Consider the following 57,671-nt stretch of genomic DNA (forward strand, 5'->3'; position numbering starts at 1 on the left):
CGATTTTCCCTGAGCTGTTTCCATAAGTATATAAGTTGGCTTGTTGGGTCTGCTTCTCTATTTTACTTTTGCTGCTTGGCAGCGATATTAGGGTATTGGAATAAGGCGAAATAGAAAGAGAGTTTTCTTCCAGTGGGTAACTTATTTCGTTGTCTTGGTAATTTACCTCTTGTTTCATGTCGCCCATAGCAAGAGAGCTACGTTCTATTTTAAAGCGCTGCGGGTTAGCGTTATTTGAGTAGTGTAACAAGCTCTTTCGAATATCAATCTGTGTGTTTGAGTGGTTACTCAATAGGGCTTGTTGAGAAAGGGTGACCTGATTATTTTCAAATATTAGGCTGAGCTGTGGTGACCAAGAGAGTTGGTTAGTTTGATAGCTTACTGGAAACGCGAGTGCAGCTTGATCTTTCCTAGGCTCAGATTTTTCCAGAGGAATTAGATAAAAGTCATCCAGTGGTAATTGCGTGAGACGGCCATTAATCGAAAGCCACATACTGCGGTTATTTTGTTGTATTTGGGTGAGTGTGCCTGTGTAGTTTAAGTCTCTTTGTTTATGTTCGACCCTTACTTCTTGGCCAACTTCATTGATCCAATTAGTTGATGAATCATTTTGTAAGTGGGTGATAGGGGCGAAGTTGTCTTGTAAGGGGAGCAATGTCCCAGAGATTGGAGACAGACTTATAGTCGGGTTGTTTTCAACTATTTGACTGTTACTTAAGCCAATAACCGCGTCTATTGGGGCTGCAAAAATAGGTTGAGTTAAGGTACCTAAAAGAACGCTTACATATACGTAGGCTGGTTGCTTTTTCATAACAGGGTCCTTTTGTGTTATTGAGATTTCATCATACTAGTTATCGTGATGCATGTTTACACATGTTACCCTATTAATGAATTTTGTCTGTAAAGCAAAGAAGTAAAAATAAGGGTTTGATGTGGATAAAAAATTACTCATTATTGACGGTTTAAATTTAATTCGTCGACTGTATGCTGCATTAGAATCCGAGCAAGACTTAGGGCGTCGAGTGGAGCGTACGCAAAGTATTGCGATAGAAGCTTTGGCGAAGCTCTCCCATCAGTTTGAACCATCGTATGCCGTGGTTGTGTTTGATTCCAATGGAAAAACCTGGCGTCATAAAGTGTATCCAGAATATAAGCTTGGCCGAGTACCAATGGATGATGCTTTATTGGACTCATTAGCGGATTTTGCCCGCGTCTTTCGCTTTAATAATTGGCCGTGTCTAAGAATAGATGGCTGGGAAGCGGATGACCTCATTGCAACGTTAGCTGTCAAAGCGGCACAGAATAATGTCAAATCTTATATCGTTTCTACGGACAAAGGCTTCACGCAATTGCTGGGGGATGATCATATTCTACAATACGATTATTTTGCCAAATTGGGGTATGACAAAATTTGGGTGCCCGGTAAATATGGTGTGGAACCTCATCAGTTAACTGATTATTGGGCCTTGGTTGGTGATACAACAAACCGTATCCCAGGTGTTAAAGGGATTGGCCCTAAAACCGCACTGGGTATTATTCGTGAGTTCCCAACGATTGAAGATATTTATGCCAATACAGCGTCATTTTCGGAACGTATTCAGAAAATGTTGACAGGTGGATACGAGCAATGTCTTCTATCTCGATCCTTGGTTGAATTAAAAACCGATGTAGATATCGGTGTTCGACTTTCCCAACTTCGTTATCAACACAAATAAGCAATTAGCATAGTCAGTTAGAGATTTTATTTACTTGATTTTGCGGACGCCTAGCGGATGTGCAAGTAAAGTTTCATGAATATCAAACATCTAAGCGGAAAAGATAGTTCAGCCCTCTTACTCACAAGCTATGAGAGGCTTATAATAGTGATATTTTCAGGCAACAGATAAATGAGATTGTTATGTCAGAGGTAAGAACACGTATTGCGCCTTCACCAACAGGTGATCCGCATGTAGGAACTGCTTATATCGCGCTATTTAACATGGCGTTTGCTCGAAAAATGGGCGGTAAGTTTATTTTACGTATTGAAGATACGGATCAAACTCGCAGCACGCCAGAGTCTGAAAAAATGATTTTGGACGCACTTCGTTGGTTGGGTCTTGATTGGGCAGAAGGTCCAGATGTTGGCGGAGAATACGGCCCTTATCGTCAAAGTGAAAGAGGCGATATTTACGGTCAGTATGCACAAGAACTGATTGAAAAAGGTCATGCATTTTATGCATTTGAGACAACGGAAGAGTTGGATCAGATGCGCATTGAACAAAAAGAGCAAGGTCTGCCGCAAAAGTATGATGGTAGAGCACTCAAGCTGAGCCAAGAAGAGATTCAGGCAAAACTTGATGCGGGTGTTCCTTATGTTGTCCGTATGAAAATTCCTGAAGAGGGCGTTTGTGTTGTTCAAGATATGCTGCGTGGCTCGATTGAAATCGATTGGGCTCAAGTGGATATGCAGGTATTGTTGAAAGCAGACGGCATGCCGACTTATCATTTGGCAAACGTTGTTGATGACCATTTGATGAAAATCACCCACGTTATTCGTGGCGAGGAATGGATTAACTCAGCACCTAAGCACATCTTGTTGTATCAATACTTTGGTTGGGATATGCCGACATTGTGTCATATGCCACTTTTGCGTAACCCTGATAAGTCTAAGTTATCAAAACGTAAGAACCCGACGAGTATCTTGTACTATCAACGTATGGGTTATATGTCTGAAGCGGTAATCAATTATCTTGGCCGTATGGGCTGGTCTATGCCTGATGAGCGTGAAAAATTCTCGCTTGATGACATGATTGAGCATTTTGATATTCAGCGCGTTTCTTTGGGTGGCCCTGTTTTTGACGTTGAAAAATTGAGCTGGTTAAACGGTATGTGGATTCGTGAGAACCTATCTCCGGAAGCTTTTGCTCAGAAATACGTTGAATGGGCACTTAACCCAGAATATTTGATGAAAATTTTGCCTTTAGTGATGCCACGAGTAGAGACGTTCTCTGATGTTGCTGATGTGGCGGGCTTTTTCTTAAAGGGTATGTTGCCTATAACTAAAGAAGATTTCTCTTCGATTAAGATGGAAGAAGAAACGCTTCGTAAAGCGATGCAGTTTGCCTTGTGGCGTCTAGAGGCGTTGAGCAAATGGGAAAAAGATAACATCTTTAATGAAATGAAGACGCTAGCACAGGTTATGGAAATTAAGCCGAAGGATTTCTTTGCGCCTTTATTTGTGGCTATTTCTGGCACAACAGCGTCTGTTTCTGTCTTTGATTCAATGGCGATTCTAGGTTCTGATATTTCTCGTGCACGCATGCGTACTGCGGTTAATGTTTTGGGCGGACCGTCTAAGAAAGAAGCTAAGCGTTGGGAAAAAGAATTTGCTGATTTATAACAATCAGTCATTTCTGGCTCATAGTAAATGAGACAAAAAAAACCGGCTTAGGCCGGTTTTTTTTGTCTATTATTTGTATTGCATTAACGAGTTGTAAAAACGCTCGTTTTTTTGTCTAGGCTGCTTACCTGATTGTGGATATCACGGGTATTGCCTTCAATGCTGTTGATGTAGCTGTTATCACGTTGAAGTTGTTGGGCAATCTTGTCCATCTCCTCACTCATGTGTACCGCTGTTTTAGCTACTTCTTGGATGGATCTTGCCATATCAATAGAAGACGCAGAGCTAGTCTGTGCATTTTGTTCTATGTCTCGAATAGCAAGTTCGGCTTTCTCACTGAACTCTTCAATGGCATGTAAGCTTTCTTGACCATTTTGCATTGTCTCTATCGCCGTTTGAGTAGATGTTTGAATCGTACTTACAATGTCGGTGATTTTCGCTGTTGCATCTACGGTTTTTTCTGCAAGAGAGCGTACTTCATCTGCCACGACTGAGAAACCACGGCCAGCTTCACCTGCACGTGCAGCTTCAATGGCTGCGTTTAGTGCCAATAAGTTAGTCTGATTAGCAAGATCGTTGATCATGCCGATGACGTTGTCGATGTCTTTAGACAGTTGGCCTAGTTCGTTAAGTTGCTGGCTGGTTTTATTTACCACGCTGATGGTGCTAGACAGGTTGGATAGCGCACCTTTAATGGTTTCAGCACCTACTTTAGCAGACTCATAAGTATGTTGGGATTGGCTACTTAGGCTTTCTGTGGTGTGTGAAATGCTTGAAATGGTGGTGGAGATCTCTTCTGTAGCGGCAGCTAGCGAGTTTGTTTGTTCGCTAACTGAACGGTTGCTCTGAGCAATGTTTACAACAGATGTATTAAGTTCAGATACCATGTTGTTAACACCTTGTGTGGTATCAACGACTTCTCCAATAACGCTGCCTAGTCCATTTGTCATTTCATTGACCGAGCTACATAGAGAGTCAAACTCATCGTTGCGTTTATTATTTACATGCAGGCGTGCAGTTAGATCACCGCTTTTCACTTTGCCTAAATCTTTAATGATTTGATTTAATGTTTTGTTAACGCTACTGCCAATACCCATCATCATTAGTGCTGAGATAATAGCAACAATTACACTGACAATAATTAGGCCGATACTGGCTTGCTGGGAGCTTTCGGATGCTTGTTGGCGTGCATCCAATACTGCTTTTTGCATGTATTCAGTAGCGACTAATCGTGTTTGAGCGAAGTCGCTTTTATTTACAGAGAATTGTGACTGTAGATTGTTTAATACTTGGTTTTCTTTGCCAAAGTTTTCTACGGCAGCAAAATACTGATTAATGACTTCGCCAAAGCGCTCTTCTAGACCAAAGTTTGTTACGCGTTTGTAGAATTTTTCATAGCGCTCCATGAAGGCTGCTTTGTTTTCTGGAGTAGGTTCAAAGATGAAGTTCTTTTCTGCTTCCCGAACAGGCAAGAACTCTTGTTTCACAAGGCTCAAGAAAGAAATGTCGTCAGTTACTTTTTCACCTAAAAGTGCGATTTCACCTTTAAGGCCTGATGAACCGTTAAAGCCCACGTTTTGTCTCTGGTTAACTAATTGCACCAACGAGTCATTGTAGTTGGCTAAAGAAGTGATAATGCTATTTAGGCTTTGTTGAGCTTCAGCTTCATCTTCAAGAAGTTCTAGATCTTTTTGAAGTGTTGCCATAAAAGCTTCATTGCTTGTTTGCAACTGCTCTAAATAGCTTTCGTAGGACGTGTTATCGACAGCAGATAGAGATTCATACTCTTCCATTAAGGTAATAATGAGTGTTGATAGGTTCTTATCAACACTTGTTAGTCGTTCGAATTTTGATGAAGATGTTTCTTGGACGTTTAACCCTTGCAGAGCAACGGCAGTGACAACAATGAACCCAAGAATAGCAGCGATCAGTAAGGAGAGTAATTTTGTACGAAAACTAAGGTTTGCCAACATAATATATCCTGCATTTTTTTATTATAGGTGGAACAGATAGACTTTCTGTTTAGTGCATGAAGTCAATTGCCTTCGTTTACGCATTGTCTATCAAAACATTACACTTATTTACATATCTATTCTATTTCTACTATGGCTAAGTTTGCAATTAAATGAAATAAAAATATGGATTTATATTGTAGTACTTGTGTGAATGAATGTGACTGTAGCTGGCGTTTTGTTGCATTGTAGAGCGTTCTTTTGCTTAAAAGTCATGTGGGCTTAGCCATACTTCTGTTTTATGGGCGCCAAGGTAACTTATTTTTCCCTGATATCGAGCGATACCACTGGAGCTAAATTCGAACTTATAGCTGCGTTTAATCTTGATTTGGCCGTGCTGCCAAGTCGGTCGCCATTCTGAACCTGCAACACTATCTTCTAATAATTGTAGGTTGAGAGATTCACAGTGTTTTTTTGCCATTATTAAGGCCTGTTCTCTAATGGTTGCATTGCGCCACCACGAGTAGATTGCAACAAAAACAAGTAACAAGATAACGATATCAGAAAGTTGTAGATTCATTTGTATCAACTGTATGTATAAGAAAATTAAAGCTTTCTCTTACATCATAACGAATAGTGCCTAGAAGAAAAGAAAAATACGTGACTACCTCCAAGCAGGAGAGAAAGGAGAGGTAGCCACGTTCTTCACACAGTTTAGAGCAAGCTGTTAAATCATCTCATTGCGGTAAGCTAAATTTGGGCATTCGGGGCAGCGAATGTTTGGTGTACCAAATTAGTCGTTAGCTTTTTATACTGCAATGGCCAGTCAGACGATAATTTAAGCGGCTTCTACTGCTCTCTCTGCGTAAAGCTGGATGACCCACTGTTCTATGCGCTGATCAGTGAGGTCAAATTGCTGGTCCTCGTCGATTGCTAAACCAACGAAGTGTTCTTTGTTATTAATACAGGCTCGTGATGCTTCGAACTCATAACCTTCTGTCGGCCATTGACCAATAAAAGTAGCATTTGTTGGTAGGAGCTTTTCGTAAAGCCAGCCAACAGCATCAACAAAGTAATCGCCATAACCGAATTGATCGCCCAGTCCATATAACGCTATTACGCTATCTTCAAGAGTCAGCTCAGCTAGGCTATCTCCAATGTCTTCCCAGTCAGATTGAATGCCACCAAAGTCCCAAGTTGGAATCCCTAGAATGAGCATGGAATACTGTTCAAGTTGGCTAAGCTCTATGTCTTTTATGTTGAACACATCAACTTGCTCGCCTAGTTCTTCCCATTGTTTAACTATCTTGTGACCAACCTCTTCTGTGTTGTTGGTATCTGTGCCGTAAACGAGGGCGATAGATGATTGAGCCATATCTAATATTATTCCTATAACTTAATGCTTAATGGATCTGTCCATACTGGTGGCTGTAGACACCAAAATATTTAATGAAAGCAGCTTCAAATTGGGCTTCTGAAAAACCGCTTTGGGCGACAATATGAGATTTTTCCGCAGGGTTTTCTCGCAATTTAAGTGCGGCAGATTCAATGCGGTTTAGAGTGAAATAGCTCTCTATTGATTTCCCTGTAAGGTATTTAAAGCCAATAGCAAGTGCCTCTGTATTCAGACCTACCGTGTGAGCTAGATTTTGAAGGTCAAGCTTATTTAGATCAGGTGTTTCGAGAAGGTTTTGTGCACTAAATAATTTACTCTGACAGCCTTCACACTGGGATAGATGGCTAAGCATTTGTAGTTGCTCTATCAAGGTAAAGATAAGAGAGTACAAATGGCCTGCTAAGCTAATTGAGTGGCTTTTATGGTTCAGAATATTGGTAAGAGCAGGGCGAGTATTGTCTGTCACCGGAAGTTGAATGACGGATTTTTCGTTGCCCAATTTGTTACGCATAGAGACAAAATGTTGAATCACTTGATCTTCTGTTTCACCTAAAACAGATGCTAGAAGAGACGGGCTAATATGTGCCTGCAGCAGACTAAACTCTTCGCCTTTCTTAATTAATATGTCGCCACTAATAGCGCGAGCTTGATAATTAATTTGTACAGATTGGATATCTTCAACTGTTTTTATTGGGCCTGTGCCTAAAAAAGAAAAATAAAGACCTGCTGGTGCTTCTTCGTGTATGGATACATCCGCATTGCTGCTTAGATGCTGGTTAAGTAAGTGCAAATTAGGAAGAAGGGTAAGTCGTTGCTTGTGACCAGATAGCCATGGTGTAGCTTGTTTGCTAATGCTGCCGCTATTGTCATAGATGTCTTGCATGTTTAGTTGCATCGTATGTCGCCCTTGAATCGATAATGGTTATCATTAAAGTATTTTTGACGGTTTGATGCAAGTGATTCTCATTAAATAAATTATATGAGAATCACTTTCTTAATATGTTTATTTGATGCAAATGCCGAGTAGAGTGGATTAATCCAGATAATCGACTCGGTTTAAGCCGTACTTTTGCATTTTTTGGTTAAGAGTTCTTCGTGGGAGTTGAAGTTGCTCCAAGACCAGTTGAATATTGCCTTTTTGCTGTCGAATGCTGGCTTCGATTAAGCTGCGTTCAAACTCTTGGACTTTGACGCTTAAGGGTAATGGAGTAATGGTGTCTATGTCGTCTTGCGCCTGATATCCCGCAAGTATTTTAGCAATACTTGTGTTTGGTTCTAAGGCATAGCGTAGGGCGACGTTTCTTAGTTCCCGAACGTTGCCGGGCCACCCATAGACGGTGAGTGTTTCATGGTCTATTGGGCTTAATGGCTTGAAATCTCCACCACGTTCTTTTACCGCAATCCGGCAGAAATGCTCGAAAAGTAGGGGGATGTCTGTTCCCCTGTTACGTAAGTCTGGTAGGTGGATTTGAGAGACGTTGAGTCGAAAAAATAAGTCTTGGCGGAAATTTTCGAGTGTTTGTAAATCGTTTTTGGCTGCAGCAACCACTCTGAGGTCTATTTGTATTGTGTTGTTACTGCCGATGCGCTCTAGCTGGTTCTCTTGTAGTACGCGTAATAGCTTTATTTGCATTGCTAGAGGCATGCTTTCTATCTCATCTAGAAAGAGAGTGCCGCCACTGGCGTGCTCCAGCTTACCAACTCGTTGCTTATTGGCACTGGTGAATGCTCCGGCTTCATGACCAAATAACTCACTCTCGAAGAGGTCGGCAGGGATAGCTGCACAGTTTATGGCGACGAAAGGGTGTTTACTCCTAGGACTGCAATCGTGCAGCGCTTTGGCGACTAGCTCCTTTCCGCAGCCAGTTTTCCCGTACACAATGACGTGAGTATCCATGCTTGCAAAAGTGCGGATTTGTTGTCTTACACGAATGATTTGCTCATTTTGTCCGATAATGGTTTCTTCCAAACCATGTAATTCGCCTAAATATTGAGATTGGTTAGCATGCTGCTGCTGAACATTCCTCAGCTGAATGGCTTTCTCAACGGTTTGTAATAATCTATTTGGATCAAAGGGCTTTTCGAGGAAATCAAACGCGCCATCACGCAAAGCATTGACGGCTGTGTCTACATCCCCATGGCCTGTAATGAGAATAAAAGGTAATTCCTGTTCCTGCGCAAGGCAGTTACTCATTAGCGTTAGCCCATCGATGGGTGTCATTCGAATATCGCTGACAATGATACAAGGCAAGCCAATGCTAAAATGATCGATTAAGTCTTGAGCATTTTGGAACTCTCGTACTTTGTAGTTGGATAAACGCAACCATTGGGCAGTGGTTGAACGTACAATGTCGTCATCATCAAGCAGCCAAATTTCAATGTGATTACTAGTGTTATTATTTTCCATGTTAGGCCTTTAATAGGGTTAATCTGAAGACTAGTTGGGCTGCTGAGTTATGGCTTGCCTTTAGTACTCCATTCATGTCTTTCGCAAGGTTAGCGCTAATGGCAAGACCAAGCCCTAATCCTTTGCCGATGGGCTTAGTCGTAAAAAATGGTTCAAAGATATGCGCTAATTGTGTTTTATCAATGCCTGGCCCATTGTCTTGATAATTGATGCTGATGTAGCCATCATCCTCTTGTAATGCAATTTGAATTCTTGGAGGGACCTTTAGTTCGTTGCAAGCTTGCACGGAGTTACTAATGAGGTTGGCAAAAATACGCTCAAGCCTTGTTGGTTCAGCAATAACCCTGTCTAAATCATGCAGTTTTATATCCCATTGTACGTCATGAGCATCATCACCAAGGCTTTCTATGGCGCAGTCTATTGCTACTTTAATTGATGTTGGGATTAGCTGTTCAGGTCGTCGATACGCGAGGACTTTTAGCTCGCTAGTTAGTTTTTGCATTCGTACTACAAGAGATTCTAGATCAACTAATGTTTTTAATGCCTGTTCGGGCTCTTGCCGTTTTAAGAGCAATTCCGTGCTGTAGGCAAGTGTTCTGATGCCGGTAAGCGGTTGGTTCAGCTCGTGGGCAATGGCAGTAGACATTTGGCCTATGGCGGCGAGCTTTTCGGTTCTTAATAATTCTTGCTGTGCAACTTCTAGGGCTTTTGTTCGCTCTAGAACGCGCTCCTCTAGGCGGGTATTGGCTTCTAACAAATTCAACTCGGCTTTTTTTCGTTTACTGATGTCTATTAATGTTACTAAGTAGCCTTGGGAGTCACTCCACTCAAGTGACGAAACAGATAATAGGGCGGGGAAAAGTTGTCCATTGTCTTTTTGTAATACCGCCTCTTGTCCAAGTACATTAGTGGACAGAACCGTACCTGTTGATTCTGCTTCTTGTAGAGACTGAACAAAAGCAAGTGCGACCTGGTTTTCAGGGCAATTCGGTAAAAATTCCAGCAGGTAGCGGCCGTTGAGTTGTGCACTTTTACCAAGATAGCGTAGCCCCATAGGGTTTACAAAAGAGATTTCACCGCTTTTGGTTAGCTGTAAAAGCCCTACGTGCGTGTTTTCTATCAGTACGCGCTGGCGTAAAGCACTGTCTGCAATGAGAATTTCATTTTCGAGTTTCGAGGCTATCTTTAAAGCGCGTTCTCTTCGATATAGCCAGAAAAGAAAGATTAAGGCGAAGATCCCCAGGCTGATAAAAGCAATGTTCTGCGCTTTCTTTTGGATGATTTTTAGGTTAGATAAATAGTGAATTTGCCATTTGAGATCGTCTAGAGTGACATTTTGCAATAAGTAACTCTCATCGTTTAAATGGTATAGCTTGGAGCGAGTGTTATTCAAAAACTGAACATTACTGTAGTTGCTTAGCCAGTCGCTAATTAACAATCTATTAAGTTTGCTGGCTAAAAAAATCAGGCTGTTTTGATCTGTCATCACAACTAGATCATCAGATAAGTTCCATCGCTCAATTAAATCACCCACATTAATGCGTACGACAACGGCTCCAGCTAATCCTGAAGCGGTATAAACCGGTGCCATAACAATATGCGCGGATTTAGACAGTTCAGCGCTGTAGCCAGATACCAAAATGTATTCCCCTTGCTGGTCTTTTAAGACATTGCTGAGATTTTGCTTGTCGAAATAATCGTCCAAATTGAAATGAGGGGATTGTTCACTTGAGACAAGCAGATCTCCTTGTGAGGAAAGAATAAACCAATCTTGTGTTTTCGATACGTGAGTAAGGTCTTCTAGCTGTCGTTGCATTTGCAGGGTTAACGCTGTGTCTTTAGGGTTATTCATAAAGGCCAATAGCGTTGGATTGTCTGCGAGAGCGTAGGGGAGAATATGGTAGCCTTTTAGTTCATTGCGTAATTCGATTACGTAATCGAGCAGCTGATCTTGGCCCTCTGAATGTTTGTTAATGATGAGTGCCTGGTAGGCGATGGTGTTTACACCAAAGAAAAGCAGAGTCAGGATTACACAACCAAGAGAAAGAAAAAAAAGACGATGTTTGCGAAATTGTGAAATCAAGGGTGTCTCGCTGGCCTATTATGCTGGGAGACCTAATTACATACAGGCTAAAATGTTCGCCGAGAGAAAGGTCTCGCTTTATTAGATAAGATTAAAGCTGCGTAGCAAAGTAACGCCAATGCTTGTACTAATCAAGGAGGCAATGGTTGTAATCACAATGATGTTTGCGGCGAGAGTGGAGTTGCCCTTCATTGCCCTGACCATAATATAGCTTGCTGAAGCGGTTGGAGCGGACGACATTAGGAATAATACACCGAGTTCCATGCCGCGATAATCTAGCAAATACCCACCAAAGGTAAGTGCAAACGGAATGAAGATAAGTTTACCAACAGACGCGAGTATAGCACCAAACATACCGTTCTTTAATGATTTAAAACTCAATGATGCGCCAGCACAAAGTAGTGCTAATGGGAGAGTCATCTGAGCAAAATAACTGCCTGTTTTATAAAGTGTAGAGGGGAGTGTTAAGCCTGATAATGAGCTAATAAAGGCCGCTACAATAGCGATAATCAAAGGGTTTTTTGCGATACCTTTAATGATTCCCATCAAACTAGGGTTTTTGCCTAATGCTCGGCTTAATCCAATCACCGATAAAACATTAAACAATATGGTGACGCCACCTAAGTAAACTGCCGCAACAGAGAAAACTTCATTGCCGTATGCGTTTACGCAATAGGCTAAACCGATAATCCCCATGTTGGAGCGAAAGGCGCCTTGAACTAGTACGGCACGCTCGGCCTTATCTGCTATCCAAAACGACATAAACAGCTCTAAAGCTATGTAAGTAATAGTGACAGCGAGCATAGCAAATATCACTAATGACAAATCTGTGTCTTGGTTGATATTTGATTTAGATATGCTAATAAAGAGTAGGGCAGGAAGGGTGACGTTGAACACTAACTTAGATGCAATATCAACGAAGTTATCATTGATAAGACGTATTCGGTGTAGCAGAACTCCAAGAGCCAATATTAAGAATATTGGCATTGTAATGGAGAATGAAAAAACCAATACGTCTAAAAAGTTGTCCAACGCCTGTTCCTTAGGTGGATATTATTGGTCGTTGTTTTCGAAACGGTAACCTGCACCATATACGGAATGAATAACGTTCAATTCAGGTGCTACGGCAGAGATTTTCTTACGAAGCTTTTTGATATGGCTATCAATCGTACGGTCACTTACAACACGGCTATCTGCGTAAATGCTCTTCATTATAAGATCACGACCGAATACACGACCTGGCTCTTTGATTAGTAGTTGAAGCAACTGGAATTCAACGGTAGTCAGATCAATCAGTTCACCTTTGTAAGTAGCACGTAGGCGATCAACGTCTAGGTCAAAGCCATCGGTTCTTGGTGATTCAGCTTGGTCTAGTTCAACACGACGAAGGTTGGCTTTAACGCGAGCAACGATCTCGCGAGGGCTGAATGGCTTGCAAACATAATCGTCTGCGCCCATTTCTAAGCCAATTAGGCGGTCGATTTCTTCTGCTTTTGCAGTAACCATGATGATTGGCACACCGCTAAATTGACGAACTTGTTTGCAAATTTCAACGCCATCTAATCCTGGTAGCATTAGATCGAGCAAAATAATATCGACAGCATTGTTTTTAATGTAATTTACCGCAATGTCACCACGATCAAGATGATGGTGCTCATAACCAGCTTGCTCTAGGTATGCACTCATTAACTCTGCTAATTTTGGTTCGTCTTCAATAATCAGTACTTTGCTCATAATATTATTCGTTCCATATTAATTTAAAGGAAATTCTATTTTTATTCCTAAACCACCATCAGGGGAATGATATGCACCAATAGTGCCTTGGTGTCCATCTACAATGTTAGAGCATATAGCGAGACCTAAGCCTCGGCCACCTGTTGCTCTGTTTCGTGAGTTTTCAACACGGAAAAACTGCTCGAAAATTTTGTTTTTATCCTCATCGCTTACTCCAGGCGCTGAGTCCTCGAATAGGATGATTGCTTTTTTATTTACTCTTTTTAGTTTTACTGTCAAGGTCCCTGGAGCATTTGTGTATTTTAATGAGTTATTCATCAGGTTCGAAAACAATTGATGCAACCTATCTGAGTCACCATTCATAACAATAGGTTTTTTCTGAGAATATTCAAATATCAAATCCAATCCAGCTTCATTAAAAGGAAGCGTCATAGATTGAACAGTTTGTTCAATAATGTCATTAACTAAAATATCATCCATGTTGTAGCTTAAGCTTCCAACATCATGCATTGATAATTGGTTTAAGTCATCAATCAGGCGAGCAATGTGCAATGTTTCTTGCTGTAGCGACGCAAGACTGTCAGGTGTTACCTTGATAATACCATCCTGCATAGCTTCAATTTCTCCACGTAGAATAGCGACAGGTGTTCGTAGCTCATGGGCTGTATCTGCTACCCAGCGCTTACGGGCTTCCCTTGTATTCTCTAAGGTGCAGGCCAAGTTATTAAAATCGCAACTTAGGCTTGCTAGTTCATCAGACCCATTTACGGTAATACGTGTTTCGAATTTACCTGCCGCTAGTTTTTTGGTCGCTCTTTGCATAGAGGTAATCGGACGACTTAGCCATTGAGCTAAAGGCCACGTTAATAACGCTGCGATGGCTAGCATGAAAGCTGATATCAAGAGAAAGGCTTCGCCTTGTTGCCTAACAAAACGTAATGTTTGATCTTGCACCAATTCACGAATAGAGCGGAGACCGACATAACCAACCACTTTTTTGTTCACTTTCACTGCATGAGTTTCTGCGTCTGTAAACCTAACCTTGCCGATAATAGGCTTTTGCTGATCGTCGAACAGTAAAAAACGCTGGCGGTAATATTGTGATGGATAAATTAAATCTAGATTAGGCGTGCTAGGAGGTGGTACTAAGTCTCGAAGGTTTTCAAGTTTTGCTTGGTGCCATTCACTTTCCATACGGCTCTCTTGGACCAAAAAATACCAATCATCGTAATAGATATAAAGGTTGGCTGTTCTATTTGCCATTTGCTCAAGAAAGTCGCGATCACGTTCTGTTGCATAGGATACGAAGCCTCTATCAAAGCTCCATTGGAATACTTGCCACATAGAAACTATTAGCAATACGTTACTTAAAACAAAAACTGCAAACAATTTATGGCGAATTTTTAACCCTTTTGTCATGGTCATAGTTGGGCTTGAAATCCTATAGTGTGCATTGTTAAAAATAATGGTGCTGTGCGGTTGATTGTCATTGAGCTACTGTTAAAGAGTTTCATTTAAGGTGTTGGTTTATTAGTCATTCTAATGGTCTATTTACTATACTGTTTTATTAGGAAAGCTGGCTACTTGATTGGAGTGTAAATAATGAGGATTTCCTTTAAAATAGCGCACTATTTTTAGTTTTTTGAGCTATTTCATGATTAATTTCTTCGTTTTTAGAGGTGTGCTCTCATTTATTTTGATTGTACTGAACACCTTACTTTGCTTTGTTCCGGTGATAATATTAGCGCTCTGTAAGTGGCTATTACCCTTCACGAAGGTGCGTGCATTATTGAATGTCATTCTAGACCGAATTGCTACTTTTTGGATTGGCGTGAATAACATTAATCAGCGTTGCTTTGGGAAATCAGCAATTGATGTAACGGGTGTGAATGCGTTTGAGAAAAATGAATGGTACATGATCACCGCAAATCACCAATCTTGGGTGGACATACTTATTTTACAGAGACTGTTTAATCGACGAATTCCTTTTATTAAATTCTTTTTAAAGCGTCAGTTAATTTGGGTACCTTTTATTGGTTTAGCTTGGTGGGCTTTAGAATTTCCTTTTATGAAACGCTATAGTCCTGCTCTGTTAAAGAAACGCCCTGAACTCAAGGGAAAAGACATAGAAGTAACTAAAAAAGCCTGTGAAAAATTTCAGCATTTCCCTGTGTCGATTATGAACTTTTTAGAGGGGACGCGTTTTACTGTAGAAAAACACCGACAACAGTCTAGCCACTATCAGCATCTTCTTACGCCTAAGGCCGGAGGTTTGTCTTTTGCACTGAATGCTATGAATGGAAAGCTGCATCAATTGATCGACGTTACCATTGTTTATCCGGAGGGCATTCCAAGCTTTTTTGACTACCTATGTGGGAAAATATCGAAGATTAAAGTCCATATTCGAGTGATGCCTATTAATGACTCTTTACTTGGTGACTATCAAAATGATACAGAATATAGGGCGTATTTTCAGCAATGGGTGAATGAGCTTTGGAAGGAAAAAGACCGGCAATTTGACGTCATGATGAAAGGAGAGGGTTCTACAATTTAAAGAGCGCTCGAATTAACAGTATTTAAAATTGCGCCTGTGGTCTTTTGCAGAAGTAAGGCTTTTTTTTATTGTATTTATGTTTGGCTAGCAGTTCCTTCTTTTTGGGCTACACGTTAGAATCTTACTTTTAAGACTGTATAGAATAGGAATATGTAATGGGCAGAGCCTTTCAAAACCGCAAAGAGTCCATGGCAAAAACGTCTGACCAGAAAGCCAAGGTTTACAGTAAATACGGCCGTGAGATTTATGTTTGCGCAAAATCCGGTGGTATCGACCCCAATGGTAATTTGGCACTACGTTCTCTGATTGACCGAGCTAAAAAAGATCAGGTGCCAACGCACGTTATCGACAAAGCGATTGATAAGGCGAAAGGTGGCGGTGGAGAAGACTTTGATACGGCGCGCTACGAAGGTTTTGGTCCTGGTAATACGATGGTTATCGTGGATTGTTTGTCAGATAACCCAAACCGTACTTTTGGTGATGTGCGTACTTGCTTTAACAAAGTGAAGTGCAAAATTGGTGGGCAGGGTAGTGTGAGTCACATGTTTGACCACAGTGCTATTTTTGTTTTCGCTGGTACGGATGAAGAAGTAGTATTAGAAGCCTTAATGATGGCGGATGTTGATGTAACCGATATCGAGCTAGAAGACGGTAAAGTGACAGTATTTGCGCCTCATACAGATTACAGTAAAGCGAAAACGGCCATTACGGATGCGCTTGGCGATATTGAGTTTGAAGTAGATGAAATTCAGTTTGTTGCTCAAAACACTATAGAAATTCAAGGTGAAGAGTTGGAACAGTTTGATCGCTTCTTGGATCTGTTGAATGATTTAGACGATGTGCAGCGTGTTTATCATAACGCTGAATAATAGAATGAGAGGCCTTAGTGATATTTTCACTAAGGCCTTTTTTTATGTATGTTGATTAAAAATGACCAAGCCAAAACCTCAGTTAAAATCTCCCTGCGTTAATGTCTGTCTTCTCAATGATGAGGATGTCTGTGTTGGTTGTTATCGCACAGGTAAAGAAATTAGTCAGTGGGGCAGTATGAATAAAGCCTCTCAGCAGGCTGTGATGAAAAAGGTTCGTGAGCGAGAGGCTAAAAGCGGTTTTGTTTCTGGCTAACGTGTTAGTGCTCCTCCGCTTCATTTTTGTTTTTAAGTTCTATCCATTGCGACATGTATTGCGTGCTTTTAAGACTGTGGTGTCGCAGCATTAACCCTAAGAAATGTTTTTTCCTTAGACTTTCCTTTAGTTGAACCTGTAGCTTCAATCGATTGATTAATTTTGGCTCCCATTCTTCTGCCTGATAGCGGGCTTGCAATATCCTATTGCCATTTTGTTGCATCAGCAGCCAGCTTTCTTTGTCCTCATAAAGAGAAACGGCGGCATCGACAAAGGTCTCTATGTCGTCGGTTATCACCCCGTTCCATGGGAATGCGCCATGCATAGATTCTGCACCAATGCTGGTGGTTATGCTTGGAGTGCCTACTTGCATAGCTTCAACTAATTTGCCTTTAATCCCTGCCCCAAAGCGTAATGGCGCTAAGCAAAGTCGCGCATGTTGCATGACGGCGTGAGCATCTTCAGCCCAGCCTTTCACTAAAAAGCCTTCTTTTGTGTTATGTAGCTGTGTGGCTTTTGGTGGCGGATAAGCACCGTAAATATGCATCTCAGCTTTCGGTAAGCGTTTGCGGATTTTTGGCCATATTTCTGTTTTTAATTGTAGGACGGCATCCCAATTTGGTGCGTGGCGAAAATTGCCAATGCTAATGAAATGCTGGCGATCTTCAAAGTTGAGCAATTTTTCTGTTGGTTGTGGTTCTGGCAACATAAATGGCAGGTGAAATACGTGCGTTTCTGGCACGTGGAATTCATCAATAAGCAACTTAGTTTCCACTTCTGAAATCATTAGGGTTAAGTCACAACGATGAATGGCGGCGATTTCTCGAATGCCATGGTCGCTGTAAAGGTCTTCAACCGCAAACTCTCTATTTTGTTTCAGCGCATTGTGTCTGGCTTGTCTTAGTGAGTGAAGGTCTTCCGTATTAAGGATTCGTAATGAGTCTGGACTGAACTTTTCTACACGCCAGCCAAACTGTTCTTCCATCATGAAGCGATCAAATACCACTATGTCTGGCTTTTTGTGTGCAATATAGTGGTCAAATGATGCGCTATTGAGCTCAATATGCTCGGCTTCAATGCCCAGCAGGGAAAGGTCGGCCATGTGTTCTGTTTGCTGAGCGGGGCTCGCAAAAGAAATTTGCCATTGCTCTTTGTGAAAACAGTTGAGTAATTGCATCATTCTACTGCCGGCAGCGGAAGAGTTTGGTTCTGGCCAGACGTAGCCGATGACGAGTAGGTGCACGGTGTTCTCTCAAGGTTCTAATGGTTTATTGGTTCTGAATTTTTAGCAGAATCAGGACATATTCGTCTGGCTATTGTATCATGGCTGGTAGATTTGTCTTGCCTGCCTCATTTGAAGGGATTGTCAGGTAAGACGTAAGCAAAACATGACGTTGAGAAGATATTATGATCATAAAACCAAAGATTCGCGGATTTATTTGTACAACAACGCATCCAGTAGGTTGTGAGCAAAACGTAAGAGATCAAATCGCTTTTACTAAAAGCAAAGGGGCGATTGAAAACGGTCCTAAAAAAGTACTCGTAATCGGTGCGTCAAGTGGCTATGGCTTGTCTTCTCGTATCGCTGCGGCGTTCGGTTCAGGTGCCGCAACAATTGGTGTTTTCTTCGAAAAGCCAGGTACTGAGAAAAAAACCGGTACGGCAGGTTGGTACAATTCTGCGGCATTCGACAAAGTGGCTAAAGAAGAAGGCTTGTATTCTAAAAGCATCAATGGCGACGCTTTTTCAAACGAAGCGCGTGACACTGTTATCGATTTGATTAAGCAAGATCTTGGTCAAGTAGATATGGTGGTTTACTCACTGGCATCTCCGGTTCGTAAAATGCCTGAAACGGGTGAGGTGATTCGTTCAGTTCTTAAACCTATTGGTCAGCCTTACCGCTCCACTGCCATTGATACGAATAAAGATGTCATCATTGAAGCGGAAATTGAGCCAGCAACAGAAGAAGAGATTGAAGCAACTACAACCGTAATGGGTGGTCAAGATTGGGAGCTTTGGATGTCTGCTTTACAAGAAGCAGGTGTTTTGGCGGAAGGTGCTCGCACCGTAGCTTACTCTTACATTGGTTCTGATATCACTTGGCCGATTTATTGGCATGGTGCGCTTGGCAAAGCGAAAGAAGATTTAGATCGCGCCTCTGCAGCCATTGATTCTGAGTTAGCTAAAATCGGCGGTGGTGCGAATGTTGCCGTATTGAAATCGGTTGTCACTCAGGCGTCTTCAGCTATTCCAGTGATGCCTTTGTACTTGGCGATGGTTTTCAAGGTGATGCGTGAAAAAGGCATTCATGAAGGTTGTATGGATCAGATTTATCGCATGTTCTCTGAGCGTTTGTACAACAACCACAATCCAGCAGAATTGACAGACGATAAAAATCGTTTGCGTTTGGATGATTGGGAATTGCGTGAAGATGTTCAGCAAGCTTGTCGTGAGCTTTGGCCTCAAGTAAATGACGCTAATTTGTTTGCTGAGACAGACTACCAACTTTATAAAGATGAGTTTTTGAAGTTGTTTGGTTTTGGTGTAGAAGGTGTTGATTACGACGCTGAAGCGAATCCAGAAGCCAATTTTGAAGTCATTACTCTTTAGTTTTAATTAAAAGAGACAAAAAAGGAGTTCAAGTATTGCTTGGACTCCTTTTTTTATGTGTTTTTATCTCTTATAGTAAATGGAGGCTTATTCTGGGGTGGTTATGAAATATTCATTTGGGTTGCTTTTTGCAGTATCGCTATGCGCAGATGCTCAGACTATTGAGCGTCAGCCTGTTGATATTATCTATGGTAACCAGGTTATTCATACCGAGCATCAAGTTGTCGTCAGTTCTCAAGAAGAGGTGGCGGTTATTCCTGCTGAAAAAGCAAAGATGACCTTAGGGCCAAATATCGTTATTACGGCTGATGGTAAAGGTATGTCTTATTTGGAAGAAAATGCCATCGCGGAGCGCGAACAGGCGATTTACGATGAAGTGAATAAGCGTACCGAAGAGGCGCCATTTACTGTGTTATTTACAGGGAATATTCCCGAAGAAATTCAAGCCAAACGTCTACGTATGATGCCAGAGATTGGTATTTTTGGTGACCAAGTTAAAACGGATGAGCGCTCGTCCGATAATGTGGTGCCGGAAGTTGGGGATTTCTCTCCTGTCGGAGAGGCCGTTGCTCCACCCTCATCCAGCGGAGCAAAAGGCGCTCCAGCCACGGATGCTGAAAAGCTAGAGCGGTTAATTGGTGGCTAATCTGATTTCGCTGCTCTGTATCTTAAAGTTTGGGTGACATTGGAGAGGCCTCTTGCCAAGATTGTTGCTCTGTTAATTCCTGCGGAAACGCTTTGTTATGAATGATGATTTTTGCTGTGTCAGCTGATTCAAATTTCCGTTTGATAAAAGCAAGAAAGTCTTTTATTTCTATTTTTTCTACATTTTCTATCCATTCTTCTTTTGTTTGAAAATCCGGTGCTGGTTTGGCAATTTGATGCCATTCATTTAAAGCGTTGTCGCTTAAGTTTTTAGCTGTCATTTTGAGTTCGCTTAAGAGTGCATTTTTTGCTTGATAAAACTCCTCATCAGATAAGTTGGGTAGCCTTTCTTTCTGTTCTTGTATGAAGTCTTCCATAGCGGTTACAAGGGTAAGCGTATCCTTGTTGGGAGATTGTATCAGTAGCCCTAGTATTGGGGTTTTGCGAATGCTGAGGTCTTGGGCTCCAACGATATAACCAAGTTGCTGGTTGGTTCTTAATTCTTGGTAAAATGGACTGCTAATGAGTTTTTTCAAAATGGCAAAATAGGCTTTTTCTATAATTGCTTTTTGTGTGTTCTGTCCGCTAGTGTCTATTAATGTGTAAAGAACAACGCAGTCACTGCTTGTTGAGTTGAACTGATAGTGATGCTTCTGTTGTGCGGAGAGCTCTTTTGTTTCAATTTCTAGCGGTTCTCTTGGTGTGAGTCTGTCTTCTACGCGCTGGTAAATGGATTGAGCAAGTTGTGTCGACTGCTGTTTTGTTATATTTCCTGTGCTGTAGGCGACGATATCAAATTCATTGCGTGCTTTTTTTGTAAAGGCTTGAAGGTCTTCTAGAGTGAGTGATTTTAATGCATCTTCTAACTGCTCTATGGTTTGGCTATTTTTTGTGATGAGTGTTTGTAGTGCGCTGTTAGCATTGCTGTAAGCCTGTCGGCTTTTTTGATTGCTTAGATCTGTTTCAAGCTGTTTTTTGGCGAGGTTGAATTTTTCCGGACTTGGTCGAAATAAAAAAATCTGGTCTATTAGCCAAGTTGTATAGGTGCTTTGTTTATCTGAATAGCCGCTTGTTCTAAGTGTTACGCCGTTTGTGTGTGGGTAGAATGAGTAGCCTAATCCTGCGACATATGGAGCATATGTCGACTCACTCACACTGTCATTAAAAAGTCGTGTCCACAGTCTATTGAGTAGTGTGTGTTCGGGTGTATCTGCGGCATTGTCGAATCGAAATGCGATAAAGTTCATGGCTGTGGGTTTGTTAAAACTAGGGTCGGATTTATTCCAGTAAGTCATGCCTTTCTTTTGAAGGATAATTGAAGGGCTTTGATCTGTTTCATCGACGAGTTTTAGGGATTCTGGGATGAAGTTGTTTTTTTCGGGTAGCCCAACTTGTGTTGTTTTAGCTGAGAAGTTAATGGTGTCTGAGAGTGACTGGCTAGGGAGGTTATTGCTGTATTCGCTGTTGTACCAAGGCTCTTTTTTCCAGGTAGGTGTTCCTTTAGCCCAGTCTTGTGGGAAGGTCTTGTTGGTAATTACCTGTATCAATAGGTTTTCTGGAGAAAGTTGTTGTAATAGTGCTTGTACATCACTCTGGCTTGCTGTGTGCTCTAGTCGAAAGCTGCTTAAAGTGTCCTCGCTTGGTATGTCTAGCATTCTTGCTGATAGTGCGCGGGCAAGGTTTATGGGAGCAACATAGCTTTGATTGTTAAACATGAGTTGGCTTAATTTCAGTCCTTCTTGTAAGTAAAGGGGATTTACTGGGGAGGATTTTAAGAGGCTAATAGTTGCAAAGAGGCGTTGTGCGACAGTATCAATTTGGGATAGCCCCTCGTCTGTTAAGCGTATTTTTATAGAGAATAAGGCATTGCTTCCATAATCAGAAGAGGCTCCAGCTGATATGCTGTTAATTAATCCTTCTGATTTGAGTGAGGCATAAAGAGAGCCTTTATTTTCATTTCCTAGAATATAGGACAGGTATCGGGTTGGCTGAGTTTTGTAATTTTCTCCTTGGGCGTCTATTTGATAGAAAACATTAAGGGTGTTGCTATTGATTAAGGGGCGGAAAAATTGCAATTGCGGTTTGTCTGTGGTGATAAGTTCTGGGTAGTTTTCTTCTGATGCTTTGGTCTTGCTCGGAATGGATGAAAAGTATTGATGAGCAAGTTCTGCAAGTTTTTTGGGTGGTAGGTTTGCGACAAGAACTAGAGCCATATTTTCGCTAGAGTAGTGTTCTTCATATAGATTGAGTAGTTGTTCTCTTAGTGGCTTATTTGGGAGGTCTTTGAGGGTGTCTAGGCTTCCTACACTGAATCGGCTGTAGGGATGTTTGGGGTTTATTAGGGTCTTTAGAGCTTGGGTGCTGCGTCGGCTTTCGTCTGTTAATTTGGCTTTGTATTCAGCATCGACAGCATTTTTCTCTCTTTGAGTGAGTGATTCGCTAAACAGAGGAGAGATGAAAAACTGTGAAAAGCGATCTAGGGCGTTCTCATAAGCTGATGGTGTTATATCAAAGTAAAAGTTGGTTTTGTTTGTACTTGTATAGGCGTTATGTGTTCCGCCATTAGTGTTTATATAGGTTTGATAATTTCCGGGTTCAGGATATTTTTCAGTGCCAAGGAATAGCATGTGTTCAAGAAAGTGAGCGAGGCCTTGTTGGCCTGATGGATCCTGAAAATTGCCGACTTTGATTGATAAAGATGCGGAATACCTTTCTGCTTTTGGGTCACTAATAAGTAGTACTTTTAGATGGTTTGGTAAGGTGATTAGGTTGTAAGTGTTTTGATCGCTTGTGCTTTTGTTGAGGATAGGGGTGAGGCTATCTTGAGTGACGTATGTATTGTTTTGCATCATTGAGTTTGGGGTTTCTGTAGTGTTGTTTTTTGTTGGGTGTATGTCATTTGCGCACACAGATAGAGAGGTGTGCGTGGTGAGTAAAATAAAAAGTAGGTATAGCACAGTTTTAGATTGGTTCATGACTTCAGACTAACTGAAGCATGGGGCGAGATGCAATGGCTGAAGCACATTGCATCTTTATGGTTTATTGGGCGTCTAAAGATTGCCCGTTGATATCAAGGCTGTCATTGCCCATAAGGTAAAGGTATAACGGCATGATGTCTTCTGCTGTTGCTAAGTTTTCTGGGTTCTCTTCTGGGTAGGCGTTGGCGCGCATGCTGGTTCTTGTTGCTCCAGGGTTGATCGCATTTGCTCTAATGTTTGGGGAGAGTTCTGTTAATTCGCTGGAAAACAGCTGCATCATGGCTTCAGTTGCAAATTTTGAGATAGCATACGCTCCCCAATTAGCTTTTGCCTTCCTGCCAACGCCAGACGATGTAAAAACAATAGATGCATGTTCTGCTTTCTGCATTAGAGGGAGGAGGGCTTGGTTTAGTAGTAGCTGACTGGTGACATTGACACGCATAACTTGCTCGAACAGCGTTGGATCGTAGCTTGCTATTGGTGCTCGATCACCTAAGAGGCTGGCGTTGTGTAGAATGCCATCTAAATGGCCGAATTCACTCTCAATAGTGTTAGCAAGCTCTACATAGTCGTGTTCTGCTGCACCATCAAGGTTGAGAGGTACAATCGCCGCCTGAGGATAATTTAGTTTTTCTATGTGATCGTACACCGCTTCCAGTTTTTTGGTGGTGCGGCCCAATAAAATAACTGTTGCGCCATATTTTGCATAAGTAATGGCGGCGGTTTTGCCTATGCCATCGCCTGCTCCAGTAACAAGGATTACCTTGTTTTTAAGTAGTTGGCTTGGGGCTTGATAATCAAACATATCTCCTCCTTATGCCTTGGTTAGGCGTTAATTTTTTGAGTGTGCATCATGTAATTAACGGATACATCTTTGTCGTTTAATTTGTATACTTTTGTGAGGGGGTTATAGGTTAATCCCGTCATATGAGAGACTTCTAGACCCGCTAACCTTGCATAATTATTAAGCTCAGCTGGCTGAATAAATTTAGCATAGTCATGGGTGCCTTTTGGAAGCATTTTTAGAATGTATTCGGCGCCAATGATTGCAAATAAGTAGGCTTTTGGGTTTCTGTTTATGGTGGAGAAAAAAACGTGTCCGCCAGGTTTTACCAACGTCATGCAGGCTTTGATAACCGAGGATGGGTCAGGTACATGCTCTAGCATTTCAAGGCAGGTGACTATGTCGTATTGGCCGGCTTCTCGTTGTGCGATTTCTTCTGCCGTGATTTTTTCATAATCAATGTCGAGTTTGGATTCTTCTTTGTGTAGTTTTGCTACAGCAAGAGGAGCTTCACCCATGTCGATACCTTTAACGTTTGCACCAAGTTTTGCCATTGCTTCTGACAGGATGCCACCGCCGCAACCGACGTCGATAACATTTTTACCATCTAGACCGTCAGCGCGTTCGTTTATGTAGTTGGTGCGTAGCGGATTGATATCATGCAGAGGTTTAAATTCATTCTCGGTATCCCACCACCGGCTTGCTAGTGCTTCAAATTTTGCAACTTCATTTAGGTCTACGTTGTTTTGTTGGGTGTTGGTCATTTGTTTTGTATCCATCTTTAAGGTTGCTAAAGGCAGTAAGCTCGATGTATTGAGCTGCGTGATCTGCTTTGTTGTCGTCTCTTGTGAGCTTTAACTAAAAATGCGCTTTTTTCTAGTATAGCGCCAACTAAAGGGGTGACCAATAGCAAACTTACTTTGTCTGATGAGACTGTTTAGTAGACGGTTTCTATAATTGCAATATAGAGCAACAAAACATGCTCCTTGAAGGGGTGTTATTTATTTCCTTATGTTACAATGCAGCGCTTATAAAAAGATATTAGGGAGTCTTTTTGACTCCAAGGCATAAGGATCGATTGTATCTATGGGTGAATTAGCCAAAGAAATTATTCCCGTCAGTATCGAAAATGAACTTAAGGGATCTTACCTAGATTACGCAATGAGCGTTATTGTAGGCCGAGCATTACCTGATGTACGAGATGGGTTAAAGCCTGTTCACCGTCGCGTTCTATTTGCGATGAATGAACTTAAAAATGATTGGAATAAACCGTACAAAAAATCGGCGCGTATCGTCGGTGATGTAATCGGTAAATATCACCCACATGGTGATTCCGCTGTATACGATACTATTGTTCGTATGGCGCAGCCTTTCTCAATGCGTTACACCTTGGTCGATGGTCAAGGTAACTTCGGTTCTGTCGATGGTGACAGTGCTGCGGCAATGCGTTATACCGAAATTCGTATGGCGAAAATTTCTCATCATCTTCTGATGGACCTTGAGAAAGAAACCGTCGATTTCGTGCCTAACTATGATGGCACGGAATTTATGCCTGAAGTATTGCCTGCGCGTGTTCCTGGACTATTGGTAAACGGTTCAGCTGGTATCGCGGTAGGTATGGCAACTAATATCCCACCTCATAATCTTGGTGAGATTATTGATGGCTGTCTTGCTGTTATTGATAACGCTGACATAACCATTGATGAACTTATCGACCATATACCTGGACCAGACTTCCCTACAGGGGCGTTTATTAATGGTCGTGCAGGTATTATAGAAGCTTATAAAACAGGTCGTGGTCGTATTTATATGCGTGCTCGCCATCACTTTGAAGACATGGAAAAAGGCAATCGTCAGTCCATCGTTTTCACTGAAATTCCATACCAGTTAAACAAGGCGAAAGTGATCGAAAAAATCGCTGAGCTAGTGAAAGAGAAAAAACTGGAAGGCATCAGTGAGCTTCGTGATGAATCTGATAAAGATGGTATGCGTATCGTTATTGAATTACGTCGTGGTGAAAACCCTGATGTGGTTGTAAATAATATCTTTACGCAAACACAGCTTCAGTCCGTATTCGGTATGAATATGGTGGCCTTGGTTGATGGTCGCCCTCAATTACTTAACCTTAAGCAAATTCTTGAGTGCTTCGTTAAACATCGCCGTGAAGTGGTTACCCGTCGTACTATTTTCGAACTTCGTAAAGCGCGTGAGCGTGGTCACATTCTTGAAGGTCTAGCAGTTTCACTTGCTAATATCGACCGTGTTATTGAATTGATTCGTACATCTCCAACGTCTGCAGAAGCAAAAGAAAAAATTGTTAGCGAGTCTTGGGAACCGGGTAATGTGGTTGCCATGTTGGAGCGCGCTGGTGCTGACGCATGTCGCCCAGACGATCTTGAAGCAGGTTATGGTTTTGTTGATGGTGCTTACCATTTATCACCAGATCAGGCTCAAGCGATTTTGGACTTGCGTCTACATCGTTTGACAGGTTTGGAACACGATAAGTTATTGGGCGAATATAAGTCCCTAATCGAGCTTATCGGTGAGTTGCTGAATATTTTGTCTGATCCAGACCGTTTGATGGAAGTTATTCGCGAAGAGCTAGAAGAAGTTCGCGATACATTTGGAGATGCTCGTCGCACAGAAATCTTAACGTCTCGTCAGGATTTGACGATTGCAGATTTGATCGATGAAGCGCCAATGGTAGTGACGATCTCAAACACTGGTTATGCGAAATCTCAGCCACTAGTTGAGTACCAAGCTCAGCGTCGTGGTGGTCGTGGTAAATCTTCTGCGAGCATGAAAGACGAAGATCACATCGAGCATCTATTAGTAACCAGTAGTCATGACACCATCATGCTATTTAGTAATCTTGGTAAAGTTTATTGGTTGCGTGTGTTCGAAATTCCAGTGGCTAGCCGTAGTGCAAAAGGTCGTCCTATTGTTAACTTGTTGCCGCTAAGAGAAGGTGAATTCATCTCCGCATTATTGCCTTTGCCAGTGATTGAAGCTGAAGTTGAGTCTGAAGAAGACGTTTCTGAAGACGAAATTGTTGAAGCAAGCAGCTATATCTTTATGGCAACGGCAAACGGCACAGTGAAGAAAACAGCGATGCAGCATTTTGCTCGCCCTCGCTCAACAGGTTTGATTGCGCTTAGCCTAGACGAAACTGATGAATTAGTTGGTGTGTCGGTTACCAATGGTGAAAATGACATTATGTTGGTTTCATCTTCTGGTAAGACAATTCGCTTTAAAGAGTCTGATGTTCGTGCAATGGGTCGTACAGCGGCGGGTGTTCGTGGTATTCGCTTAAATGAAGACGCTAAGGTTGTTTCGCTTATTGTTCCTCAAGAAGGTTCTGCTGTACTGATGGCTTGTGAAAATGGTTACGGCAAGCGTACTTTAGTAGAAGACTTCCCAGTGTATGGGCGTGGTGGTCAAGGTGTTATCGGTATTCAGGTGTCTGAGCGTAACGGCCCTGTTGTTGGTGCTGCCCAGGTTGATGAAACCGATGAGATTATTTTGATTACCGATCAAGGTACATTAGTTCGTACTCGGGTGACGGAAGTGTCATGCCAAGGTCGTAATACTCAAGGTGTTACCCTGATTCGTTTGACCAATGATGAGCATTTGGTTGGTATTGAGCGTGTCGTTGAAGATGACGAGGCAGGCATTGTGGTTGATGAAGCAGGTGATGCAGTCATTGATCAGGCACCAAGTGATGGTGACGAGTCTCCGGACATTCCTGATACTGATACGGAATAGAAAATAAGCGGCGCACTTAGGTGCGTCGCTTTTGTTGTAGATAGGTCCTGAAAAATACTAGAGGTAATAGGCGGGATGAGCCGAGTATATAATTTTTGTTCTGGTCCAGCAGCGCTTCCTGAAGCGGTATTGAAAAAAGCTCAAGCTGAAATGCTTGATTGGCATGGTGTTGGTGTTTCTGTTATGGAAATGAGTCACAGAAGTGCTGAGTTTATGTCGATATTGGCATCTGCCAAAGCTCGTTTATCTCGATTGCTTGATATTAGTGATGATTATGAGGTTTTGTTTGTTCAGGGTGGTGCCTCCACTTTGTTTGCTCAGATACCTGCAAATTTGGTAAATGGTTTTGAATCTGCTTGCTACCTAGATACAGGGGCTTGGTCTTCGAAAGCCATCAAAGAAGCTAAAAGATATACGAAGGTTAACGTGGTTGGCTCTTCAAAAGAGCAAAATTACACCACGGTTCCTGAGTTTTCTAATTTAAACCTGGATGAAAATGCTGCCTACTTACATTTGTGCTCAAACGAAACGATTGGTGGTGTAGAGTTTGCCGATTTGCCAGAAACAAATTTACCTATTGTTGCTGATTTGTCTTCAACTATTTTGTCGCGCAAAATTGATGTAAGCAAATATGGCCTTATTTATGCTGGTGCTCAAAAAAACGTTGGGCCTGCTGGTGTCGTGATTTGTATTATTCGTAAGGACTTGCTGGCTCGTTGTAGCGATAGTGTGCCTTCTATTTGGAATTTTGCGAATTTAGCAGCCAATGATTCCATGATTAATACACCGCCAACTTTTGCTATTTATTTGGCTGACTTGGTGTTTGAGTGGTTGGAAGAGCAGGGTGGTGTTGAGGCGATTGAAGCGATTAATATTCGTAAGGCGCAAGCTCTTTACGACTTCATTGATTCTAGTGGGTTCTATTCAAACCCAGTTGACCCTGCTTACCGTTCTCGTATGAATGTGCCTTTTATCTTGGCGGATGAATCTCTTGAAGCTCTTTTCTTAAAAGAGTCTGAGGCGGCTGGTTTGCGTACTTTGGCGGGCCATCGTTCTGTTGGCGGTATGCGTGCAAGTATTTATAACGCTATGCCAATGGAAGGGGTTCAAGCGTTAATCGATTTTATGCGCGACTTCGAAGAGCGTCATAAATAATACCTTTTTTAGAGATAATAACGTCTACGGATAATAAATAGCATGTCGAATTCTAAACAAGCGGTACCAGATACGCTGCCTTTATTGCGCGATCGTATTGATTCTATTGACTCGCAAATACAACTGCTGATCAATGAGCGTGCTAGCTGCGCGCAGAAAGTGGCAGAAGTGAAATTAGCTGAGCAAGGTGATGAGTCGGTTGTCTTTTATCGTCCTGAGCGTGAAGCGCAAGTTTTGCGTAGAGTGATGGATCGAAATGAAGGGCCTTTGGGAAATGAAGAAATGGCGAAAATATTTCGTCAGATTATGTCTTCCTGTCTTGCGCTTGAAAAACCAATGCGTATTGCTTTTTTAGGTCCGGAAGGTACTTTCACTCAGCAAGCGGCACTAAAGCATTTTGGTAAGTCTATTATTAGTGCGCCTATGGCTGCTATTGATGAAGTGTTTCGTGAAGTTGAATCTGGCGCGGCAAATTATGGTGTCGTGCCAGTTGAGAATTCGACAGAAGGTGTTGTTAATCATACGTTAGACAGTTTTCGGGATTCACGCTTAAAAATATGCGGTGAGGTTGAAGAGCGTATTCATCACCATCTATTAGTGAGTCCGAATATCAACTCTGATGATGTGACACATATTTATTCACATCAGCAGTCTTTAGCGCAATGTCGCGCTTGGTTGGATCGCTATTGGCCACATGTAGAGCGTGTTGCTGTGAGTTCAAATGCAGAAGCTGCTCGTTTAGCGGCTGAAGCGGGTCGTAGTGGTCGTGCAATCGCGGCAATAGCTGGCGAGGTTGCTTGTGAGTTGTATGGCTTGCTTAAAGTCTCTGCCAATATCGAAGATCGTCCGGACAATACAACGCGCTTTTTAATCGTTGGTAATGAAGATGTGCCGCCAAGCGGAAAAGATAAGACCTCTTTATTGATTAGTGCGAAAAATGAGCCGGGTGCCTTGTATCGATTGCTTGAGGCTTTCGAGCGACACGGTGTCGATATGACGCGCTTGGAAACGCGCCCATCACTGATGAGTCGTTGGGGATATATCTTCTATATCGACTTTGTTGGTCATCATTTGGATGATAAGTGTCGCGCAGTTATAGATGAGTTGCGTGAACGGGCGTCAGAAGTGAAAGTGTTGGGTTCATACCCTGTGGCTGTGCTTTAGTAAATTGATAAGAGTGTTGTGCTTTGACTGGTGAAAGTGAATTTCAGGCGTTTTTAGATGTGACGCTGCAAGAAAAAAAGAAATTTGGAAATGTCATGATTATCGGTCTTGGCATGATAGGCGGCTCATTTGCTAAGGCGTTAAAAGAGCGGGGCTTGGCCACGCTCTACGGGGTGGATCGCCGAGAGGGGGAGCTGGCACTAGGGGTTTCAACTGGTGTTATTGATCATCCGGCAGAGCTTTCACATGAGTATGTGTCACAGATGGATGTTATTGTTCTTGCTACACCAGTAAGAGCGATGGAGTCCGTTTTAGCTGACCTTAAGCCATTGCTGTTGGAAAAAACCCTTGTTACTGATGTGGGCTCCACAAAAGGCAGTGTTGTTGAATCTGTGCGTCGTGTTTTTGGTTTTGTCCCCGCTAATTTTATTCCTGGTCATCCTATTGCTGGCGCCGAAAAAAGTGGCGTTTTGGCTTCGAATTCGCAGTTGTTTGAAAAGCATATGGCGATTGTGACTCCTTTGCCAGACAGTGATCCTACGCTATTGGATCGATTGCATCGTATTTGGCGTGCGGTTGGTGCTGATGTTGTGAGTATGGATGTTAATCATCATGATCATGTATTAGCCTCTTCTAGTCACTTGCCACATTTGTTGGCTTACACTTTGGTGGATGCCTTGGCAAGTGGTGAGCGTAGTCAAGATATATTCAAATTTGCGGCAGGTGGATTCCGTGATTTTACTCGCATTGCATCCAGTGACCCTGTGATGTGGCGCGACGTTTTTATGGCCAATAAAGATGCCACTCTGGCTACATTGGATCACTTTACGGATCGTCTTGCTGATATGCGTGCTGCTATTGAGCAGGGTGATGGCGCAAGCATGTTCGGTGTTTTTACTCGAGCAAAGTCTGCGCGAGATCATTTTCTTCGACTGTTGGAGCAACGTACAATTGGCTCGGCAAAAGAGGTGCGACCTGTTTCTGTCTCTGTTTTGCCAGCTTCGGCCATAAAAGGGAATATTTCTTTATTGGGTGACAAATCTTTGTCACATAAAGTCATTACTATAGCTGCGCTTTCGGTCGGTGTAAGTGAAGTAAAGAATATTGATTTGACTGGCGATGTTCGTATTACGATGCAGGCTTTCCGTGATATGGGAGTGGTCATTGAGGAGGTATCGGCTGATTGTGTACGAATTCATGGTGTGGGTTTATATGGTTTAAAGGCACCGATAGCCCCAATTAATGTGCATGAATCGAGAGAAAGTCTATATTTACTGTTGCCTGTATTGGCAGGGCAGTCTTTTGCGGTATCAGTCGTTGCTGAGGGGAAATTACTTAATCAATCGATGAGTGACTTGTTCTCTTTGTTGCGCAAGATGGGGGGCTCTGTAGTATCTGAGGTGGCGGATTGTTTGCCTGTCACCCTGTCTCCAGGCGACTCTTTAAATGTCGATGTTAATTTGAAAACAGGGTCTGGGAATTTGCTAATGGCGGCATTTCTGTCGGCTCTGTATTCTCCTGAAATGGGGCGAGTAAAGCCCTTGTTGCCAGGGCTATCTCATTGCGAGGTTTTGTTGCAACGCTTCGGTAAGAATATGACAAAATCTGGCGAGGGCTTTAACGTTCCTCCAGTACCTTTAGTTGGTACGGATATTGTATTGTCTGGTGATGAGTATGAAGCTGTATGGCTTGTTTTGTTGGCAAGCTTACTGCCTGGATCTGATTTGACTATCGAAAATGTTGGGCTTGATTCTGTCTCTTTCGATTTCTTGTCATTTTTAATGTCTATCGGTGCGGATGTGGTAATACCTCCACTGGCTGAGTCGGGTCTATATGAAGGCAAGTTACAGGCAGGCTTTGCCGAGTTGTCAGCGTTTGTTTTATCGGCAGAGCAGAGTTATCAGCTTAGAGATGAATTGCCTTTGCTTTGTGTAGCAGCGGCGTACGCGAAAGGCGATAGCTGTTTAGAAGGTGTTGGTGATTTACCTTATTACTATGAAGATAGAGTGTTGGCCTTGGTGGACGCCCTTGAGTCTATGAAAATCGCTTGCGAGTATGAACAGGGTGATTTGTTGATCAAGGGGGGCTTTCCTCAGGGTGGTGAGTTGGATTGCGCCGGAGATGATAGGCTGGCACTTGCTATGCTTAGTTTGGGTGCGCGTAGTCAATCCGTAACAAAAGTAAATGATTGTCAAAAATTATTAGAAGAATTTAATGAGTTGGAGAGTGTTGCATTGCAATTAGGTTTTCATTGCTCTGTGGCGCAATAGTTTTTTAAGAGGAATAGTTATGATCAACCAAGGCCCAGTTATTACGATTGATGGTCCAAGTGGTGCCGGTAAAGGTACCGTAAGTCAATTGATCGCAGAAAAGCTGGGATGGCACATACTAGATAGTGGTGCTTTATATCGCTTACTTGCTCTTGCAGTGTCGCATCATGGTATGTCTTCTGATGATGTGGAGATGCTAAAGGTTTTAGCTGAGCATTTAGACATACAGTTTGTGCAGTCAGAAGAAGGTAAAGTTGAAATTATTCTAGAGGGGGAGGTCGTAACACAGGCTATTCGAACTGAAGATGTTGGTAATTGTGCTTCTAAATTGGCGGCCATTCCAGAAGTTCGTGAAGGTTTGTTGCTACGTCAACGTGCCTTTTCACAGGCGCCAGGCTTGGTGGCTGATGGGCGAGATATGGGAACAGTTGTTTTTCCTTCCGCTCAGATTAAGATATTTTTAACAGCGTCTGCAGAAGAGCGAGCGCAAAGGCGTTTGCAGCAATTGCAGCAAAAAGGTGAAGCTGTTAATCTAGCCGAACTTGTTAAGACGATTAAAGAACGTGATGAGCGCGATGCGAACAGAGCAATTGCTCCTCTTGTGCCTGCGGCAGGCGCTTTAGTTATAGATAGTACAGATTTGACCATAGAGCAGGTTGTCGAGATGATTTTTGCTGAAACAGCAAAAGCGGGTCTTGTATAATCTGTTCTTTTTCGCGTCTACTTTTTTGTACCTAGAATGTGCTAGAATAGATTAAATGTTGTTCAAGTCGGCAAGGGTGCCAGCAAGCCTTTGTCGCATCATTCAAAAAAATTGACCCACATTTGCTGGCAATGTGGATAAGGCCTAGTTCTTTTATAGGCCAACTATATAGGAAATACAATGACTCAAAGCTTCGCAGAACTGTTTGAAGAAAGCCTGTTAACCGTCGAAATGGCGCCAGGCTCAATTGTTACTGGTATCGTTGTTGATATTGACAGCGAATGGGTAACTGTTCATGCAGGTCTTAAATCTGAAGGCGTAATTCCTCGTTCTCAGTTCCTAACGGAAAGTGGTGAGTTCAACTTAAACATCGGTGACGAAGTTAAAGTTGCACTTGATGCTGTTGAAGATGGTTTCGGTGAGACTAAATTGTCTCGCGAAAAAGCTAAACGTGCAGAAACTTGGTCTGTTCTTGAAAAAGCTTACGAAGAAAACGCCATTGTTCACGGTGTTATCAATGGTAAAGTCAAAGGTGGCTTCACAGTTGATATCGCAAATATCCGTGCTTTCTTGCCTGGTTCTTTGGTAGATGTTCGACCAATCCGCGACACATCTCATTTGGAAGGTGTGGATCTAGAGTTCAAACTTATCAAGCTTGATCAAAAACGTAACAACGTTGTTGTTTCTCGTCGTGCCGTTATGGAAGCGACTAACAGCGCTGAACGCGAAACATTGCTTGCTTCTCTTGAAGAGGGTCAAGAAGTTAAAGGTATCGTTAAGAACCTTACTGACTACGGTGCTTTCGTTGATCTTGGTGGTGTTGATGGTCTTCTACACATCACTGACATGGCTTGGAAACGCATTAAGCACCCAAGCGAAATCATTGCTGTTGGCGATGAAATCGACGTTAAAGTTCTTAAATTCGACCGTGAACGTAACCGTGTATCTCTAGGTCTTAAGCAGTTGGGTGAAGATCCATGGGTAGCTATTAAAGCTCGTTACCCAGAAAATACTAAGGTAACTGCTAAAGTAACTAACTTGACTGATTACGGCTGCTTCGCTGAACTTGAAGAAGGTGTAGAAGGTCTAGTACACGTTTCTGAAATGGATTGGACTAACAAAAACATTCACCCATCTAAAGTTGTTCAGATCGGTGATGAAGTTGAAGTTATGGTTCTTGACATTGATGAAGAGCGTCGTCGTATTTCTTTGGGTATCAAGCAATGTACAATGAACCCATGGGAAGAGTTTGCTACTTCTTTCAATAAAGGCGACAAGATTTCTGGCGCAATCAAGTCTATCACTGACTTTGGTGTGTTCATCGGTCTTGATGGCGGTATTGATGGTCTTGTTCACCTATCTGACCTATCTTGGGACGAAACTGGTGAAGAAGCAGTTCGTCAATACAAGAAAGGCGATATGCTAGAAACAGTTGTATTGTCTATCGATGCTGAGCGTGAGCGTATTTCTCTAGGTGTTAAACAACTAGAAGAAGATCCGTTCCTAGCTTTCGTTGCTGAAAATGACAAAGGCACTATCGTTAATGGTACTGTTTCTGAAGTTGATGCGAAAGGTGCTGTAGTTGTTCTTGCTGAAGGCGTTGAAGCTACTTTGAAAGTATCTGAAATCAGCCGTGAACGTATCGAAGATGCAACAACTGCATTGAAAGAAGGTGATAAAGTAGAAGCAGCGATCATTAACGTTGATCGTAAAGCTCGTACTATTACTCTTTCTATCAAGCAGAAAGATGCTACTGAAGAGAAAGCAGCGTTGAAATCTCATTCTGAGAAGCAACAAGCTGAATCTAATGGTCCTACCACTATCGGTGATTTGATCAAAGCACAACTAGAAAACCAAAACTAAGTTTTGATTCTTTAGTTGTAATAAAAAAGCGGGCCTAGGCCCGCTTTTTTTTGCATATTTTTTAGAAATTATTGACAGAGAAACTATACATATAACATGTGGATAACCATGGGTATAGGTGTTGTGTATGTTGGTTAGCGCAATGATTCTAATAGTGTGTTTGTGTCTTCCTCGCTCCAATCTTCTTTGTTGAGTAAGGCTTTAAGGGTGTCACTTTTTTGAGCATTTTGAAGATTTTTTTGAAACTTTGCGTAGTGAAAGTCTTTAATGAGGCGCTCATCGTATTCTGAGCGATAAATGGCTGGTTTTACTGAGCTATCTACCTTTTTCTCGTTGAATGAGTCGATTTTTTTGTAGGTATTTAAAAGCTGCTTCTTGTTCATGATTGGCTCACTTATTCGTGCTCTATTCTGAGAACTTCAAAATGGTCATTTCTTGCGCACCACTTTATATTCATGTCCCATAGTTGGATTCCATGTTCTCTATCCACTTGTTCGGATAGGTAAGATGGTCTCGGATCTTGTTCTATTATTTGTTTTATTAAAGTGGTTATTTTCTTGTTGTGCAAATCTTCATATCTTTCGCACTGTGTTTTGGCTTCTACTGAGAAGATGACGGGTTTTTTTTGGACTTCGGCAGGCGCCGGAGCGAAGCCGCCTTCAGCGTTACTGATGCTATCGGCATAAGGTAAATAGGGTTTAATATCTAGAACAGGTGTGCCATCAAGCAGGTCTGCGCCATATAGATCAATAAATACGCGCTGATCTTCTTGATAAATTCGCCCAATTTTTACCACTGACAGGCCTATCGGGTTGGGTCTGTGAGTTGCTCTAGTTGCAAATATCCCTATTTTAGCTTTGCCTCCTAAGCGTGGAGGGCGAACTTTAGCTTTCCAGTTTTCGTTTAGACAGGCATGGAAAATAAATTGTATCCAGATGTGAGAAAAACCATCTAGCCCGTCTACTGTATCAAGCCGGTTGTATGGAGGGATGAGCTCTAGCTTTGCTGTTGCTTCGGTAACTAATCCTGGTTGGCGTGGAATGCCAAATTTTTCTTTGTAGCAAGAATGTATTATACCAATAGTGTTGAGAGTAAAAGAATTTTGGGGGATCAATGGATTATCCTTTCATGAAAATCTGCACTAAATGAATAAAAATAGTGTGATAGTATACTGTCTTGATGAAATAGATCGCGATTTTTTGCGTGTCTAGTGTGTTCTTTTTACTTTTATTAGAGATTAACGATGTCTTTAGAATCTTATATGAATCAAATTGGTCAGCAAGCTAGGGCGGCTTCTCGCCTTCTTGCTAAAGCATCCACAAAGCAAAAGAATATGGCTCTGTTTGCTATGGCAGACGCTTTGGAAAACGCGCGACCTCGATTGATAGAAGAGAATAAAAAAGACATGGAAAATGGCCGTGTCAAAGGTTTGGATTCTGCCTTGTTGGATCGTTTGTTGCTCGATGATGCTCGTATTAATGGCATGATTGAAGGGCTAAAACAAGTTGCCTCTTTACCTGACCCAATCGGGGAAATATCAGACATGGTGTTCTTGCCGTCTGGTATTCAGCGAGGTCAGATGCGTGTGCCTTTAGGGGTTATTGGTATTATTTATGAGTCTCGTCCAAATGTGACCATCGATGCGGCAAGTCTTTGTTTGAAATCTGGAAATGCCACTATTTTACGTGGCGGCTCAGAGGCATTTTATTCCAATCAAGCTATTGCTGAGGCTGTAACGGCAGGTGTCATCGCTGCTGGTTTGCCAGAGCATGCAGTGCAAGTTCTTAATACGACAGATCGTGAAGCGGTTGGCATGTTAATTTCTATGCCTGAGTTCGTTGATGTTATTGTCCCTCGTGGTGGCAAAGGTTTGATTGAGCGCATTAGTAAGGATGCACGTGTACCTGTGATTAAGCATCTTGATGGTAATTGTCATGTCTATATTGATAGTGAGGCGGATCTTGAAAAGGCTTATGCTATTGCCATGAACGCTAAAACCCGCCGCTACGGTGTGTGTAATGCAATGGAGTCATTGCTGGTTCATTCTGAAATTGCTGGGGATATTTTGCCTAAGTTAGTGACTGCTTTGCAGGAAAAAGATGTGTCTCTAGTAGGTTGTGAGCAAGCTCGTGCTATTGGCTCTGTCATTGAAGCTGCATCAGAAGAAGATTGGTATACAGAGTATTTGGCCCCTAAGTTATCTATTAAGATTGTGTCTGATATGGATGAGGCGATTGCTCATATCAATAAGTATGGGTCTCACCATACGGACGCAATTGTTTCGCAGAACTACACAAAAACACGTGCTTTTATGACGGAAGTGGATTCTTCGTCAGTGATGGTGAATGCTTCAACATCTTTTGCTGATGGTTTTGAGTATGGTTTTGGAGCTGAAATTGGTATTTCTACTGACAAAATTCATGCTCGTGGCCCTGTAGGATTGTTGGGGTTGACCAGTCAGAAGTATGTTGTACTTGGCGATGGTCATACTCGTGACAATTAGACTTAAGGATAATGTAAAGACTTCTGGGTTGGCTATTATGGGTGGGACATTTGATCCCGTTCATAATGGTCACTTAAGAACAGCGGTTGAGATTTTAGATCGCTACCACTACTCCGCTTTGAGGTTAATACCTTGTTTTCAGCCTGTGCACAAAGATCGACCAAGTGTCTTGCCTCAGCAACGACTTGAAATGGCTAGGCTTGCAGTATCTGGTGATGCTCGATTGAGTGTCGATTCTCGTGAGATTGATAGGGAAGGTCCAAGTTATAGTATCGATACATTACGAGATCTTCGGAGCGAAATAGGTCCAGATGAATCACTCATTATGGTGCTAGGAATGGACAGCTTTTTATCCCTTCCAACTTGGCATAATTGGCAGCAGATTATCCAATATGCTCATTTGTTGGTGGTGTCACGTCCTGGTTGGGAGCCTGACCTAATCTCTGAATTGAGCGGTTTTTGCGAAAACTATCGTGCCGCCTCGTCGCATGAGTTACAATGCGCGCCCTCAGGGCGGGTCTGGTTCGAGACTCTCACTCCTTTGGGGATATCCTCTAGCATGATTAGGGCGTTGGCTCGTAAAAACGAGTCTATTGCTTATTTGTTGCCAGAACCAGTCCAAAACTATATAGAACAACATCAATTATATCGATAGGGTAACGTAATTATATGAGTCAGCTTAACCTCACAGCAGATCAAATTTTGGCTTTTGCTGTTGAAGCATTGGAAGATGTCAAAGGTGATAAAATCACAGTGCTAAATGTAGGAAATCATACTGATATGATGGATTACATGGTTATTTGTACTGGTACTTCAAAGCGTCATGTGAATGCTTTGGGCCAAAACGTATTTGAGCATTTGAAAGGTAAAGGTCTTCAGCCGTTAGGTTCGGAAGGTCGTGGTATGGGCAGTGATTGGGTTTTGGTGGATTTGCATGATGTTGTTGTTCATGTGATGACTGAAGAAGCTCGAGCGTTTTATGATCTTGAAAAGCTGTGGGATATTAAACCAGAACAACTTTAAGGTTTTTTGTAATGCGTGTTCGTTTAATTGCTGTTGGTAGTAAAATGCCTAAGTGGGTGACAGAAGGTTATGATGAGTATGCAAAACGTCTTCCAAAAGACTTTGCATTAGAGCTTGTTGAAATTCCAATGTCGCCACGTGGGAAAAATACGGATATAGCTAAGGCAATTCGCAAAGAAGGAGATGCCATGCTTGAGGCAATTCCTTCAAACGACAAGGTCATTGCAATGGAAGTCCTTGGTAAAGAATGGTCTACAGAGCAGCTTGCAGACCAAACTGAGCAGTGGCGTATGGATGGCTACAATGTCAGCTTGTTAGTTGGAGGTCCTGATGGCCTCGACCCAAGGTGTACATCGCGAGCAGATCAGGTTTGGTCTTTGTCTCGTTTAACGTTACCCCATCCTATGGTGAGAATTATTTTAGCAGAGCAGATATACCGTGCTTGGACGCTGATGAACAATCACCCGTATCACAGGTAAAGGTGGTCAGGTGAGCCGTCGACATCAGAATTTTCGGAATTATCGTCAAGAACAGCGGTTAACTCAGCATCGTTTGATTGCCGCTGCGTTATTTGTTTTGTTAATGGCTATTATATTGATGGCTAGGCTGTTCTATCTGCAAGTGATAGAACATGACCTTTATCAGACAAAAGCGGATGATAATCGGGTGATGTTGGTCACTGAACCACCACCTCGTGGTTTAATCTATGATCGTAATGACGTTATTTTAGCGGATAATCGACCTATACACAGTTTAACCATCACTCCTGAACGAGTAGACGACTTTTCTCAATTAAAAAAGCAGCTCTCTGGCATTATTGAAATTAGTGATGCTGAGTGGGAAGACTTTGATGACAGACGTAAAGAATACCGCCGACCTTATCAATCCTTAACGTTAAAATCTCAACTAACCGATGAGGAGTGGGCTAAAGTCGCCGTTGACCTTTACAGGCTTGATGGTGTTCAAGTTGAAGCACAATTAACTCGTTACTACCCATACGGAGAGGCATTTGCTCATGCTGTCGGTTATGTGGGAAGGATTACATCAAAAGATCTAGAAACGGTCGACAGGCAGGCCTACCAAGGCGCCTTGTTTATTGGTAAAACAGGTGTTGAAGGCTACTACGAGAAAACACTCTTTGGTGAAGCAGGCCTTAGTAAAGTAGAAGTGAATGCTCGTGGCCGTATCATGTCAGAGTTGGATCGACAGAACCCAACTCCAGGCAAAGATTTACATCTGTTTTTAGATGCAAGGCTGCAGCAGTATGCTTATGACCTGTTAGGCGATTATACAGGGTCGGTTGTAGCAATAGACCCAACAACGGGGGGTATTTTGGCCTTGGTATCAAAGCCTGGTTATGACCCTAACTTGTTTGTCCGTGGTATCTCTTACGACGATTATAATGTTCTTCGTCAATCTAAAAAACTCCCTTTATTTAACCGAGCGTTACGTGGCGGCTATCCTCCAGCATCAACGATTAAGCCTTTTATGGCTCTTGCCGGTCTTGAGTATGGCTTTGCCTCTTGGACTGAACGTTATTTTGCTAAAGGTTACTATCAGATTAATCCAGATGGGCGACGTTATCGAGATTGGAAGCGAACGGGTCATGGCTGGATTGATTTAGAGCGATCTATCATAGAATCGGTTGATACATATTATTATCAGTTGGCGAATAAAATGGGGATTACCCCAATCCATAATTTTTTGACACGTTTTGGTTTTGGTCAAAGTAATTTGTTGGACCTAAATGGTCAAAGTAATGGTCTGTTGCCATCTAATGAGTGGAAAAAAGCCAAATATAAAGAACCTTGGTACCCAGGTGATTCTGTAAACGTTGGTATAGGGCAGGGGTTTATGGTGGCCACTCCTGTACAAATTGCCTCCGCTACATCTGCGCTTGCAAGCAGAGGGCATTATTTTTATCCGCGTATGACGAATACAGTTGGGGATGAACCAGCTGTTTTTGAAAATGGTCTTGGTGACGAGCACGATATTGTGCTGAAAGATCAGCGTAATTGGGAGCGAATGGTTGTTGCTATGCGTAAAGTAATAACTGATTCGCACGGTACGGCTCGACGCTTGCAAGGGACGGAATATGAGATTGCAGGTAAAACAGGTACTGGGCAGGTGTTTAGCTTACAAGAAGACCAAGAGTATGATGCGGATAGCTTGGAAAAAAGGTTACACGATCACGCCTTATTTATTGGTTTCGCTCCTGCCAAGCAGCCCAAAATTTCTATATTTGCGATTTTTGAAAATGGGGGCAGTAGCTCCAAACCTGCAGATTTAAGTAGGGCTCTGTTTGATGCGTATCTTTATGATGACTACCCTGACAGATATGACTATTTAAAAGGTAATAAGAATGAAGGATAGTATTTATCGTAGAGCCTTGTCTTTTACCAATGCCCGCCTATGGAAACTGGTTCATATAGACATTCTGCTTATTGCCTCTCTATTATTGTTGATAGCGGGCGGCCTTTTTATTCTTTATTCTGCCTCTGGTCAGGATGTCGAAATGGTCGAGCGACAAGTGTTTCGTTTGGCTGTTGGGCTTTTAGTGTGTTTGGCGTTGGCTCAGCTTCCTCCTAAATATATGCGACGTTCGTCACCCGCTTTATTTATTTTTATCTCAGTGCTTTTGATTGGGGTGCTGTTTTTTGGGGTGGGGGCAAAAGGCGCTCAACGTTGGTTGGCTTTGCCTGGCGGTCTGCGGTTTCAACCTTCTGAAATTATGAAGATCGTTATGCCTATGATGATCGCTTGGTATTTCTCTGACAGACAGCTTCCTCCTAGCTTTAAACAAATATTGGTCGTACTTGGTCTTATAGTATTGCCTGTGTTGCTGATCGCTAAGCAGCCTGATTTGGGGACTTCTCTGTTGGTTGCTGTGTCTGGCATTTTTGTTTTGTTTCTTGCTGGACTTGGCTGGCGCTATATATTGGGCGCAGCGGCGTTAGCTCCTATAGCGGGTTATACGTTATGGCAGTTTATGCATGATTATCAGCGGCAACGTGTATTGACGTTTTTAAATCCGGAAAGCGATCCGCTAGGGTCCGGTTGGAATATTATCCAATCTAAAACAGCGATTGGCTCTGGTGGTTTATATGGAAAAGGTTTCTTAGAGGGAACACAGGCTCAGTTAGACTTTCTTCCTGAAAGTCATACGGATTTTATTATCGCTGTTCTTGCTGAAGAATTTGGTATGCTAGGTTGTGGTGTTCTTATCTTGGCGTATTTATTGGTTATTGCTCGAGGCTTGTATATCTCTGCCACGGCTGAAGATAATTATGCGCGCTTATTAGCGGGTAGTTTAACGCTTACCTTTTTTGTGTATATGTTTGTAAATATTGGGATGGTGTCAGGTATTCTCCCTGTGGTTGGGGTACCCTTACCACTCGTTAGTTATGGTGGAACCTCGATTATTACCATCATGGCAACCTTTGGGATTTTAATGTCAATACAAACACATAAAAGAGCAAGATGATGATTAAGCAAGCTGCATTTGTATTTTTAGCGCTTGGTCTGACTGCGTGCAGTAGTATGGATCACTCTACATTTCCTTCTGACTCAGGAGTCAGTAATTCTCTGCTTGATGATACGCCTAAAGAATGGGGTGATTCTTACGCAGGTTATCCTGAGGTTCAGCGCTTTATTAGCCGGTTAGTGAAAGAGCATAATTATGATAGGAACCGCCTAGAGCTGGCATTTTCTCAGATCAAAGTGCGGCCTAAGGTTATTGAAAAATCAGACAATCAACCTGAAGTTATTACGCCTTATTACGAGTATAAAACTCGCTTTGTAAACGAAGATAGAGCAAAAGCCGGACGTGAGTTTGCCAAACGTAATGAGAAATGGCTACGTAAAGCTGAGCAAGAGTTTGGCGTTGAGCCTAATATTATTGTTGCTTTGATTGGTGTAGAAACGTATTACGGAAGTATCACTGGTTCAAAAGACGTTTTTACCTCACTTACGACATTAGCGTTTGACTATCCAAGACGAAAAGATTATTTCCAAAGCGAGCTGGAAGCTTATTTATTGTTAGTTCGCCAAGAGGGATGGAACATTGGCGACACAAAAGGGTCATATAGTGGTGCAATGGGTATGGTCCAATTTATGCCAAGCAATTATCAAAAGTTGGCGGTAGATTATGATCAAAATGGCCATATTGACTTATGGGGATCTGACGCTGATGCCATTGGTAGTGTTGCTAACTACCTTAAACATCATGGGTGGAAGACGAAAGAACCTTGGTTTGTTATGGCTTACGTTGCCGAACCAGATAAGGTGGCTGATTTAATTAATCGTGGTAGAGAGCCTAGCTCTGAAATGACTGAGTGGTCTGCACTTAATGTGCTTCCTGCACAGTCTTTTATTCCTCGAAAGACGGGATTAATTGCTTTAAGAACGGGACCTGAAGATGTGTCTTATTGGCTTGCCTACGAAAATTTTTTCACCATCATGGACTATAACCCAAGTAGGCGGTATGCCATGTCAGTACTTGAGCTTGCGGAGAGTATAGGAAGCTATGAGAGCTATTAACATACTATTTATTGCCAGCATTAGTTCGCTGGTATTGAGTGGTTGTATGAGTACACGTCATGTTTTAGGTAAAGATGATATAGATTATGAAAAAGCATCAGGTGGCGGTCGCTATTCTATTTTGCAGGATCACGCTCCGACAGGTGATATAAAAGTAGACCATTTACCAGACTTGGTGCCGAAGTGGGAACAAAAGAGTCGTGGTGGTAATAAAAGTCCCTACGAGGTTTGGGGCAAAAAGTATTGGGTCATGGACTCAGCTCAAGGCTATGTAGCCGAAGGTACAGCTTCTTGGTATGGAAAGAAGTTTCATGGTCATAAAACCTCAAATGGGGAAACATATGACATGTACGCTTTTTCTGCGGCACACAAATCCTTGCCATTACCGACTTACCTCAAGGTAACGAATCTCGACAACCAGCGTTCTGTTATTGTTCGTGTTAATGATCGTGGGCCATTTCATGGCGATCGATTAATTGATCTTTCTTATGCCGCAGCGGCTCGTCTTGACTATCATAAGAAAGGATTAGCCCGGGTCAAGGTTGAAGCGATAACACCTGCTCAAGGGCAAGCTTATCGCCCTGATGAAACGGTTGTGAGTGCACCTGCTCCACCGCTGAAAGCCTCGCCTGCTAAGGCTTTAACAGCACCGGTAGTTGATGTTCAACGTTCTCAGACTGAATTGTCTTTTTCTCACTTACAAATGGGGGCATTTAGTTCTGAGGAGTCTGCAGATAAACTAAAACTCCGACTTTTTGAGGCATTTGATACCAGTGTAAAAGTTGTTATCAATAAGCAAAGCGATGGTCTATATAAAGTCTTTGTCGGTCCCTTTGAAAGTTCTGAAGAATTGCTTGATTGGCAAAATAAGTTACAGCAAGAGGGCTTTGGCAACCCTGTCAGGGTTGCTTTAGTGCCGTAGGCACGATTTGTTTGGGCTAGAGATTCGGTTAATGCTCTAGTATTATTTATTCACATTTTTTAGAAGACGATTTTTTTGAGTATGAAAAAACTCCTTGTTACCTTATCACTCGTATTTTGTTTCGTAAGTAGCTCTATTTTTGCAGCTCCTTCATTGATCCCGACACCTCCGCAGTTATCTGCCTCTAGCTATATTTTGATGGACGCATATACCGGAGATATTTTAGTCGAGCATAATGCTGATCAAGCTTTGCCACCGGCAAGCCTGACGAAACTAATGACGGCTTATATTGTTGAATACGAGCTTGCTCGTGGAAATTTATCTTTAGAAGATAAAGTAACCATTAGCGAGAAAGCATGGAGAATGGAAGGTTCTCGCATGTTTATTCGTGAAGGTACTCAGGTTAGTTTAGAAAACCTGATGCGCGGTATTATTATTCAGTCTGGCAATGATGCCAGCGTTGCAGCCGCTGAATATGTTGCAGGAAGTGAATCTGCATTTGCAGATTTAATGAATCAGCATGCTCAGCTACTTGGAATGACAAATTCACATTTTGTTAATTCAACAGGCTTTCCTGCAGAAGATCACTATTCCAGCGCTCATGACTTAGCTAAATTGTCTCGTGCTACTATTTTGCAGTTTCCTGAAAACTATAAAATGTATGCCGAAAAAGAGTTTACATACAATAATATTCGCCAGCCAAACCGTAACCGTTTGTTGTGGAGAGATAAAACTGTTGATGGCCTGAAGACAGGGCACACTGAGGCAGCGGGATATTGTTTAGCAGCATCAGCGGTACGTAATGGTACACGCCTAATTACAGTTGTTATGGGGACAAAATCGGATGCTGCACGTGCGGCTGAAGCTCAAAAACTGTTGGATTATGGTTTTAGATATTATGAAACTCGTAAGCTTTATAGCCGCGGACAAGTGGTGAATAATGCTCGAGTATGGGGTGGTAGCCAGCCAAATGTAAAAGTTGGCTTTTCAGAAGATGTCCTAGTGACTATGCCTCGTCAACAAGGCAACTCTATTCAAGCGACGTTGGATATGGAGAAAGAAATTGTTGCTCCTATCGCGGTCGGTGATGTTTTAGGGAAAATCGTTGTTGGTTCTGAAGATAATATATTATTAGAGCGCCAAGTTGTGGCATTAGAAGCCGTGGAAGAAGGTGGTTTCTTCAAGCGAATGTTTGATAAAATTAAGCTCTTCTTTATGAACTTGTTTTAAGGCCTTATAGGCGAATGGTAAACTAGAAATGGCACTAATTACGAAAGATGGTGATCAAACAGAAAAAGTGGTTGATGCACCGAAAATAGAGTTTCCTTGTGAAAACTATGTGATCAAAGTAGTTTCACTTGATGTTGATGATATTCATCAAGAAATCAAAGAATGCTTGCTTGTTCATGCTCCAGAAATGGCGGAAGCAGAGAATATTAATCGCTCTAGTAAAGGGCGCTTTATTAGCTTTAGTTTTCGTATAGTAGCTCAGAGTGAAGACCAATTATCGGCTTTGCATCGCGACTTAATGTCGATTGAAGCCGTTAAAATGGTCATGTAAATGCAGCTGAATTTAATTTGCCGTGACTTGGGCGTGATTGATTACGCTGATACATGGGAGCGAATGAAGGAATTTACTCAGTGTCGATCGAAAGAGGATGCTGATGAGATTTGGCTGTTGGAACATCCAGCTTTATTTACGCAAGGACAAGCTGGGAAGGAAGAGCATCTCTTGGCTCCTGGTGATATTCCCGTTATTCAAGTCGACCGTGGTGGTCAGGTCACGTATCATGGGCCTGGGCAACTGGTTGCTTACGTTTTAGTAGATTTAAAACGTCTTGGGATCGGTGTTCGAGATTTGGTCAGTGTACTAGAAAACTCTGTGGTAGGTACTTTGGCTATGAATTCTATTGATGCCTACCCAAAGCCCGATGCTCCTGGGGTGTATGTGGATGAGCAAAAAATAGCCTCGTTGGGATTGCGTGTGCGCAGAGGCTGTTCATTTCATGGCTTAGCTTTGAATGTTGATATGGATCTCACCCCATTTAATCGTATTAACCCGTGTGGCTACCAAGGCTTACAAATGGTTGATATGAAGCGTCTTAATAAAGACAGTATTTTATCGAATGTAAAAGTTCAGTTGGCGAATCAGTTGGCTGAACAACTCGGATACAGTTATCCGGCTATCCAACAAGGGTGGAATTAGAATGACAGCTGAACGCAAACGCGTTGTCCAAGGGGAAAAGTTACGTGGTGCCGATAAAATGGCGCGTATTCCCGTAAAAATTGTTCCAACAGAAGAGATTCCTCGTAAGCCTGATTGGCTTCGAGTTCGTATGCCTGCTTCTCCTGAAATTGCTCGTATTAAAGCAACGTTAAGAGAGCACAAGTTGGCGTCTGTTTGTGAAGAAGCAAACTGCCCAAATTTGGGTGAATGCTTTAGTAATGGTACTGCTACTTTCATGATTATGGGTGAGATTTGTACTCGTCGCTGTCCTTTTTGCGATGTTGCTCACGGTCGCCCTAATCCACTTAGCACAGACGAGCCAAAAGAATTAGCAGCTGCCATTCGCGACATGAAACTTAAATATGTTGTTATTACATCGGTAGATCGCGACGACCTTCGCGATGGTGGTGCGCAGCATTTTGTTGATTGTATTCGAGAGACTCGTGCAGAAAGCCCGAATATCGAAATAGAAACATTGGTTCCTGACTTTCGTGGTCGTATGGAAGTGGCTATTGACACCCTTTCAATAGCACCGCCAGATGTCTTTAATCATAACCTAGAATCTATTCCTCGCTTGTATCGTCAAGTAAGACCTGGGTCTGATTATCAGTGGTCACTGGATCTTTTGAAAAACTTTAAAGATCGTTGCCCTGAAGTACCAACTAAATCAGGCTTGATGGTTGGTATGGGCGAAACGTTTGAAGAAATTGTCGAAGTACTAAAAGATTTGCGAGCGCATAATGTGGATATGTTGACAATTGGTCAGTATTTGCAGCCATCTAAGCATCATTTCCCAATGGCTCGATTTGTACCACCTGAAGAATTTGCCCGTTATGAAGAAGTGGCAAAAGAGCTAGGTTTTAAGCATGCTGCATGCGGACCTTTGGTTCGCTCTTCTTACCATGCGGATAAACAAGCACATGGCGAACGAGTGTCTTAATTTGTTCCTTCGTTAGAATAAAGCGGAGTTAAGATTTATCTTAGCGCCGCTTTTTTTTATTTTAACTATACCTGAAATATCTGTCTGTGCTTCACTAAGTACACTTTATAAGAATGAGTGCTAATGTTTAGGTACATAGACATTTGGAGATAATATGAAGCCTTGGTCAATCAAAGATTCAATGGAACTTTATAATGTGAGTCATTGGAGTAGTGACTTTTTTTCAATCAATGATAAGGGTCGAGTGATTGCGTTACCGGATAGAGAAAATAGTATTGACCTAACTGAGCTTTCGGAAGCGCTTAAACAACAGGGGATTCCTTACCCATGTCTTGTTCGATTTCCTAATATTCTGCATTCGCGCATTGAAAAAATCACGAACTCGTTTCAACAAGCCATAGACTATTACGACTACCAAGCGCAATACGCTATTGTTTATCCAATTAAAGTGAATCAGCAGCGCCGAGTGGTTGAAGAGATCGCCGCTTGTCAGCCTGATAATTCATCTACTGTGGGCCTTGAGGCTGGCAGTAAGCCTGAGTTGATGGCTGTTCTAGCTATGCATAAAAATGCTGATGGTATTATTGTGTGTAATGGCTACAAAGACCGTGAGTTTATTCATCTTGCCTTGATGGCCGAAAAGATGGGGCATCAAGTTTTCATCGTAGTTGAGAAAATGCATGAGCTAGATTGGATTCTAGAAGAAGCGGAAAAAATTGGAGTTCAACCTCGTATTGGTATTCGTATTCGACTGGCTTCAACTTGCACTACTCACTGGGGCAATAGTGGTGGTGAAAAATCGAAATTCGGTCTAACCACATCTCAGTTATTACGTGCCATTGATCGATTACGTGAATTGGATTTATTGCATTGTCTTGAATTAATCCATTTTCATTTAGGGTCGCAAATTACCCGAATCCGAGATATTCAAAATAGTCTGAAAGAATGTGCTCGTTATTATGCTGAACTTCATCAAATGGATGTCAAAATCAAGTGGGTTGATGTTGGTGGCGGATTGGGTGTTGATTATGAAGGCACTCGCAGTCAGAACGACTTCTCTGCAAACTACAGCATCGGCGAATATGCTAATAATGTGGTGTTTGCTTTCCATAATGTGTGTGAGCAATATGAACTACCTCATCCACATTTGATCTCTGAATCTGGTCGTGCGGTAACGGCTCATCATGCGATGATGATTGCCGATGTTTTTTCGCATGGCGCAGAGCTTTTACCGATTGAAGAGCCGAGTGAAGAGTGTGAATTAGAACTACAACGACTCTGGGCGTCTTATCAAAGCCTAAAGGGGCAACAGGAAGAGGGTCGCTCTCTGGTTGAGATTTATCATGACTTGCTGGATGACTTTAATGATAGTTTGACTTTATATAACCACGGTCAGCTTAACCTTGCCCAAAGAGCGCAAGCTGAAAATCTTTTCTTATCAGCGTGCCGTAATTTATTGCCTCGTTTAGATAATCGAAACCGAGGTCATCGCCCAGTTATTGATGAGCTTAACGAACGTTTAGCCGAAAAGTTGTTTGTCAATTTGTCAGTGTTCCAGTCAATGCCTGATGCCTGGGGGATTGATCAATTATTTCCTGTGTTGCCTTTGCAGGGATTGGATCAGGCGCCTTCTTTTAGAGGTAAGATTCAAGACGTCACCTGCGATTCTGACGGTTGTTTATATAGCTATGTGGATGGTCAAGGTATTGAGTCGTCTCTGCCATTGCCACCGCCGCCGCCGAAAGGCGAGGATTATCTGATGGGCTTTTTCTTAGTGGGAGCGTATCAGGAAACCTTAGGGGATCTACATAATTTATTTGGTGACACTTGTTCGGTCGACGTATATCTAACGGATGACGGCTTTAGAATCGACCATGTATTAAAAGGTGATAGTGTTCAGGATGTGTTGAAGTTTGTTAGTTATGATGAGAAAGAATTAATTAAGCGCTATCAAGATAGAATAGCAGCAAGCTCACTTAGTCAGGAAGAGCAGGTGAAGCTTATGGCTACTTATAAAAAAGTACTAGAAGGCACAACCTATTTGACTCAGGTATAAGCTAAGCCTTTGAGCTTACGACACAAGATATTTTGGAGGTAGTAGAGTATGAGTACAGTAAAAGTAGCCTGCGTTCAAATGGCAATTAGTACAGATTTTCAAGAGAACCTAGACAATGCTGTTGCGCAGGTAAGAGAAGCTGCAGCAAATCAGGCAAATATAATTCTGTTACAAGAATTGTTCATGGGGCCATATTTCTGCATCGATCAAAAGCCTGCTTACTTTGATTGGGCGCAGCCTGTTAATGATTGTTTGGCGATCCAGACTATGAGTGCGCTTGCAAAAGAATTGGGTGTGGTTTTGCCAATTAGCTTTTTTGAGCGCGATGGGAACGTCTTTTATAACTCATTAGTGATGATTGATGCCAATGGTGATGTGATGGATTTGTACCGCAAGACGCATATTCCAGATGGTCCTGGTTACCAAGAAAAATACTACTTCACACCAGGTAATACTGGCGTGAAAGTTTGGGATACAAAGTTTGGTCGAATTGGTTGTGGGATTTGTTGGGATCAGTGGTTTCCAGAATTGGCTCGTGAATTGGCTTTAAAAGGTGCTGAGTTGATCTTCTATCCTACAGCAATTGGCTCTGAACCTCCTTACCCAGAGTGGGATTCAAAAGATCATTGGCAAAGAACCATGCAAGGCCATTCTGCCGCGAATATGGTGCCTGTTATTGCTGCGAACCGTGTTGGTCGAGAAGAAGGAGAAAATAGCTTTATTCAGTTTTATGGTTCTTCTTTTATGACAGACGAAATGGGCGCTATGAAGTGTGTTGCGGGTCGAGATGAAAGTATAATTCTATATTCTGAATACGATTTAGATGCAATACGCAAAGCACGCCGTTCTTTTGGGTTATTCCGTGACCGTCGACCAGATCAATATCAAGCGGTTACTTCGGGTGCTGGGGTCACTTGGGATAAATAGTCAAAAAAGTGCCCGCTTCAAAGCGGGCACAAAAGCTTTCCATATCCCTATTGATATAAAGGGGGATACCAATAGGGAAGATCTACTCACACTTGGCTTTTCGAAGCCTAAAAGGTTTTAAAATAATAGTGTAATAGGTATTTTTAAGTACCTCTGTCGGTAGTCAAAAGCATATTGCTACGCTTTAATAAAATAAAATGAACCGTCAGTATAGATCTGTCCAAACTTAGGTAATAACTATAGTCGGAGATTGCCAATAAGTACGTATATAATTCATGTTTGCACATTTTAGAGCCATCTTTCTGTCTGATTAGAGAGTCTATGAACGTATTTAGTTCCCCAAATGCATTGCCTTATTATGCCGTTTCGCTTTCTAGTAAACTGATGTCGAATGATTTGACCTACCGAATTATGGCTGAAAAAATACTCGAACTTGTGAAAGATCAGCCCGGCTATCTTGGTGCCGAATATAGCTCAGGTGAGATGGACGTATTCATGACTTATTGGGCAAGCAAAGCTGAGGCTGAGGCTTGGCTTAATCATGATGTACAGCGTAGGCTTTTATCTATTGGTGAAAATTGTTGGTACGAAGAATATTCGTTAAAGCTGTTTGAAGTGATGAAGGATATGTCGTTTAAATACTCTAACCATGATTTGTATGCATCACGCTTTCCTCGTATCGTCACGGAACGAGGAGTACTAAGGGTGTTGGATGAAAGCCAAGCGCCTCTACTGTATGACTATATCAACCAAGAAAAGGAATTTTTAACACAGTGGGAGCCACTTCGCAGTGAAGGCTACTACTCGCTTGAAACCTGTGCGTTGCGCATACGTGAAATGCGTCGAGACTTCCTTGAAGACAGAGGGGTTGTGTTCTGCTTTTTATCTTCTAATGAAGACAGAATGCTTGCGTATACCAATTACTCCAATATTATTCGTGGGGTTTTTCAAGCTTGTAATTTAGGGTACAGCATACGAGAAAGCGAGCAGGGAAAAGGGATTATGCATGAAGCATTAAGCGCGGGGTTAGAGTACCTTTCTAAAGAGTTGCATATTGATCGAATACAAGCCAGTTACATGCCGAGAAATGTTCGCAGTGCAGCGGTACTGAAGAAGTTAGGTTTTGATAAGGAAGGTGTGGCAAGAGATTATTTGAAAATTAACGGCGAGTGGGAAGACCATATTTTAACTGCGCTAGTATTGCGTTAGTTGTCTATTGAACAGAGCTTACTTCACTAGGTTCGGGTTAGAAGGTGTACGCGTCCTTCGCTGTAATCTTTGGTCATAACTGAAAGTACAATACTATTTTGATCTCCTGGGTTTAATATGGCGACAGCTTCCTTAGGAGGGACAACTTTTCCTATACTAGGGCAAGATGTAGGTGTTTTTGATTTGCTCATGAAGACTGCAGAGCCATTCAATGGTAAAAAATACTGCGTCGCTGCTTTATGGTAATAGAGGGTTTCATTGTATTTTGTTGGGTACAATTCTAGTGCAATTCGCCCGTGCTCTGTTTCCCAAAGAGGCCACACTTTGATTTGGTTCCTTCCTAATTGCAATTCTACCGTTCCTGACGATATTTTCTCAAATGGGTGAGTGGACTTTGTATTAACAGAGGTCGACAGTCTAATTAAGCAAAGCTCGACTCTGGGTGTGAGTAAAGTGACAGAGTTAATCGTATTTGCATTGAGCCAAATTCCTTGATGCTTTTTCAAAGTGATTTCTTCCGCTATGTTTTGAACATTGCTGGACTCATATTGTTGCAAGTACACTTCGCCTTTAAGCAAAAACAGGAATGTATCAACTGGATTGTGATAAAAGCGGGTCGGTGTCACATCTTGAACAAGGTGATCATGGATAATTAAAAGGTCGTCTTGCTGGTGCACAATAATACGTTTGCTGGCTTCGCCAAGACTGTAGTCTAGGGGGGGGCTTGTATTTTGGGCTGTTGCATTCACCATCGGTTACCTTTTTGCTAATTGACAGTATTGAAACACGAGAATGCAGGCCTTTCCATGATAATCTTACGCAGACTGTTGCAGTGTATTGGGAAGTTTCTTTATAGTTGTTCCCATATTAGTTTATGAAATCCGTATGTGTCGATAATTTACACATTCAAACGATTGTAGAAGGAAAATTTCCTTGAGTGAGTTGTCAAATTTTGAGTCGAATGAAACCCTTTCATTAAAAGACTACACAGAAAAAGCGTACTTAAATTACTCAATGTACGTGATTTTAGACCGAGCATTGCCACACATTGGTGATGGGTTAAAACCGGTTCAGCGTCGCATCATCTACGCGATGAGTGAACTTGGTCTAAAAGCCAGCGCTAAATACAAAAAATCCGCTCGTACCGTGGGTGATGTTCTGGGTAAGTTCCACCCTCATGGTGACAGTGCCTGTTATGAAGCTATGGTGCTGATGGCACAGCCTTTCTCGTATCGTTATCCATTAGTGGACGGGCAAGGTAACTGGGGCGCGCCAGATGATCCAAAATCTTTCGCTGCCATGCGTTATACCGAATCTCGATTGTCTAAATACGCTGATGTCTTGCTTAGAGAAGTGAGTCAAGGAACAGTGGATTGGGTGCCTAACTTTGATGGGACTCTACAAGAGCCGTCGGTTTTACCATCACGTCTGCCAAATTTATTGCTTAATGGTACCACAGGTATTGCTGTTGGCATGGCTACTGATATTCCACCACATAACTTGCGTGAAATTGGTGGTGCTTGCATTCATTTGCTTAATAACCCAAATGCTGACTTAGAAGATCTACTTAATTTTGTCCAAGGCCCGGACTTTCCAACAGGTGGTGAAATCATCACGCCTAGAAGCGATATTGTTAAGCTTTATGAGACAGGTAAGGGACAAATTAAAGCCAGAGCTCGCTTTACTATTGAGGAAGGCGAAATCGTTGTAAATGAGCTTCCGCATCAGGTGTCTGGTAGTAAAATATTAGAGCAAATTGCAGCGCAAATGCAGGCGAAAAAATTGCCTATGGTGGTGGATTTACGTGATGAATCGGATCACGAAAACCCTACTCGATTGGTGATTGTGCCTAAATCAAATCGTGTTGATATTGATTCGGTGATGACGCATCTCTTTGCAACGACAGATCTTGAGAAATCTTACCGCACGAACATGAATGTGATTGGGCTTGACGGTTTACCGCAAGTTAAGCCGCTGAAGAATTTCTTATCTGAATGGTTGCGCTTTCGTATTGATGTTGTGCGTCGTCGTTTACAATTCCGCCTGGACAAAGTTAATAGCCGTTTGCATATTTTAGAAGGCTTGTTGATTGCTTACTTAAATATCGATGAAGTTATTGAAATCATCCGTACGGAAGAAAAGCCGAAAGTCGAGTTAATGTCTCGCTTTGGCTTAAGTGATGCCCAAGCAGAGTCAATTCTAGAGTTGAAATTACGTCATCTTGCTAAGCTTGAAGAAATGCGTATCAAGGGGGAGCAAGACGAGCTAGAGAAAGAACGCAAGCAGCTTGAGGGGCTATTGTCTTCTGATCGTAAGCTGAAGAAATTGATTTCAGATGAGATTCAAGAAGCAATTGACGCTTTTGGTGATGACCGCCGTACACCTATTGTAGCTCGTAAAGAAGCGCAAGCTTTTAGCGAAGAAGATTTGTTATCTAATGACCCTATTACTGTGGTTATTTCTAAGCAAGGCTGGATTCGTGCTGCCAAAGGCCATGATATTGATGTAAATGGATTGAGTTATAAATCTGGCGATGAATTCCTAGTTAGTGCAAAAGGTCGCTCTAATCAGATGCTTGTTCTAGTTGCTTCAAATGGGCGTACGTATTCGATTAAAGCGCATACCTTGCCCTCTGCTCGAGGACAGGGAGAGCCCATAACTGGACGTATTTCATTAGAAAAAGACGCAACAGTTGTTTCTATGGTGCTTGATAGTGAAGAGACCCATTACTTGATTGCCAGCGATGCAGGTTACGGCTTTGTTGCGCAGCTCAAAGATTTGTATGCAAAAAATAAAGCAGGTAAAGCAACCTTGACGCTACCAAAAGGTGGACAAGTAATGGCGCCAGTGCGTGTTCAGGATCCTACCTCAGGTCGTGTTGTTGCTATCTCTAATGAAGGGCGTATGTTGGTATTCGATGTGGCTTCGTTACCTCAGATGGCAAAAGGTAAGGGCAATAAGATGCTTAGCATCCCAAGTGCTCGTGCTGCCGATAGAGAAGAGCTGGTGGTTGCTTTAGCCTGTGTGCAACCAAATGATCTTTTAACCGCTTATGCTGGGAAACGTTTCATTTCCTTCACGGAAAAAGATTTAGAGGAATATCTCGGAGAGCGTGGCCGAAGAGGTCTTAAGTTGCCAAGAGGACTACAACGAATTGATAGTCTTGAAGTCAAGATTGGAGAGGGAAAGGTAGCTAAAACTGATGACTCGCCAAGCCAAGATTTATTTTAATAATGGATAAAGTGAGACGAGGGTCTAGAATTGAATTCTAGGCTCTCATTTTTTTGAACCAGGTCTTGGGTTTTGTACTTATTACGAAAATGGACTTGCTTGCGATAAGAGGAAAAGAATATGAAAGGCAGCAAAAAAGTAATTGATAGTTTGAATACCTTGTTAGCGAACGAATTAGCCGCGATTGACCAATATTTTATTCACTCTCGCATGTATGAAGATTGGGGCTTAGATAAACTTTATGAGCGCCTTAATCACGAGATGGAAGAGGAAACTCAGCATTCTGATTGGCTTATCAAGCGCATCTTGTTCTTGGAAGGTGTACCGTGCATGACGAAGCGTCGTGATTTATTGATTGGCTCAGATGTTCATTCAATGATGAGCAATGACCTGACGCTTGAACTTGAAGTGGTTAGTTGTGTGAGAGAGGCCATTGCTGTGTGTGAAGCAGAAGGGGATTATCAAACACGTGAGACATTAGAGAAGTTGTTGTTTGATACGGAAGAAGACCATGTTTATTGGTTGGAAAAACAGCTTGGCCTAATGGAAAAAATTGGTATGCAGAATTATTACCAGTCACAAATGGGTAACTAAGGAGAGGTGCTATGAAAGGGGATCGTGACGTAGTTGCCAATCTGAACAAAGTCTTGGCGAATGAGTTGGTTGGTATTAACCAGTATTTTCTTCATGCTCGCATGTTTAAAGACTTTGGATTTAGTGCGCTGGATAAAGCCGATTATAAAACCTCTATCCAAAAAATGAAAAATGCTGATCGTTTGATCGAACGAGTGTTGTTTCTGGAAGGTTTGCCTAATTTGCAAGATCTTGGTCGCCTGAGGATTGGTGAAAACAGCGAAGAGATGATTTCGGCTAACTTGGAGTTTGAGTTAGATACTTTGCCAGCTCTTAAGACGGCTATCGACTTATGTGAGCAGAAAAAAGACTTTATGAGTCGTGATGCATTGGAAAAAATATTAGAAGAGCAAGAAGAGCAGATCGATTGGCTTGAAACGCAACAGCATTTGATTGCTAGTTCTGGTATTGAAAACTACTTACAGTCGCAAATGTAATTCAGTATTTTGCCATTAAGCTACTTGAACTTGGGTGTCGGCAATCTTGATTAGCTCACTGTTCAGTAGCTTTTTTGCGCACTGGCAGCATTTTCCGCACTGGCTACCAATACTGTGTTCTTTGTAGAGTTCACGCATGGTTGTTGCCCCATCTTGAATGGACGCTTTGATCTCTTTGTCTGATACTCTGTTACAAATACAAACATACATAAATGAAAATCACTCTCACTAATATTCTGATCATGCGATTCTATTTTTAATGTTAATGATTATCAATAGATAAATATTAATCTATTTTAAATATTTGATAGTTTTTTTGTCGAGTGTATTGATAAGCCTACTGATAAAACCGCTGAACGGCTTAGGTCTTATCAGTAGCATAATGAAATTACAGAGTTTCTTACTGTTCTTTTTCTGCAATATCCGTCAAAACTTTCAGAAAGGCTTCTGGGTCATGGGCGCCATGAACCATGTATTTATCATTGATGACATACGTAGGCACAGACTGGATATCCAAACTGCGTAGGTGTTGTAACTTCTTCTCAGTAAGAGCTTTCGCTTCTGTGCTGAGTGCATATTCTATATCGACTTTTTGCATGCCAATGCTAACGGCTACTTCTTCAAGAATACTTTTTGATCCTATGTCTTTTCCGTCAGTGAAATAAGCATGGAATACCGCCAACACAAAAGGTGTAGCTAGCCCAGATTTGGTAGCAGCAAGCACAAATTGATGAGCAAGCTTGGTATTGGGGATGCGGTCATTTTCTGAGAAATTAAATTGAATACTTGCTTCGATACCCACTTGCTGGATAGCGTGAGTGGCTTCGTTTAATTTTTCTTGACTACCGAATCGCTCGCCTAAATAAGTTTCACGGTCTGCACCTTCTAAAGGCATGTCTGGATGCAGTTCAAAAGGCTGCCAACGAATGTCTATGCGGTAATCGTCTCCTAGCTGTTCAATAGCTTGTTTAAGGCGCGAGTAGCCTAAGTAACACCAAGGGCAAACAACATCTGAAATAATGTCGATACGTAGATCGGCCATGTATTCTCCTAACAAATAATAAATTACTGAGTATATAAAGTGTTTAATTAACGCTTAGCGCAATGCATTGGCTTATTTCGGTATAAGAACGACTACTTTCTTTATGCCAGTGATTAAACGCAGCTTGTGCTGCTTTCCATGCAGATTGGGTGTCTCTGCCGGTGGTGATTATCTCATGTTGGCGCAAGTAACCCTCAACATCCCTCGTTAACATAAAAGTATCTTTGCCCATTGCTCTTAACGTGTAAGGGCCTGTATTACCACCAAGACGAGCACCATGTTTTTTTAAGTAGGCCCACAGGCCAATAATGTCGTCATTTGGCCATTGAGCAACAAAGCTCGAAAAAGAGCCGTGGCTAGCCTGACATTCGCTAATCATAAGGGCATTTTCGCGAATCGTCATAACCTTGCCAAAGTTGCGAATGATGCGAACGTCTTTGGCTTTTTCTTCCCACATTTCGTCATGGATTAGCAGCATCTTTTCAATGTCAAAGCCGAAAAATACGGTTTCGAACCCAGGCCATTTATTGCGAACCACTTGCCAATTGATGCCAGATTGAAAGATTTTCTGAGAGAAGGCTGCAAGCCACCGGTCATCACTGTGTTGGCTTAATTGTGCTGTGCTCAGTGGCACAGAGAGCATCGCGTCTAGAAGGTTTTTTCCTCCATGGCGAAGAGCTGCCCGATCATAAATGGATTGGAAGAGTTCGTATTTCATATTGGACTCCTGTTTTGTAGCGGCCAGTTTATCATAAGCCTTGCTTGATATAATGGAGTTAACCAATATCTTGTTTGGTATTTTAGTGATTGACGCTATGTGTTTGTCCTATAATGCCAATAAATGACCTATCGAGAGAAGTTGAATGACACACTTAAGCGTTAATTTGAATAAAATTGGTTTACTTCGAAATTCTCGTGGAAGAGATTACCCAAATTTAATTGATATGGCTGAACGCACACTTGAGCTGGGTGCGTTTGGTATTACTATTCATCCAAGACCTGATCAGCGACATGCTACGTATCAAGATGCGCACGATTTAAAGGCGTTATTAAAGCGCTTTCCTGGCACAGAGCTGAATGTTGAGGGCTTTCCAGATGCACAGTTTTTAGATGTGGTGTTAGAAGTAGAGCCGGATCAATGTACCTTGGTGCCTGATGATCCAAACCAGCTGACTTCAGACCACGGGTGGAATATAGCTCGTGATCAAGACGCCTTACGCTCAGTTATTGCAAAACTTAAGGCAAAGGGAATTCGAGTGGTATTATTTATGGATCCTGATGCTGAAAGTATGGCCTTAGCAAAAGAAGTGGGAGCTGATCGTGTTGAACTTTATACAGAAGCGTACGCGAATGCTTATGGTAAAGAGGGCTTTGATGCTGTGCTTGAAGAATATCAGCAAGCTGCCCAAGCCGCA

At 42.1% G+C, this 57,671-nt stretch carries 52 protein-coding genes (2 of these 52 cut by a window edge); 32 read left to right on the plus strand and 20 right to left on the minus strand.

The window, feature by feature from the left end:
- A protein-coding gene (locus tag JSY38_RS16130) for a hypothetical protein (RefSeq protein ID WP_205114164.1) crosses the window boundary here: on the minus strand, positions 1 to 811 show its 5' portion. The gene continues 422 nt to the left of window position 1, outside the view; 811 of the gene's 1,233 nt are visible here — the first part of the coding sequence; it begins with the start codon at positions 809 to 811; its stop codon lies off the left edge, out of view.
- A gap of 121 nt (positions 812 to 932) precedes the next feature.
- Between JSY38_RS16130 and xni the strand changes: the two genes are divergently transcribed.
- The gene (gene xni / locus JSY38_RS16135) at positions 933 to 1,715 is read left to right on the plus strand and encodes a flap endonuclease Xni (RefSeq protein ID WP_205114166.1); all 783 of its coding nucleotides are present in this window, start codon (positions 933 to 935) and stop codon (positions 1,713 to 1,715) included.
- Positions 1,716 to 1,897: 182 nt separating this feature from the next.
- Positions 1,898 to 3,379 carry a glutamate--tRNA ligase gene (gene gltX / locus JSY38_RS16140; RefSeq protein WP_205114168.1) on the plus strand — a complete coding sequence of 494 codons (1,482 nt, stop codon included), beginning with the start codon at positions 1,898 to 1,900 and terminating at the stop codon, positions 3,377 to 3,379.
- 83 nt (positions 3,380 to 3,462) lie between these two features.
- On the opposite strand, the gene JSY38_RS16145 is transcribed toward gltX, so the two are convergent.
- From JSY38_RS16145 to JSY38_RS16185, 9 genes are all read right to left on the minus strand, one after another.
- Positions 3,463 to 5,352 carry a methyl-accepting chemotaxis protein gene (locus JSY38_RS16145; RefSeq protein WP_205114170.1) on the minus strand — a complete coding sequence of 630 codons (1,890 nt, stop codon included), beginning with the start codon at positions 5,350 to 5,352 and terminating at the stop codon, positions 3,463 to 3,465.
- A gap of 244 nt (positions 5,353 to 5,596) precedes the next feature.
- Positions 5,597 to 5,911 carry a DUF3301 domain-containing protein gene (locus JSY38_RS16150; RefSeq protein ID WP_114412789.1) on the minus strand — a complete coding sequence of 105 codons (315 nt, stop codon included), beginning with the start codon at positions 5,909 to 5,911 and terminating at the stop codon, positions 5,597 to 5,599.
- A 258-nt stretch (positions 5,912 to 6,169) separates the two neighbouring features.
- A complete protein-coding gene (locus JSY38_RS16155) occupies positions 6,170 to 6,706 on the minus strand; it encodes a flavodoxin (protein ID WP_114412790.1) in 537 nt (178 codons plus the stop codon).
- A 28-nt stretch (positions 6,707 to 6,734) separates the two neighbouring features.
- Positions 6,735 to 7,622 (minus strand): helix-turn-helix domain-containing protein, encoded by an 888-nt coding sequence (locus JSY38_RS16160; RefSeq protein WP_114412791.1) that lies wholly within the window; start codon positions 7,620 to 7,622, stop codon positions 6,735 to 6,737.
- A 138-nt stretch (positions 7,623 to 7,760) separates the two neighbouring features.
- The gene (locus tag JSY38_RS16165) at positions 7,761 to 9,134 is read right to left on the minus strand and encodes a sigma-54-dependent transcriptional regulator (RefSeq protein WP_205114172.1); all 1,374 of its coding nucleotides are present in this window, start codon (positions 9,132 to 9,134) and stop codon (positions 7,761 to 7,763) included.
- A 1-nt stretch (position 9,135) separates the two neighbouring features.
- Complete coding sequence (locus JSY38_RS16170) at positions 9,136 to 11,217, minus strand: ATP-binding protein (RefSeq protein ID WP_205114174.1); 2,082 nt, start codon at positions 11,215 to 11,217, stop codon at positions 9,136 to 9,138.
- A gap of 81 nt (positions 11,218 to 11,298) precedes the next feature.
- The gene (locus tag JSY38_RS16175) at positions 11,299 to 12,249 is read right to left on the minus strand and encodes an AEC family transporter (protein WP_205114176.1); all 951 of its coding nucleotides are present in this window, start codon (positions 12,247 to 12,249) and stop codon (positions 11,299 to 11,301) included.
- A 21-nt stretch (positions 12,250 to 12,270) separates the two neighbouring features.
- Positions 12,271 to 12,951: a response regulator gene (locus JSY38_RS16180; RefSeq protein WP_114412794.1), complete on the minus strand. Its 681-nt coding sequence runs from the start codon at positions 12,949 to 12,951 to the stop codon at positions 12,271 to 12,273.
- Between the two features lie 18 nt (positions 12,952 to 12,969).
- Positions 12,970 to 14,376 carry an ATP-binding protein gene (locus JSY38_RS16185; protein WP_114412795.1) on the minus strand — a complete coding sequence of 469 codons (1,407 nt, stop codon included), beginning with the start codon at positions 14,374 to 14,376 and terminating at the stop codon, positions 12,970 to 12,972.
- 229 nt (positions 14,377 to 14,605) lie between these two features.
- Here JSY38_RS16185 and JSY38_RS16190 point away from each other — a divergent pair, with 229 nt between their 5' ends.
- The 3 genes from JSY38_RS16190 to JSY38_RS16200 all read left to right on the plus strand — a co-directional run bounded on the left by JSY38_RS16190 (position 14,606) and on the right by JSY38_RS16200 (position 16,630).
- Positions 14,606 to 15,505 carry an acyltransferase gene (locus JSY38_RS16190; protein ID WP_205114178.1) on the plus strand — a complete coding sequence of 300 codons (900 nt, stop codon included), beginning with the start codon at positions 14,606 to 14,608 and terminating at the stop codon, positions 15,503 to 15,505.
- Between the two features lie 155 nt (positions 15,506 to 15,660).
- The gene (locus JSY38_RS16195; protein WP_205114180.1) at positions 15,661 to 16,374 is read left to right on the plus strand and encodes a YebC/PmpR family DNA-binding transcriptional regulator; all 714 of its coding nucleotides are present in this window, start codon (positions 15,661 to 15,663) and stop codon (positions 16,372 to 16,374) included.
- A gap of 61 nt (positions 16,375 to 16,435) precedes the next feature.
- Positions 16,436 to 16,630 carry a DUF1289 domain-containing protein gene (locus JSY38_RS16200; RefSeq protein ID WP_205114182.1) on the plus strand — a complete coding sequence of 65 codons (195 nt, stop codon included), beginning with the start codon at positions 16,436 to 16,438 and terminating at the stop codon, positions 16,628 to 16,630.
- Between the two features lie 4 nt (positions 16,631 to 16,634).
- On the opposite strand, the gene JSY38_RS16205 is transcribed toward JSY38_RS16200, so the two are convergent.
- The gene (locus tag JSY38_RS16205) at positions 16,635 to 17,873 is read right to left on the minus strand and encodes a glycosyltransferase (protein WP_205114184.1); all 1,239 of its coding nucleotides are present in this window, start codon (positions 17,871 to 17,873) and stop codon (positions 16,635 to 16,637) included.
- 164 nt (positions 17,874 to 18,037) lie between these two features.
- Here JSY38_RS16205 and fabV point away from each other — a divergent pair, with 164 nt between their 5' ends.
- Together fabV and JSY38_RS16215 are read left to right on the plus strand one after the other, a co-directional pair.
- Positions 18,038 to 19,240, plus strand: coding sequence for an enoyl-ACP reductase FabV (gene fabV / locus JSY38_RS16210; RefSeq protein WP_114412800.1), 1,203 nt, complete (start codon positions 18,038 to 18,040; stop codon positions 19,238 to 19,240).
- A gap of 103 nt (positions 19,241 to 19,343) precedes the next feature.
- Positions 19,344 to 19,886 carry a hypothetical protein gene (locus tag JSY38_RS16215; RefSeq protein WP_114412828.1) on the plus strand — a complete coding sequence of 181 codons (543 nt, stop codon included), beginning with the start codon at positions 19,344 to 19,346 and terminating at the stop codon, positions 19,884 to 19,886.
- A gap of 22 nt (positions 19,887 to 19,908) precedes the next feature.
- Here JSY38_RS16215 and JSY38_RS16220 read toward each other — a convergent pair whose 3' ends face one another.
- The 3 genes from JSY38_RS16220 to ubiG form a co-directional block, all read right to left on the minus strand.
- Complete coding sequence (locus JSY38_RS16220) at positions 19,909 to 22,860, minus strand: insulinase family protein (RefSeq protein WP_338041433.1); 2,952 nt, start codon at positions 22,858 to 22,860, stop codon at positions 19,909 to 19,911.
- A 64-nt stretch (positions 22,861 to 22,924) separates the two neighbouring features.
- Complete coding sequence (locus tag JSY38_RS16225; protein WP_114412801.1) at positions 22,925 to 23,668, minus strand: YciK family oxidoreductase; 744 nt, start codon at positions 23,666 to 23,668, stop codon at positions 22,925 to 22,927.
- 20 nt (positions 23,669 to 23,688) lie between these two features.
- On the minus strand, positions 23,689 to 24,411 hold the full coding sequence (gene ubiG, locus JSY38_RS16230) for a bifunctional 2-polyprenyl-6-hydroxyphenol methylase/3-demethylubiquinol 3-O-methyltransferase UbiG (protein WP_205114186.1): 723 nt from the start codon (positions 24,409 to 24,411) through the stop codon (positions 23,689 to 23,691).
- Between the two features lie 322 nt (positions 24,412 to 24,733).
- Here ubiG and gyrA point away from each other — a divergent pair, with 322 nt between their 5' ends.
- The 6 genes from gyrA (at position 24,734) to rpsA (ending at position 34,567) form a co-directional block, all read left to right on the plus strand.
- Positions 24,734 to 27,412, plus strand: a complete 2,679-nt coding sequence (gene gyrA, locus JSY38_RS16235; protein ID WP_114412803.1) for a DNA gyrase subunit A — start codon at positions 24,734 to 24,736, stop codon at positions 27,410 to 27,412.
- Between the two features lie 75 nt (positions 27,413 to 27,487).
- On the plus strand, positions 27,488 to 28,567 hold the full coding sequence (gene serC, locus JSY38_RS16240; protein ID WP_205114188.1) for a 3-phosphoserine/phosphohydroxythreonine transaminase: 1,080 nt from the start codon (positions 27,488 to 27,490) through the stop codon (positions 28,565 to 28,567).
- Between the two features lie 42 nt (positions 28,568 to 28,609).
- Positions 28,610 to 29,731 (plus strand): prephenate dehydratase, encoded by a 1,122-nt coding sequence (gene pheA / locus JSY38_RS16245; RefSeq protein ID WP_114412805.1) that lies wholly within the window; start codon positions 28,610 to 28,612, stop codon positions 29,729 to 29,731.
- 23 nt (positions 29,732 to 29,754) lie between these two features.
- Positions 29,755 to 32,001, plus strand: a complete 2,247-nt coding sequence (locus tag JSY38_RS16250; protein ID WP_205114190.1) for a bifunctional prephenate dehydrogenase/3-phosphoshikimate 1-carboxyvinyltransferase — start codon at positions 29,755 to 29,757, stop codon at positions 31,999 to 32,001.
- A 19-nt stretch (positions 32,002 to 32,020) separates the two neighbouring features.
- Entirely contained in the window at positions 32,021 to 32,704 is a 684-nt protein-coding gene (gene cmk, locus JSY38_RS16255; protein WP_114412807.1) for a (d)CMP kinase, read from the plus strand.
- A gap of 180 nt (positions 32,705 to 32,884) precedes the next feature.
- On the plus strand, positions 32,885 to 34,567 hold the full coding sequence (gene rpsA / locus JSY38_RS16260; protein ID WP_114412808.1) for a 30S ribosomal protein S1: 1,683 nt from the start codon (positions 32,885 to 32,887) through the stop codon (positions 34,565 to 34,567).
- Positions 34,568 to 34,701: 134 nt separating this feature from the next.
- Here the strand turns inward: rpsA and JSY38_RS16265 are convergent, their stop codons facing one another.
- Both JSY38_RS16265 and tsaA read right to left on the minus strand, forming a co-directional pair.
- Positions 34,702 to 34,950, minus strand: a complete 249-nt coding sequence (locus tag JSY38_RS16265) for a hypothetical protein (protein ID WP_114412809.1) — start codon at positions 34,948 to 34,950, stop codon at positions 34,702 to 34,704.
- Between the two features lie 11 nt (positions 34,951 to 34,961).
- Positions 34,962 to 35,681, minus strand: a complete 720-nt coding sequence (gene tsaA / locus JSY38_RS16270) for a tRNA (N6-threonylcarbamoyladenosine(37)-N6)-methyltransferase TrmO (protein WP_114412810.1) — start codon at positions 35,679 to 35,681, stop codon at positions 34,962 to 34,964.
- 129 nt (positions 35,682 to 35,810) lie between these two features.
- Between tsaA and JSY38_RS16275 the strand changes: the two genes are divergently transcribed.
- The 15 genes from JSY38_RS16275 (at position 35,811) to JSY38_RS16345 (ending at position 50,913) form a co-directional block, all read left to right on the plus strand.
- Positions 35,811 to 37,070, plus strand: coding sequence for a glutamate-5-semialdehyde dehydrogenase (locus JSY38_RS16275; RefSeq protein WP_114412811.1), 1,260 nt, complete (start codon positions 35,811 to 35,813; stop codon positions 37,068 to 37,070).
- Entirely contained in the window at positions 37,060 to 37,725 is a 666-nt protein-coding gene (nadD, locus tag JSY38_RS16280; protein ID WP_205114192.1) for a nicotinate-nucleotide adenylyltransferase, read from the plus strand. Before JSY38_RS16275 ends, nadD begins: the two co-directional genes overlap by 11 nt.
- A gap of 14 nt (positions 37,726 to 37,739) precedes the next feature.
- Complete coding sequence (gene rsfS, locus JSY38_RS16285; protein ID WP_114412812.1) at positions 37,740 to 38,093, plus strand: ribosome silencing factor; 354 nt, start codon at positions 37,740 to 37,742, stop codon at positions 38,091 to 38,093.
- 11 nt (positions 38,094 to 38,104) lie between these two features.
- The gene (gene rlmH / locus JSY38_RS16290; protein WP_205114194.1) at positions 38,105 to 38,572 is read left to right on the plus strand and encodes a 23S rRNA (pseudouridine(1915)-N(3))-methyltransferase RlmH; all 468 of its coding nucleotides are present in this window, start codon (positions 38,105 to 38,107) and stop codon (positions 38,570 to 38,572) included.
- 10 nt (positions 38,573 to 38,582) lie between these two features.
- Positions 38,583 to 40,466: a penicillin-binding protein 2 gene (gene mrdA / locus JSY38_RS16295; RefSeq protein ID WP_205114196.1), complete on the plus strand. Its 1,884-nt coding sequence runs from the start codon at positions 38,583 to 38,585 to the stop codon at positions 40,464 to 40,466.
- Positions 40,456 to 41,577, plus strand: coding sequence for a rod shape-determining protein RodA (gene rodA, locus JSY38_RS16300; RefSeq protein WP_114412815.1), 1,122 nt, complete (start codon positions 40,456 to 40,458; stop codon positions 41,575 to 41,577). The genes mrdA and rodA overlap by 11 nt, the downstream gene beginning before the upstream one ends.
- Positions 41,574 to 42,632 carry a lytic murein transglycosylase B gene (mltB, locus tag JSY38_RS16305; RefSeq protein WP_239544013.1) on the plus strand — a complete coding sequence of 353 codons (1,059 nt, stop codon included), beginning with the start codon at positions 41,574 to 41,576 and terminating at the stop codon, positions 42,630 to 42,632. Before rodA ends, mltB begins: the two co-directional genes overlap by 4 nt.
- A 46-nt stretch (positions 42,633 to 42,678) precedes the next feature.
- Positions 42,679 to 43,554 (plus strand): septal ring lytic transglycosylase RlpA family protein, encoded by an 876-nt coding sequence (locus JSY38_RS16310; protein ID WP_239544014.1) that lies wholly within the window; start codon positions 42,679 to 42,681, stop codon positions 43,552 to 43,554.
- A gap of 81 nt (positions 43,555 to 43,635) precedes the next feature.
- Entirely contained in the window at positions 43,636 to 44,784 is a 1,149-nt protein-coding gene (locus JSY38_RS16315) for a D-alanyl-D-alanine carboxypeptidase family protein (protein WP_114412818.1), read from the plus strand.
- A gap of 28 nt (positions 44,785 to 44,812) precedes the next feature.
- Entirely contained in the window at positions 44,813 to 45,115 is a 303-nt protein-coding gene (locus tag JSY38_RS16320; RefSeq protein WP_114412819.1) for an HP0495 family protein, read from the plus strand.
- The gene (gene lipB, locus JSY38_RS16325) at positions 45,116 to 45,760 is read left to right on the plus strand and encodes a lipoyl(octanoyl) transferase LipB (RefSeq protein WP_205114200.1); all 645 of its coding nucleotides are present in this window, start codon (positions 45,116 to 45,118) and stop codon (positions 45,758 to 45,760) included. It abuts the gene before it with no gap.
- A 1-nt stretch (position 45,761) separates the two neighbouring features.
- Positions 45,762 to 46,721, plus strand: a complete 960-nt coding sequence (lipA, locus tag JSY38_RS16330) for a lipoyl synthase (RefSeq protein ID WP_114412821.1) — start codon at positions 45,762 to 45,764, stop codon at positions 46,719 to 46,721.
- 154 nt (positions 46,722 to 46,875) lie between these two features.
- Complete coding sequence (speA, locus tag JSY38_RS16335) at positions 46,876 to 48,777, plus strand: biosynthetic arginine decarboxylase (RefSeq protein ID WP_114412822.1); 1,902 nt, start codon at positions 46,876 to 46,878, stop codon at positions 48,775 to 48,777.
- A 48-nt stretch (positions 48,778 to 48,825) separates the two neighbouring features.
- Entirely contained in the window at positions 48,826 to 49,704 is an 879-nt protein-coding gene (aguB, locus tag JSY38_RS16340; protein ID WP_205114202.1) for an N-carbamoylputrescine amidase, read from the plus strand.
- A gap of 321 nt (positions 49,705 to 50,025) precedes the next feature.
- Complete coding sequence (locus JSY38_RS16345) at positions 50,026 to 50,913, plus strand: GNAT family N-acetyltransferase (RefSeq protein WP_114412824.1); 888 nt, start codon at positions 50,026 to 50,028, stop codon at positions 50,911 to 50,913.
- Between the two features lie 26 nt (positions 50,914 to 50,939).
- Here the strand turns inward: JSY38_RS16345 and JSY38_RS16350 are convergent, their stop codons facing one another.
- Positions 50,940 to 51,665: a hypothetical protein gene (locus JSY38_RS16350; RefSeq protein ID WP_205114204.1), complete on the minus strand. Its 726-nt coding sequence runs from the start codon at positions 51,663 to 51,665 to the stop codon at positions 50,940 to 50,942.
- Between the two features lie 181 nt (positions 51,666 to 51,846).
- Between JSY38_RS16350 and parC the strand changes: the two genes are divergently transcribed.
- The 3 genes from parC to bfr (JSY38_RS16365) all read left to right on the plus strand — a co-directional run bounded on the left by parC (position 51,847) and on the right by bfr (JSY38_RS16365) (position 55,214).
- Positions 51,847 to 54,144, plus strand: a complete 2,298-nt coding sequence (gene parC / locus JSY38_RS16355) for a DNA topoisomerase IV subunit A (RefSeq protein WP_205114205.1) — start codon at positions 51,847 to 51,849, stop codon at positions 54,142 to 54,144.
- A gap of 120 nt (positions 54,145 to 54,264) precedes the next feature.
- The gene (bfr, locus tag JSY38_RS16360; RefSeq protein WP_114412257.1) at positions 54,265 to 54,738 is read left to right on the plus strand and encodes a bacterioferritin; all 474 of its coding nucleotides are present in this window, start codon (positions 54,265 to 54,267) and stop codon (positions 54,736 to 54,738) included.
- 11 nt (positions 54,739 to 54,749) lie between these two features.
- A complete protein-coding gene (gene bfr / locus JSY38_RS16365; RefSeq protein WP_114412258.1) occupies positions 54,750 to 55,214 on the plus strand; it encodes a bacterioferritin in 465 nt (154 codons plus the stop codon).
- A gap of 15 nt (positions 55,215 to 55,229) precedes the next feature.
- Here the strand turns inward: bfr (JSY38_RS16365) and JSY38_RS16370 are convergent, their stop codons facing one another.
- The 3 genes from JSY38_RS16370 to JSY38_RS16380 form a co-directional block, all read right to left on the minus strand.
- The gene (locus tag JSY38_RS16370; protein ID WP_114412259.1) at positions 55,230 to 55,424 is read right to left on the minus strand and encodes a (2Fe-2S)-binding protein; all 195 of its coding nucleotides are present in this window, start codon (positions 55,422 to 55,424) and stop codon (positions 55,230 to 55,232) included.
- 190 nt (positions 55,425 to 55,614) lie between these two features.
- Complete coding sequence (locus tag JSY38_RS16375; RefSeq protein WP_205114207.1) at positions 55,615 to 56,256, minus strand: DsbA family oxidoreductase; 642 nt, start codon at positions 56,254 to 56,256, stop codon at positions 55,615 to 55,617.
- A 43-nt stretch (positions 56,257 to 56,299) separates the two neighbouring features.
- Positions 56,300 to 56,974 carry a DNA-3-methyladenine glycosylase I gene (locus JSY38_RS16380; protein ID WP_114412261.1) on the minus strand — a complete coding sequence of 225 codons (675 nt, stop codon included), beginning with the start codon at positions 56,972 to 56,974 and terminating at the stop codon, positions 56,300 to 56,302.
- Between the two features lie 145 nt (positions 56,975 to 57,119).
- On the opposite strand from JSY38_RS16380, the gene JSY38_RS16385 reads away from it, so the two are divergent.
- On the plus strand, positions 57,120 to 57,671 hold the 5' portion of the coding sequence (locus JSY38_RS16385; protein ID WP_114412262.1) for a pyridoxine 5'-phosphate synthase. 174 nt of this gene lie beyond the right edge of the window; the window shows 552 of its 726 coding nt (coding positions 1-552); the start codon lies at positions 57,120 to 57,122; the stop codon falls past the right edge of the window.

Source organism: Marinomonas foliarum (genome assembly GCF_016906065.1).
Lineage (GTDB): Bacteria > Pseudomonadota > Gammaproteobacteria > Pseudomonadales > Marinomonadaceae > Marinomonas > Marinomonas foliarum.

What these genes read in the sequence shown, in the direction of transcription:
- pheA (WP_114412805.1), top strand. Translation starts at nt 28,610, where the DNA reads ATGTCGAATTCTAAACAAGCGGTACCAGATACGCTGCCTTTATTGCGC.
- JSY38_RS16165 (WP_205114172.1), bottom strand. Translation starts at nt 9,134, where the DNA reads ATGGAAAATAATAACACTAGTAATCACATTGAAATTTGGCTGCTTGAT.
- bfr (WP_114412257.1), top strand. Translation starts at nt 54,265, where the DNA reads ATGAAAGGCAGCAAAAAAGTAATTGATAGTTTGAATACCTTGTTAGCG.
- JSY38_RS16225 (WP_114412801.1), bottom strand. Translation starts at nt 23,668, where the DNA reads ATGTTTGATTATCAAGCCCCAAGCCAACTACTTAAAAACAAGGTAATC.
- lipA (WP_114412821.1), top strand. Translation starts at nt 45,762, where the DNA reads ATGACAGCTGAACGCAAACGCGTTGTCCAAGGGGAAAAGTTACGTGGT.
- fabV (WP_114412800.1), top strand. Translation starts at nt 18,038, where the DNA reads ATGATCATAAAACCAAAGATTCGCGGATTTATTTGTACAACAACGCAT.
- JSY38_RS16150 (WP_114412789.1), bottom strand. Translation starts at nt 5,911, where the DNA reads ATGAATCTACAACTTTCTGATATCGTTATCTTGTTACTTGTTTTTGTT.
- JSY38_RS16370 (WP_114412259.1), bottom strand. Translation starts at nt 55,424, where the DNA reads ATGTATGTTTGTATTTGTAACAGAGTATCAGACAAAGAGATCAAAGCG.
- rodA (WP_114412815.1), top strand. Translation starts at nt 40,456, where the DNA reads ATGAAGGATAGTATTTATCGTAGAGCCTTGTCTTTTACCAATGCCCGC.
- JSY38_RS16185 (WP_114412795.1), bottom strand. Translation starts at nt 14,376, where the DNA reads ATGACCATGACAAAAGGGTTAAAAATTCGCCATAAATTGTTTGCAGTT.
- gyrA (WP_114412803.1), top strand. Translation starts at nt 24,734, where the DNA reads ATGGGTGAATTAGCCAAAGAAATTATTCCCGTCAGTATCGAAAATGAA.
- ubiG (WP_205114186.1), bottom strand. Translation starts at nt 24,411, where the DNA reads ATGACCAACACCCAACAAAACAACGTAGACCTAAATGAAGTTGCAAAA.
- rsfS (WP_114412812.1), top strand. Translation starts at nt 37,740, where the DNA reads ATGAGTCAGCTTAACCTCACAGCAGATCAAATTTTGGCTTTTGCTGTT.
- mltB (WP_239544013.1), top strand. Translation starts at nt 41,574, where the DNA reads ATGATGATTAAGCAAGCTGCATTTGTATTTTTAGCGCTTGGTCTGACT.
- JSY38_RS16345 (WP_114412824.1), top strand. Translation starts at nt 50,026, where the DNA reads ATGAACGTATTTAGTTCCCCAAATGCATTGCCTTATTATGCCGTTTCG.
- JSY38_RS16350 (WP_205114204.1), bottom strand. Translation starts at nt 51,665, where the DNA reads ATGGTGAATGCAACAGCCCAAAATACAAGCCCCCCCCTAGACTACAGT.
- JSY38_RS16220 (WP_338041433.1), bottom strand. Translation starts at nt 22,860, where the DNA reads ATGAACCAATCTAAAACTGTGCTATACCTACTTTTTATTTTACTCACC.
- JSY38_RS16320 (WP_114412819.1), top strand. Translation starts at nt 44,813, where the DNA reads ATGGCACTAATTACGAAAGATGGTGATCAAACAGAAAAAGTGGTTGAT.
- JSY38_RS16145 (WP_205114170.1), bottom strand. Translation starts at nt 5,352, where the DNA reads ATGTTGGCAAACCTTAGTTTTCGTACAAAATTACTCTCCTTACTGATC.
- JSY38_RS16315 (WP_114412818.1), top strand. Translation starts at nt 43,636, where the DNA reads ATGAAAAAACTCCTTGTTACCTTATCACTCGTATTTTGTTTCGTAAGT.
- aguB (WP_205114202.1), top strand. Translation starts at nt 48,826, where the DNA reads ATGAGTACAGTAAAAGTAGCCTGCGTTCAAATGGCAATTAGTACAGAT.
- JSY38_RS16155 (WP_114412790.1), bottom strand. Translation starts at nt 6,706, where the DNA reads ATGGCTCAATCATCTATCGCCCTCGTTTACGGCACAGATACCAACAAC.
- JSY38_RS16195 (WP_205114180.1), top strand. Translation starts at nt 15,661, where the DNA reads ATGGGCAGAGCCTTTCAAAACCGCAAAGAGTCCATGGCAAAAACGTCT.
- JSY38_RS16310 (WP_239544014.1), top strand. Translation starts at nt 42,679, where the DNA reads ATGAGTACACGTCATGTTTTAGGTAAAGATGATATAGATTATGAAAAA.
- JSY38_RS16190 (WP_205114178.1), top strand. Translation starts at nt 14,606, where the DNA reads ATGATTAATTTCTTCGTTTTTAGAGGTGTGCTCTCATTTATTTTGATT.
- JSY38_RS16375 (WP_205114207.1), bottom strand. Translation starts at nt 56,256, where the DNA reads ATGGCCGATCTACGTATCGACATTATTTCAGATGTTGTTTGCCCTTGG.
- bfr (WP_114412258.1), top strand. Translation starts at nt 54,750, where the DNA reads ATGAAAGGGGATCGTGACGTAGTTGCCAATCTGAACAAAGTCTTGGCG.
- serC (WP_205114188.1), top strand. Translation starts at nt 27,488, where the DNA reads ATGAGCCGAGTATATAATTTTTGTTCTGGTCCAGCAGCGCTTCCTGAA.
- cmk (WP_114412807.1), top strand. Translation starts at nt 32,021, where the DNA reads ATGATCAACCAAGGCCCAGTTATTACGATTGATGGTCCAAGTGGTGCC.
- gltX (WP_205114168.1), top strand. Translation starts at nt 1,898, where the DNA reads ATGTCAGAGGTAAGAACACGTATTGCGCCTTCACCAACAGGTGATCCG.
- JSY38_RS16200 (WP_205114182.1), top strand. Translation starts at nt 16,436, where the DNA reads ATGACCAAGCCAAAACCTCAGTTAAAATCTCCCTGCGTTAATGTCTGT.
- rpsA (WP_114412808.1), top strand. Translation starts at nt 32,885, where the DNA reads ATGACTCAAAGCTTCGCAGAACTGTTTGAAGAAAGCCTGTTAACCGTC.
- lipB (WP_205114200.1), top strand. Translation starts at nt 45,116, where the DNA reads ATGCAGCTGAATTTAATTTGCCGTGACTTGGGCGTGATTGATTACGCT.
- JSY38_RS16380 (WP_114412261.1), bottom strand. Translation starts at nt 56,974, where the DNA reads ATGAAATACGAACTCTTCCAATCCATTTATGATCGGGCAGCTCTTCGC.
- JSY38_RS16265 (WP_114412809.1), bottom strand. Translation starts at nt 34,950, where the DNA reads ATGAACAAGAAGCAGCTTTTAAATACCTACAAAAAAATCGACTCATTC.
- speA (WP_114412822.1), top strand. Translation starts at nt 46,876, where the DNA reads ATGAAGCCTTGGTCAATCAAAGATTCAATGGAACTTTATAATGTGAGT.
- JSY38_RS16215 (WP_114412828.1), top strand. Translation starts at nt 19,344, where the DNA reads ATGAAATATTCATTTGGGTTGCTTTTTGCAGTATCGCTATGCGCAGAT.
- JSY38_RS16160 (WP_114412791.1), bottom strand. Translation starts at nt 7,622, where the DNA reads ATGCAACTAAACATGCAAGACATCTATGACAATAGCGGCAGCATTAGC.
- JSY38_RS16180 (WP_114412794.1), bottom strand. Translation starts at nt 12,951, where the DNA reads ATGAGCAAAGTACTGATTATTGAAGACGAACCAAAATTAGCAGAGTTA.
- rlmH (WP_205114194.1), top strand. Translation starts at nt 38,105, where the DNA reads ATGCGTGTTCGTTTAATTGCTGTTGGTAGTAAAATGCCTAAGTGGGTG.
- JSY38_RS16275 (WP_114412811.1), top strand. Translation starts at nt 35,811, where the DNA reads ATGTCTTTAGAATCTTATATGAATCAAATTGGTCAGCAAGCTAGGGCG.